This is a genomic window from Gordonia sp. McavH-238-E (assembly GCF_022348225.1).
Lineage (GTDB): Bacteria > Actinomycetota > Actinomycetes > Mycobacteriales > Mycobacteriaceae > Gordonia > Gordonia terrae.
In genome coordinates, this window is sequence record NZ_JAKRFE010000025.1 from 1 (window position 1) to 50264 (window position 50264).

The window sequence follows — 50264 nt, forward strand, 5'->3', positions numbered from 1 at the left end:
GGGCGGGTTTGCGGGCGACCGCCCGGAGGCGGGGTGAATCCGCCGCCCGGCGCCGGACGGCCGGCGCCGGGAGTGTCCGTCCCGTGCGGGGGCGCGCTGACGGGCCGTGCCGGAGCCCGTTCCCACGGCGCGGGATTGCTCGTCGGCGCGGAGCTCTCGGGCGTCGACCACGACTCGCGGGTCCGGTCGTCAGCGCCGCCGGACCCCGGCGGCGGGTTCGGGGAGCGCTCGTCGTCTGAGGTCACGAGTCCAAATTACCCGTGCATGACATGCGGCCGGTGCCGAGGCGGCCGCGGCGGGTCACGACGCCTGCGTCTCGGTGCTCTCGGCGAGCGCCTCGCGCACCTCCTCGATCCGCGGGACGGTCGGGGACACCGGGGCCACCACGCGTCGTGCGCGACGCAGCGAGCCGACGGCGACGACGGCGGTGACGGATGCGACGACCACACCCAGCGCGGCGAAGAGGTAGTTCTTGGACATGGGCTCAAGACTGCCAGCCGGTGCCCACAGCTGCCACCCCGGCCCGGCGCATTTGCGCACCTCGCGGCCGTCTCCCGACCATCGGACCGGGTGTAAGTGGTTGGATGGAGGTGTGACTACACAGAAAACCTCCGCAGTCATCCACACCAACCGCGGCGACATCAAGGTCGACCTGTTCCCGAACCACGCGCCGAAGACCGTCGAGAACTTCGTCGGCCTGGCCGACGGCAGCAAGGAATACAGCAAGCCCAACGCGTCCGGCGGCAACTCCGGCCCGTTCTTCGACGGCTCCGTGTTCCACCGCGTCATCTCCGGGTTCATGATCCAGGGCGGCGACCCGACCGGGACCGGCATGGGTGGCCCCGGCTACCAGTTCGGTGACGAGTTCCACCCGGAACTGCAGTTCGACCGTCCGTACCTGCTCGCGATGGCCAACGCCGGGCCGGGCACCAACGGTTCGCAGTTCTTCATCACCGTCGGCCCGACCCCGCACCTCAACCGTCGCCACACCATCTTCGGTGAGATCACCGATCCGGCGTCGCAGCAGGTCGTCGACGCGATCGCCACCACCTCGACCGACCGCAGCGACCGGCCGCTCGACGAGGTCGTCATCGAAAAGATCGAGGTCAACTGACCTCTCCGGAGCACGCCGCCCCGCAGCGGGCGGTGTGCTACCGGCATCCCGACCGTCCCACCGGCTTGTCATGCAGCCGGTGCGGGCGTCCGGCATGTCCCGAGTGTCTGCGCCCGGCTGCGGTCGGCCAGCACTGTCTGGACTGTCTCCGCAACGACGGAGTGCAGCGGTCGCCGTCACTCGGCGGCCCCAGGGGTGGCGTCCGCAGGATGGCGCCGACGCGCACCGCGCCCACGCAGCCCTACGCGACCTATGCGCTCATCGCGGTGAACCTGCTGATCTTCGCGCTGTGCGTTCTCCAGGCCGGGGTCGGTGACCCGGGCGGTGCGTCGATCTTCAGTGCCGGCGACCTCCTCAAGAGCGACGTCGCGGCCGGTGAGTACTGGCGTCTGCTGACCGCGGGCTTTCTGCACTTCAGCGTCATGCACGTGGCCGTCAACATGCTCTCGCTCTACATCCTGGGCCGCGACCTCGAACTCGCGCTCGGGATCGGCCGCTACCTGGCCGTGTACGTGATCGCCCTGCTCGGCGGCAGCGCCGCGGTCATGCTCTTCGAGAACGACCGCGCCCTGACCGCCGGTGCGTCCGGGGCCATCTACGGCCTCATGGGCGCGATGCTCGTGATCATCCTCAAAGCCCGTGTGTCCCCGGTCCCGGTGCTGCTCATCATCGGGTTCAACGTCGTGCTGTCGTTCTCGCTCCCCGGGATCTCGGTTCTGGGGCATCTCGGCGGGCTCGTCTTCGGCGCGGCCGCCACCGCGGCCATCGTCTATCTACCCGACGCGGTGCTCCCCGCGGGTCGTCGAGATCCGCAGACCGCGAGCCGGGTGGGCTGGATCGCGCTCGCCGCCCTGTTCGTGCTCGCTCTCGGCCTCGGCATCGGCGCAGGTGTTGCCTACGACGGGCTGATCTACATCCGCTGAGCCGGCCTGAAAACCGCCCCTCACCGGCCCTTCGCTGGCGCATTGCTTGCAGCCGCCTTCCCGAGGGTGGGTTTCAGAGCGTCTGCCCACACGGTGACCCGACCCTGGGTCCTGGGACCTCTACCCCTCGTCGACGACGAATCCCGCCTCACGCAGCGCGTCGACCACGGTCGGCAGGTCGGTGCCGAGGTCCCAGCGGCTGAGCACGACCAGGCGGGTGTCGTCGCGCGGACCCAAGCCGTCACGGTGCGACGGCGATGCGGCTGCCTCGTCGTCGAGCACGTCGATCTCGAGTTGTCCGACGCGGCGTCCGACCCGGCGGATGGACAGCACGCGAATCCGCTCGACGCGTTCGCGGGGATACGCCCGCGGCCCGCGCAGCGTTCGGATGATCAGGACGGGCGACGGGCCGGACGAGACGGCCAGCCGGGGACGCACCAGCAGCGTGTAGGCACCGAGTGCGAGAAGAAGGATCCCGGCGACGCCCATCAGGACCGACCCGGCGGGATCCCCGGCGACGACCACGGCCGCCCCGACCAGCACGACACCGCCGAGGCACCCGGCGAGGCCGGCGCCGACGGGGGTCGCCCAGGCATGTGTGTAGGAGTTGTCAGAGTTATCCACAGGAGTTACTCACAGTGGGGATGACTTACACACATGTGATTTCCACAGTGTGGATAACTTACACGCGTGTGTTTCGGCAGCTCAGCGGCTTCGACACGCGAACGACCGACGACGCCTACCGCCAACGCATCGTCATCAACAGGCCCGCCACCATCAGCGAGAAGCCGATCAGGAAGTTCCACGAGTTGAGCTCGGCCATCCAGTGCAGGACCTGGCCCTCGCCGCCGTACGCGGTGGGGGTTGCGGCCAGGTAGTAGACGACGAGCCAGGCGAGACCCAGCACCATCAGGCCGAGCATGACGCTTACGTAGATGGTGCTCGAAGGGCCGGCCTTGACCTTGACCGGCGTCCGGCTGGCCGGGTTGATCGTGTAATCGGTCTTCTTCCGGACTTTTGACTTCGGCATGACTTCCTCTGTTGTGCGGCACCGCCGGAGCGGTCGTACGCGAGCGGGGCGACAACACACGTCCCCGCCACTGGCAAACACTCGAGATCTACGGTATCTCACCAGGTCGCCGACGCCGAGCACCCGCTTCGGCGGTAGCCTTTCTCGCGTGAGTCGCATTCTGGTGGTCGACAACTACGACAGCTTCGTCTACAACCTGGTCCAGTACCTCGGCCAGCTCGGCGTCGAGGCCGTCGTGTGGCGCAATGACGACCCGCAACTCTCCCCGGCCGACCCCGACCGTCTGCGCGAGGCGGTCGCCGGATTCGACGGCGTGCTCCTGAGCCCCGGCCCCGGTACCCCGCAGCGCGCCGGCGCGACGATGCCGATGGTCCGCGTCGCCGCCGAGGAAGAACTACCGCTGCTGGGAGTGTGCCTGGGCCACCAGGCGATCGGGGCGGCGTTCGGCGGCACCGTCGACCGCGCACCCGAACTCCTGCACGGCAAGACCTCACTCGTCTTCCACGACGACGCAGGCGTTCTCGAAGGGCTTCCGGATCCGTTCACCGCCACCCGCTACCACTCGCTGACGGTGCTGCCCGAGACGATCCCCGACGAACTCGTCGTCACCGGCCGCACCGAGTCGGGCATCGTGATGGCGATGGCACACCGCGAACTGCCCATCCACGGCGTCCAGTTCCACCCGGAGAGCGTCCTGACCCAGGGCGGTCACCGGATGCTCGCCAACTGGCTCAAGACGTGTGGGATCGAGATCGACGAGACCCGGGTGTCCGCCCTCGAAGCGGAGATGGCGACCGCGATCGGCTGACCCGGGCAGTGGGGTCGACGAGGTGGTTTCGACTCGGCTCCTCGACCTCGACGCGCTCCTTCGTCGCTAGCTCGGCCCGGCGGCTGCGCTCGGTGCCGGCTCAACCAGCAGAACATTCGGCTCTTCGACCTCGACGCGCTCCTTCGTCGCTTGCTCGGCCCGGCGGCTGCGCTCGGTGCCGGCTCAACCAGCAGAGAATGCGGCTCCTCAGTTGGGGAGCAGACTCGCCTGGCCGACGATGATCGTGATCGAACCGCTCTTGCGGGTCTGTGACCCGGGATTCGGTTCCTGTCCGACGACGCGACCGTCGTCGGGACTGCCGAGCGGGACGTTGCGGGTCTGGCGCGTCAGGGTGGACCGCTCCCACCCGGCCCGCTCGAGCTCGGTCTGTGCCTCGGCGGGCGTCTTGCCACGCAGGTTCGGGACGGTGAAGAGATTCCCGCGCGACACGCTGATCTGCACGGTGCTGCCCTGTTCGGCGGTCGAGCCCGGACCCGGTGACGTGGAGATGACCTCTCCGGCCGGACGGTCGGAGTCGGCGGCGACGACCACGACCATCATGCCGAGCTCTTCCAGCACCGACCGTGCCCGATCCTCGGACATGCCGACGACGTCGCGAACCGTGACCTCGCGCGGTCCGTTGCCCACGTTGACGACGACCGCGCCGTTGACCGGCACCTCGGTGCCGACTGCCGGGGCGGTCGAGACGACCTTGTCCTTCATCTCGGCCGACGAGTCCACCCGGTCGGTGCGCACATTGGTGAACCCCAGGACCTTGAGCGAGTCCAGGGCCTCCGTGGGTGTCTTGCCGACCAGATCCGACGGCAACCGCACGCGCTGGGGACCCGTCGAGATGTAGAGCGCGATCTCGGAGCCCTCGGCCGCCATCACGCCCTCGCCCGGGGTCGTCCGGGTGGCGAGACCCGCGCCGACGTCGAGGCTGGGTTCTTCGAGAACGCGGACCTCGAAGCCGGCTCGTTCGAGCGAGGCCTGCGCGTCGTCGGAACTGAGGCCCGAGACCGCCGGGACCGATTCCTGCGGTGCCGACCCCGAACTCCACGGCGACCACAGGAACAGGGTGCCGACGAGCAAGGCCACGACGGCCAGGGCGCCGGCCATGAGCAGCCGAGACCGGCGTCGAGGTGTCTTCCCGTCCTCGTCCTCGTCGTCGCGGCGGTGAGTACCGCCGTTGCCGTTCGCGGTGCGGGCGGGGATCGCGCGGCGCGGACCTGTCGTCTCCGCGCGGGTCGGGCGGCGCGGCCCGGTGTCGATGAACTCGGTGCGCTCCTCGTCTGACAGCAGCATCGGCGCCGATGGCTTACCGCCGGCGAGAACCCGGATCAGGTCGGCGCGCAGGTCGGCGGCCGACTGATAGCGGTTGTCCTTGTTCTTGCTCATCGCCTTGAGGACGACGGAGTCGAGTTCGCGCGGGATCTCGGGGCGGACGTGCGACGGCCACGGCGGATCCTCGTGCACGTGCTGATGTGCGACGGCCACCGGCGAATCACCCGTGAACGGCGGCTCACCGGTGAGGAGCTCGAAGAGCACGCACCCCATCGAGTAGATGTCGCTGCGCGGGTCGACCTTGATGCCGCGGGCCTGCTCCGGAGACAGGTACTGCGCTGTTCCCATCACCGCAGACGTCTGGGTCATCGTCGACGTCGCGTCGCTCATCGCCCGAGCGATGCCGAAGTCCATGACCTTCACGGCTCCGGACTTGTCGATCATCACGTTCGCCGGCTTCATGTCGCGGTGGACGATGCCGTTCCGGTGCGAGAAGTCCATGGCGGCCGCGACGTCGGCCATCCAGGTCATCGCCTGTCGCGGAGAGATCGGACCGTTGGCGCGCAACACATCTCGCAGGGTGTCGCCGTCGACGTACTCCATCACGATGAACGGCAGCGGACCGTCGTCGGTCTCGGCCTCGCCCGTGTCGAAGACCTGCACGATCGTGGGGTGGTTCAGCTTCGCCGCGTTCTGCGCCTCGCGACGGAAGCGGAGGTAGAACGACGGATCACGGGCGAGGTCGGCACGCAGCACCTTGACCGCGACGTCGCGATGCAGCAACAGGTCGCGCGCGTAGTGCACCTCGGACATGCCACCGAAACCCAGCGTTTCGCCGAGTTCGTAGCGGTCGGAGAGGTGGTGTGGTGTCGACATCGGCCTCGGTGGTTCGCCCCTCAGGATCTCAGATCAGAACATATCGGTCGGAAACTTCTCGGTCGGAGACATTCGGCACACAGGCACTGCGGGTGCCCCGGCACGGTTGTCTCCAGTACAGCTGTCCATCAGCACAACGGTGAGAACGGCACGCCGGGGAAGCACGGGGTTCCGGTGGCGGCACCGGGATCCGGCGGCGAGTCGGGGGGTCCCGACGGCGCGAGTGTGGTCGTCTCCTCGCTCGTCTCGCTGGTGGTCGTGGTCTCTTCGCTCGTCGTCGTGCGAGTCGTGCGCCGGGTGGTGGTCGGCTCGTCGGTCTCTTCGGTCGGTGCATCGGTCGTCGTGGTCTCGGTGACCGTCGGCGACGACGATGGGGGTGGCGTCGCCGCCCCACCGTTCCCACTGTTCACCAGATAGAACCCGATGAGTCCGATGGCGCCGACAAGCAGGGCGGCCGCGATGCCGGCGAGGACCTTCTGCCCGGTCGTCCAGCTGTTGTCCGGCGGTGGTGGCGCGACCGCGGTGCGGGACGTCGGCCGGGGTGTCATCGGTCGCGACGCGGCTCCGGTCGGTGGCGTGGCGCCACGTGCGACCGCGGCACCGAGCGCCGCGGCACCCGCTGCTCCCGCAGCGGCACCGGCGATCGCCCCCGGACGAGGCGGACGGCGCCCGGCGCGTACGGCGGCCACCGCGTCGGCGAACTCGCCGCCGTTGGCGTAACGCTGCCGCGGATCCTTGGCCATCGTGATCTCGATGAGTTCGCGGACACCCGACGGCAGGTTCGACGGCAGTGGGGGCGGCGACTCCCGGATGTGTTTCATCGCGACGGTGATCGCGCCGTCGCCGAGGAACGGCCGCCGGCCGGTGAGCGCCTCGTAACCGACGACTCCGAGCGAGTAGACATCCGACGCCGCGGTCGCCTCGTCACCGGTCGCCTGCTCCGGGGAGATGTACTGCGCCGTCCCCATGACCATCCCGGTCTTGGTGACCGGGGCGGAGTCGACGGCCTTGGCGATACCGAAGTCGGTGATCTTCACCTGGCCGACCGGCGTGATCAGGATGTTGCCGGGTTTGACGTCGCGGTGCACGAGACCCTGGTTGTGCGCGGCCTGCAGGGCGCGCCCGGTCTGCTCGAGCATGTCGAGCGTGTTGGTCAGCGACAGCCGGCCCAGCCGGGAGATCACCGAGTTCAGCGGTTCGCCGTCGACGAGTTCCATCACCAGATACGCCAGCGGATCGCCGCCGTTGTAGTCCGGGGTCTCGCCGTAGTCGAAGACGTTCGCGATCCCCGGGTTGTTCAGCTTGGCGGTGGTCTGTGCCTCCGCGCGGAACCGGGCGATGAACTCCGGGTCGCTGGTGTACTCGGCCTTGAGGACTTTCACCGCGACACGTCGATTGAGACGCGTGTCGAGCGCCTCCCACACCTGTCCCATACCGCCCGTGGCGATCAGGCGGATGAGCCGATACCGATCGCCGATGGTGGTGCCGTTCTGCAGGGTCATCGACTGCCACCTCCCACCAGTGAGTTGATCACTTCTCGTCCGATCGGCGCCGCGACGGTTCCGCCGACCGAGTCCGCACCGAATTGTCCATTCTCCACCACGACGGCGACCGCGATCTGCGCGTTCGACGACGGCCCGAAGGCGATGTACCAGGAGAACGGGGTGTCCGTACTCGACCCGCTTTCCGCCGTTCCGGTCTTCGACGCGATCGACACCGGACCGCCCGCGCCGGCCGTCGACCGTTCCGACTCGATCATCATCGACGTCAGCTCGGCGGCCTGCTCGGGCGTGATCGGCTTGTTGGCCGTGGTCGGCGGGGTGGTCTGCAGCGTCCGCAGATCCGCGGCCTGCAACTTGTCCACCAGGTACGGCTGCATGCGCACACCTCCGTTCGCCACGGTCGCGGCGATCATCGCGTTCTGGAGCGGGGTGAGCCGGACGTCACGCTGCCCGATCGAGGCCTGCGCGAGGACGTCGAAGGACGGGATCTGTCCGACAGTCGAGTCGGCGACGGGCATCGGGATGTCGGGGCCCGGCTGATCGAGGCCGAAGAGGCTCGCGGTCTCGGTGAACTTCGGGATCGCGTCGGACATCTTCTCGGTCACCAGTTCGGCAAAGGCGGTGTTGCACGAGTACTTGAACGCCGTCTCCAGTGACACGGTTCCGCCCGACGACCCGGGGCATGTCTCGCCGCCGTAGTTCGGCAGCGAGACATCGGTGCCGGGCAGCGGGAAGGTCGGCGCGGCGGTGAGACGGATGCCGGGAGTGATGTTGTCGCGCAGGGCGGCGGCCGACGTCACGACCTTGAAGGTCGATCCCGGTGGGTACAGCTGGCTGATCGCGCGGTTCAGCATCGGCTGCGCGGTGTCACCGGGGCGGTTCCACGCCTCCCAGCTGCCCTCGCGGACCTCCTGGTCGTGGCTGGCGAGCTTGTTGGGGTCGTAGCTCGGGGTCGAGACCATCGCGAGGATCTTCCCGGTGTTCGGCTGCAGGGCCACGACGGCGCCCCGGCACGGTCCGTCGCACGGGCCGTTGAGCATCGCCTGGTAGGCGGCCTGCTGGACCTTCGGGTTGATGGTCGTGACGACGTTGCCGCCGCGTGGGTCGCGGCCGGAGAACATGTCCATGAACCGCTGGCCGAACAACCGGTCGTCGGATCCGTTCAGGATGCTGTTCTCGTAGTGCTCGATCTGACTGGCGAGGTACTGGAACGAGTAGTAACCGGTGACCGGGGCGAAGGCCTCGGCGCCCTCCCGCGGGTACTGACGGAGGAACTTCAGGCGGCTGTCGATCGGCACCGACAGCGCGATGACCGTGCCGTCGGCGGTGGTGATCAGACCGCGCTGGCGGGAGTACTCGTCGAGCAGCACCCGGTTGTTGCGGGTGTCGGTCTTCAGCGCGTCGGCCTTGAAGACCTGCACATAGGTGGCGTTCGCGAGGAGCGCGATGATCATCACGATCACCGCCATCGACACATTGCGGATCGGCTTGTTCACCGGCGCTTCACCACCTGCGTGGGCAGTGCCTCGACGGGCTTGGCCGCGGGCCGCTTCTTGCCGGGATCGGGTTCGCGCGCGGCGTTCGAGATCCGGATGAGCAGCGCGACCAGGATGTAATTGGCCAGCAGCGACGACCCGCCGTAGGACAGGAAGGGGGTCGTGAGACCGGTCAGCGGGATCAGCTTGGTGACGCCGCCGACGACGACGAAGATCTGCATCGCGATGGTGAACGCGAGTCCGGTCGCCAGGAGTTTGCCGAAGCTGTCGCGTACGGCGATGCCGGTCCGTAGTCCGCGGTGGATGAAGATCATGTACAGCAGGAGGATCGCGGTGAGGCCGGCCAGGCCGAGCTCCTCACCGATGGTCGAGATGATGAAGTCGGTGTTGGCGAACGGCACGATGTTGGGCCGCCCCGAACCGAGGCCGGTGCCGAACAGTCCGCCCGTGGCCAGGCCGAACAGGCTCTGCCCGATCTGGTAACCCGAGCCGTCGAAGTCCGCGAAGGGATCCAGCCACACCGAGACACGTGTCTGCAGGTGCGAGAAGATCGACCACGCGAACACCGCGCCGATGGCGAACAACCCGATGCCCAGCACCAGCCATTCGACACGTGAGGTGGCCACGTAGAGCATCGTCAGGATCGTCGCGAAGATCAGCAGCGACGTACCCAGGTCTTTCTGGACCACCATCACGGCGATGGCGATCGCCCAGGCGGCCAGGAGCGGACCGAGGTCGCGGGCGCGCGGCAGGTCGACGCCGAGCACGTGCGGACCGGCCGTGATGAACAGGTCGCGCTTCGACACCAGCACCGCCGCGGCGAAGATGATGATCAGGATCTTGGAGAACTCGCTGGGCTGGATCGAGAAGAACGGTGTGATGATCCAGTTCTTCGAACCGTTGATCTCCGAGAACGCGCTGGGCAGGATCGCCGGGGTGATCAGGAAGACCAGTCCGCCGAGGCCGAGCGTGTAGGCATAGCGCGACAGCGTGCGGTGATCGCGGATCAGGATGAGGACCGCGGAGAACGCCACGATGCCGAGCACCGCCCACAGCAACTGCTGGTCGGCGTTGCGGGTCGCCTCGGTGGCGTTCACCGACTCCCCGGTGTTGCCCGTACCGAGGTCGAGCCGGTGGATCAGCACCAGCCCCAGGCCGTTCAGGACGGCGACGACGGGCAGCATGATCGGATCGGCGTGGGGTGCATAGCGTCGGACCACGAGGTGGGCGACACCGAACAGCCCGGTGTAGGCGGCCACGTACTTGAGGATGTCCCAGGTGAGGTTCTGACCCTGGGCGGCCTGGACGATGAGCAACGCCACCGTCACCAGACCGATGGCGAACACCAGGAGCAGCAGTTCGGCGTTGCGACCGGTGCTCGTGGCGGGTTGGCGTGGCGGGGCGTGCGGTGCGGGCGCGGCTTGAGTCATCTCACCTGCTGCCGGCAACTCGTGCCGGCGTCCTGATCAGGTGCGGGCGTGGCGGAAGGTCCGGCGTTGCCGGTGGGCGGAGCCACCGACTCGGTCGCACCCTGCTGCGGGATTCCCGGTGCGGGCGCCGCGGTGGCGCGTGGTGCGGGCGCGGACGGGTCGGTGCTCGGTGTGGACTCCGACGGTGCCGGTGGCGGGGGAGTCGGTGCGGGCGTTGCCGACGAGGGCGCGTTGTCGCATCGGAAGGTCAGCTCGTCGGTGACGACGCCCTGGATCTGCTGCTCGCTCTTGTTCCGGATCATCACGTTCTTGACCGACTGCGCCGGCCCCGACACCAGGTCGTCGACGTTGAGGGGGAACTCGCAGGTGCCGTCGTCGTAGGAGATGAACGTGTAGCTCGGTTCGGTCTGATCGAGGTCCTCGACGCAGACGCGCTGCACCGGGTTGCTCATCGAGAGGAAGAACACCTTTTCCGGTGATCCCTGGTAGACGAGCACGTCGCCGCTGTCGTCGGCGGCCACGTAGTAGTTGCTGCGGACGACGGAGCGGACAACGAAGACGCCGACGACCAGCGCAGCCACCACGGTCAGCACGACACCGGCGACGATCCAGCGACGGTACTTGCTCTTGTGCTTGGCGGCGGGCTCGTCCTCGGTCAGCACCGTCGGGCGCTGCGGTTCGGCGGGGGGCGGGCGAAGTGCTGCCGCCCGTCCCGCGGCGGTCGCCGGGTCGGGCGTGTAGATCTCCTCGTTGCCGCCGGCAGCGCCACCGACGATCGGGCGCGAGTCGCCGTACTCGGTGTCGACGACGTCGGCGAGGACGACGGTGACGTTGTCCGGGCCGCCGCCGCGCAGCGCGAGTTCGATGAGACGGTCGGCGCACTCCTTGGGGTCGGCGATGGACCCCAGGGTCTCGGCGAGGGTCTCCTCGGTCACGACGTCGGACAGGCCGTCGCTGCACAGCATGTACCGATCGCCGGCGCGGGCCTCGCGCATCGTCAGGGTCGGCTCGACCTCGGTGCCGGTGAGCGCGCGCATGATCAGCGAGCGTTGCGGATGGGTGTGTGCCTGTTCGGCGGTGATGCGACCTTCGTCGACGAGGGTCTGGACGAAGGTGTCGTCGCGGGTGATCTGGGTCAGCGCCCCGTCGCGGAACATGTATCCGCGCGAGTCGCCGATGTGACACAGGCCGATTCGGCTGCCGGCGAAGAGGATCGCGGTGAGCGTGGTGCCCATGCCGTCGAGTTCGGGTGATTCGTGCACCTGTGCCGCGATCGCCTCGTTGCCGGCACGGGTGGCGCCGTCGAGCTGGGTGAGGAGGTCGCCGCCGGGCTCGTCGTCGTCGAGGGTGCTGAGTGCGCGGATCACCAGCTGGCTGGCGACTTCGCCGGCCGCGTGGCCGCCCATTCCGTCGGCGAGGGCCAGCAGGCGAGGACCCGCGTAGAACGAGTCCTCGTTGTTGGACCGCACGAGACCACGGTCGCTGCGCGCGATGTAGCGCAACACAAGTGTCACGGGCGCAACTCGATCACGGTCTTGCCGATGCGGATCGGCGTGTTCAGCGGGACCTTGACCGCGGTCGTCACCTTGGAACGATCGAGGTAGGTGCCGTTGGTGGAGCCGAGGTCTTCGACATACCAGTCGTCGCCGCGCCTGGAGAGCCGCGCATGTCGCTCGGAGGCGTAGTCGTCGGTCAGCACCAGGGTCGAGTCGTCGGCGCGTCCGAGCAGGACCGGTTGCTGACCGAGGCTGATCCGGGTGTTCGCCAGCGCGCCGTGGGTGACGACGAGATAGCGGGCCGCGCCGCGGACGCCGCCGCTGCGACGTCGCTTCTCCGAGCCGCCGGAGTAGCGGGGGATGCGGAGTCCGCCGGCCGACGCGATGTCGGCGCGCAGCGTGCGGATCACGGCGAAGACGAACAACCAGAGCAACAACAGAAAACCGATGCGGGTCAGTTGCAGCACCAAGCCCTGCATGTCGTGTTCACCTCCAGCGCGTTCCGTCTCGGTCGGGTCGTACCCACGGCAGCGATCATGGGACCGCCGAGCGAAACGAGCGGACCCGACTGCATCTTATGGGCAGATTCGCCGAACCCGGTCATTCGGATATGACAGTTCAGTATCAACCGGCCGGAGCGGTCTCGGGCCAGTCTCGAGCGCCGCCCACGGCAGGTGGGCGTGCGCTCGGCGTTTGCGGGTCTACTGGAACCGGACGGTGATGTCGGAGTGTCCGACGCGGATACGGTCGCCGTCGGCGAGTTCCCAGGTGTTCACCTGGAGATCGTTGACGGTGGTGCCGTTGGTCGAGTTGAGATCGGTGAGCATGGCGGTGGCGCCGTCCCAGCGGATCTCCACGTGGCGGCGCGAGACGCCGGTGTCGGGCAGACGGAACTGCGCGTCCTGTCCGCGGCCGATCACGTTCGATCCCTCGTGCAGCTGGAAGGTGCGGTTGCTGCCGTCCTCGAGGAGGAGCGTGATCGACGACGGGGCGTAGCCTGCGGCCGGGCGACCCGCGCCGTATCCCTGGTCGTAGCCACCCTGGTAGTCGTATCCCGCGGGCTGCTGGGCGTACGCCTGCTGGCCGTAGCCCTGCTGCTCGTAGCCCTGCTGGCCGTAACCCTGGTCGTAGCCGGGTTGCTGGCCGTAGCCCTGCTGGTCGTATCCCTGTTGGCCGTAGCCGGGCTGCTGGCTATAGCCCTGCTGCTCGTAGCCGGGTTGCTGGCCGTAGCCCTGCTGGTCGTATCCCTGTTGGCCGTAGCCGGGCTGCTGGCTATAGCCCTGCTGCTCGTAGCCGGGCTGCTGGCTGTAGCCCTGCTGTCCGTAGCCGGGCTGTTGGCCGTAGCCCTGCTGGTCATACCCCTGTTGTTCGTAGCCCTGCTGGCTGTAGCCCTGCTGGTCGTACCCCTGGTCATAGCCGGGCTGCTGACCGTACTGGTCGTACCCCTGCTGGCCGTAGCCCTGGTCTCCCGGCTGTCCCGATCCCTGGCCGTACTGGTCGTAGGCGGGATCGGCGCCCCTGCGCTGGTCGTATCCGGGATTCTGAGTCATCTTGGGGGCTCCTTGGTCGGGGGCGTTGGTAAGTGGGGGAACAGGGGCCGGGCGTCCGGCCGGCGGGCCGGGGACCGGCGCAGCGTGCGGATGCTCCGAACGCGCGCCCGCCGGGCGGGGCCGCGCGTCCGGGTTGACCGTGCCGCGTGCGCGGAAGATCCCCGTGTGCAAGGACGGCGATTGCTCGAACTCTACGACGACCTTGCCGTAGGTCTGCCATCCGTTGTCCTTGATGAAGTTTTCCAAATGCTTCGAGAAAGTCTTGCGGTTCAGCTCGTATTCCGCAGCGATGTGCTGATGATCGGTGGGACTGAACAGCAAGGTGTAGCTGTTGGCCGCAAGGACCGTACCGTCACCGAGGTTCTCGAGCGACTCCTCGGCTTCTCGCTGAAGCCCGTTCTCGATCTCCTGCGGGGCCACCTGACCACCGAAGACACGGGCAAAACCGTCGTCAACTGCACCTTCGAGCTTGCGTTCCAGTCGTTGCAGGATCCCCACCGAGACCTCCTTTCGCGGCAATAGAGCGTGTCGCCGTGCATCTGGCCTTGTTTGATGATAGCGACATCAACGGCCAACTGTGCCACCAAGGCAACTGGTGCACCGTGTGCAACTCCCGTCCCATTGGTGTGTATTCGGCATCTGACGTAACCCGACGTACTGCACAAATGCAACGTCGGAGATCGAGTTTTGTTTCGGCGGCGGCGTGCTGCTATCGTCGTCCAGTCGCCGGACACACCCAGTTCGACGACATGCCCACCGGTTTCTCGGTGGCCACGGGCGAGTGGCGGAATGGCAGACGCGCTGGCTTCAGGTGCCAGTGTCCTTCGGGACGTGGGGGTTCAAGTCCCCCTTCGCCCACCACAGCGGATTTCGCTCCGTACACAAAAAGGTCAGGTCGCACGCGACCTGACCTTTTTCGTGTGGGCGGATGCTCGTCAGGCCCGTTGCACAGCCGGGGGATTCCAGGCCCCGGTGAGAGCGGCCTGCTGGGGGGCGTACAACCGCAGCGTCACACCCAGGCGCCCGCGCGGAGTGGGCAACCAGTTGTCGACGAGGTCAGGGCCGGGGTTCGTGTGCTGGAGGTACAGATCCAGCGAACCGTCGTCGTTGAACCGCAGGCTGTCGCGGTCGCCGATCGCGAAACGATTGATCTCGTTGCCGACCTGATAGCCCTCGGCGTCGTACATGGTGACCGACCAGAACGCGTCGACCGGAGGTAGCTCACCGGCCGCGAAATGCAGGCGGTAGTCGTTCTCGCCGGACAGCGGTTCGCCGTCGGAATCGGTGAGCAACAGCGGATAGATGGCGTCCTCTGGCGGATTCGCCCCCAGTCCCACGAGGGTGACCTGTGATCGTGCGAGATAGTCGATGCCGTACACCCCGATCGATTTCGTCACGATCTCCCAGCCGTTGGCGACCCGGCCGAGTCGCAGGACATCGGTGATGGCCGCGAGAGCCGACTTCGCGCCCCGCTCGATCTCGGCGATCTCGTCGGTCCCGAAGCGGCTCGCATCGAAGCTGCGTCCGGGGACGAGGCCCAGTCCGGAGATCCGCATCAGCACGGAGTTGTCCGTGACGTGCGGCGGGACGACCTTCAGCACCTCGGCGGCGCGGCCGAAGAACTCGACGGCCGACATCGCGTTCACGATGCGCAGCGGTTCCGCGGTGGGGTCGACGGGTTCCTCGGCCGTGGTGGCCGGCGTTCCGAGAGCGGTCACCGACAAGCCCTGTTGGAAGGCGTTGACCGACGGATAGTCCGCGGGACCGTTTGTCTGGGTACGGCCGATCACCCAGACGAACGGAGTCGGGGCCGTGATCACCTCGGCATCGGCGATGCCCGACGTGTCATGTTCGCGCAGGGCCACGACATACCGCTGCGCGTCCGTTCCGCTGGTCCGCTTACCCGGCGAGGCGAACACGTCGGTCCACATGTCCAGCATCGGCAGCATGTAATAGCGGCCGTCGCTGTCGGGTACCTCGATGAGGACCGGACCGCCGGTCAGGTCCAGCCAGGCCGACGAGTACAACGTGTCGAAGTTGGGTCGGACCACGGCGCGGAAGTCGGCCGGTGGGAACTCGAGCAGGTGGTGGAACTGGTTGGCGGGCCCGAACCCCGGACGTTCGGATGCCCCGGGTGAGGTCTGTTGGCGACGGCTGACGTCCATCGTCACCAAGGAGTAGAGGTACGTGTACGCGTCCGCGCTGAGGGATGCGAGGTCGTCGGACAACTTGGTCATGCTGAGACTCTTTCTGTGCGTTGACTTCTCGGACAAGGCGAGAATGCGCGCCGGATCAGGCGAGCGCCTTCGCCTTGAGAGCCGAGAACTCGTTGTCGTCGATGGCACCCGAATCCAGGAGGGCCTTCGCGTCGGCGATCTGCTCGGCGGAGGACTTGGGGCCGACGGACCGGATGTAATCGTCGGTCTGCTGTCGCAGTTCCTTTTGCGCCTCGAGGGCGCGGGTGTGCATACCGCTGCCGCGGGCGATGAGATACACCAGCGCCGACACGAACGGCACGACGATGAGCACCACGATCCAGAGCGCCTTCCACCAACCCGACAACCCGCGGTCGCGGAACAGGTCGGCGATGATGTTGAACAGGATCATCAAGTAGGCGACGAACGCGAAGATCACGAGCGTGTACCAGATGAAATCCCAGAACGAGTCCCACATTTGTCTCTCCTTCGGGTGAAGTTTTTCCCTGCGAATGAATGTCCTCGACCGGCCGGTGGCAGGTCGTCCGAGGATCAGGATGTCGGTGTCGGCGGTCGATCGGATCACCCGGCTCGTATGAGTTCCGGTGGCTGGTCAGGTGGACCTCGCGGGCCGTCGAGCCGCTGCCCGTCCCCGTCAGTCGGTCGGCGATCGGGCTCGGGAACCGTTGTGCGGCAAAGCTTTTGTCGACCGACGGCGACGGGCGTCGACGATCAGTTCGCGCGAACCGGGCATGGGGAGCCTCCGCACGACGGGGTGACCGATGACGGCGGGGCGGTCGAGCCGGCCGGCGCGAAGTGGCACGAGAAGCTCCGATGTCCGACGGAGTGGGAACTCGAATGGTCGCCCCTCGGCGTCATTTCGTCGTCATCCGAACAGGACTATTTCCCGGCGCACAAGCGGGTCGCCCTGACTACTATTCCCACAGACCCGCGCGATGTCGGTCGCCGGGACAGCACTGGAGGCTGCGAGGTGGACGATCCGAGCCGGCACCTGCCGCCGTCCCTCCGCCTGCGCACCTCCCGGCCGACCCTCCCGCCGGGTTTCGTCCCACGGCCACGGATCGACGAACAACTGCAACCGCGAGGCCGTCGCCACGTCACGGTGGTCACGGCAGGCCCCGGATACGGCAAGACCCTGGCGGTGGCAGCTCATCTCGCGGGCCGCGGTGACCGTCACACCGCCGCCTGGCTGGCCGTCAGCGACGTGGCCGGACTGTCGACGTTCTGGGGGGACTTTCTCGGGGCCTTGACGGCGGCGCGGATACCGGGAGTGGAATCCCTCTCGGAGATGGCGCCCGGTAACGACTTCTCGCTGTCCGATGTCGACCTCATCGCCGACGCCCTCGCACGGCACTCGAGGCCGTTGACCATCGTTCTCGACGAAGTGCAACGCATCACCGATCCGACCGTGCTGGAATCGATCACGCGTTTCATCGGGTCGCAACCCGACCAGGTCCAGCTCGTGGTCATCTCGCGCACGACCCCTCGTCTGCACCTGCGGCGACTCCAGCTCGACGGACGACTCACGGAGATCGGCGCCGATGCGCTCACCATGACGAGGGGAGAGGTCGGTGAGTTCGCCGACCGTGCCGGCGCGGGACCCATGTCCGACGACGACGTGGTGGCGTTCTGGCTGCGCACGGAAGGCTGGCCGGCGGGCATCCGGCTCGCGCTGCTGAGTGCGGGGGCTGCGGGCCTGCGTGCCTGGTTGCAGCGGGGCCACGACGAGCTGATCGCGTCCTATCTGCTCGAGGAGGTGCTCGAACAGATCCCGCCGACCGACCGCAAGTTCCTGCTCGCGACGAGCGTCGCCGAGGCGCTCGATCCGGCGCTCGCAGAGGCGATCACGCGACGTCCCGACTGTCGCCGGATCCTCGCGTCGCTGGCCGACGCCAACCTGTTCACGGTTCGGCTCGAGGGCCGACCGGACTGGTACGCCTACCACCCGCTGTTCCGGGAGTTGCTGGCCGAGCGTCTGACGGCCGAGAACCCGGACGCGCCCGCCGAACTACACCGCCGGGCGGCGACGTGGTTCGCGCGCGCCGGAGACCCGATCTCCGCGATCCGGCATCTCGCTGCGGCACGGGATTGGGAGGCGTTGCTCGAGGTGCTGGGCGGTAGTGCGGTTCCGCTCGTGCTGTCACCGCAGTCAGCCGAGCTCGCGGCCGCATTGGCCCCTGCGGTCGACGAGGCTGCGCGCCGGCCGACGGCGGAGACCCTGCTCGCGGGCGTGATCGTCGCATTCCACGACCGTGACTTCGGCGTCATGTTCCATCGTGCGGACGCAGCCGAGGCCGCACTCTCACGTCGGGCGGGCGGGCGGTCCGCGACCGCCGAGATCATCCTCGCCCTTGCCGCGATGGTGCGTGCACGGGTCGAGGCGGTCGACCACGTGGTGAGTCGCTGCGATGCCGTGTTCGCGTTGGCGACCGCGCCGTCGAATGTCGGGTTGCCCGCGGCTCCGGCCTACGCACTGATGGCGCGGGCCAATCGCGCCATGGGCCTCGTCCACCGGGGCGATGTCGACGACGCGGTGGCCGAGCTCGAGAGCGTGCACGCGGCCGCGGAGGCGCGCGGAATGGGCTTGATGGCCGTTGCCGCGCAGGCGCACCTGGCGTTGACCGATCTCATCGTCGGCGATCTCGCACGGACGGCCGAGCGGGTCGCGACGGTCGAATCGATCGCCCGACGACGAGGTTGGCTGAAAAAGCCGCAGATGATGGCGATGTATGCGGCGCAGGCCCTGCTGCTGCTCGAGCGTCACGACCTCACCGCGGCCGAGTCGGCGATCGACACGGCTCGCCTGACCGTCGGTGAGGCCTCCGACACTGCGGCTCTGCTACTGGTCGAGATCGCGGCGGTGGGCGTCGCGGTGACCCGCCGGGACACCTTCGGGGCCCGGGCGGCGGAAGGCCGCATGAGGGTGGTCGCCGCACGATGTGGTCCGCTGCCGGCACTTCTGCGCAGCTGGTGTGCGGTGGTGTCGGCGGAGGTGTCCATCCTCGCGGGTGATGCGGCGTCGATTGTTGGGATATCTAGCGGGGCAACGGGATTCCCGCCCGCAGACGCGGTGGGTGCCTACCCCGAAGCGCTTGGCCGGATCGTCCGGGCCAGGGCGTTCGTCGAACTCGGCCGGCCGGCCGACGCGATATCCCAGTTGGGGCAACTGACCGAGTACGCCCCGTTTCGGTTGCAGGCGGTGGACGCGGGGGTGCTGTGGGCAGTGGCCGCGCACCAATTGCGCCGAGACTCGGTGGCGCTCGATCACATCGCCGCCGCGGTTACCCTGGCTGCCGAGGTCGGACAGGTCCGCCCGTTCGCGGCGGCAGGTGAACCGGCACGTGCGTTGCTGGCGTGGCATGTGCGGATCGCGGGGCCGCGGGTCGATCTCGGGTTCGTCCTCGATCTGCTGGGGATCCTCGGCGACGATGCACCGCAGACCGGTGATCTCGACGTCCTGGAGTCGGTCGAGGATCCGCTGACCGAGCGCGAGCTGGTCGTTCTCCGCTACCTTCCGACGATGTACAAGGCGGCAGAGATCGCGGCGGACCTGTTCGTGTCGGTCAACACCGTCAAAACCCACCAGCAGGCGATCTATCGCAAACTGGGAGTGTCGTCGCGACGTGACGCGGTCGATCGAGCTCGCGAACGAAATCTGCTGTGAGACAGCGCGAAAGAATCCCGGTCACGGCTGCTCCGAGTGCCCGCGCAGCGAGGCGACGACAGCCCGGGCGGGTATCCGACCCACCGCGGTGAGTTGCGCACCGGCCGAGTCCACTGCCGAGAAGAACGGCTCCGTGCAGGTGTACTCCCAGACGATCGCGAGGCCGGAGAGGCCCGGTGCGATCGTGGTGGCGAGGTTCTCGATGTCCTCGAGGGACAGCAACTCGACCAGCGAGCCGGCGAGCGAACCGAGTCCGTCCCGAGTCATGTCCTCGAACTCTGCGACGCTCACGGTGCCGTCCGCCCCGCGAGTGATGAGCAGCAGATCGAGTACGCGAACGAGGTGGTTGTCCACCAAGCCGGTGAGCTCGGCGCACACGTCGCCGTGGACCGACGATGCACCGGTGGGGAGTTCCACCACGACGTAGTCGACCGGACCGAGTTCTGTGGTCACCGGTGCCCCTTTCGCGCGTTGTGGGGGAGAGTGTGCCCGGCCGGTCGGCAGGTGTCGTCATGCTGAATGGATGAGTGACGCCACTTGGCGGACGTGACGAACCGGAGGTGCCCATGGACAAGCCCCGCGATCGCGACCCCGATGGTCGCGTGCGTCAGGCCCGGCCACGTGACGAGCTGGGAAGGCCGCTGCCCTATGGCGAGCGCGGCGTCGAGCCCGTGTCCGAGGAGCCGTTGCCGCCCGACGAGACGATTGCGCTGGCATGGCGGTTGCTCGAGGAGGGTCGTCCGTTCTCCGCGCACGAGGTGTTCGAGACCCGCTGGAAGTCGTGTCCGCCGGCGGAGCGTCCGCTGTGGCAGGGACTGGCCCAGCTCTGCGTCGGACTGACCCACCATCGTCGTGGCAACGCCGTCGGCGCCCGACGCCTCTACGACCGCGCGGCTGCGCGATTGACGGAGTACGAGCAGTCGCACGGACCGACGTACGGGATGGACCTCGCCGCGATCCGCGCCCGTGCTCTCGAGGAGATCGACTCCGATCCCACCTGAACCGCGTCACACCGTCCGATAGCGCAGCAGCGAGACGCCCAGCTCGAAGGCCTTGGTGTCGACGAGCCGCAGGGTCGGGATCTCCAGACCGGCCGGGAACAGGCGCCGCCCCGATCCCTGGACGGTCGGGTAGACGAACAGCCGGTACTCGTCGACGAGACCGGCGCCGATCAGGGTGTGGCACAAGCTGATGCTGCCGGTCACGACGATGTCCTTGCCGTCGGCGTTCTTCAGCGCGGTGACCTCGTCCACGACATCGCCGGACAGCACCGTCGAGTTCTGCCAGTCCGGGTCGGTCATCGTGCTCGACACCACGTATTTGTCGACGGTGTTCAGGTAGTCGGTGATCCCGGTGGCGTCCTCGGTCTGGTGCGGCCAGAAGCTGCGGAAGTCCTCGAAGGTCTGCCTTCCGACCAGCAGACCGTCGGCCTCGGCATCCTGCCGGTGCGACTCCGCCATGAGGTCCGGCGCCTCGACGGTCGGGTCGAACCAGTCGGTCAACATCTCGATCGAGCCGTCGAGCGTCATGTTCTGGGTGATCGCCAGCGTTCGCATGCTTCTCCTCTGAGTAGTCGCGGGGTTCTCCCAGATATCGACCGGCGGGGCGGGCGATAGTCATCGGGGGATCAGCGCGACGGCCGCAGACAGTTCTCGACGATCCGGTCGACGAGTTCGTCGTCGTCGATCCCGGGCGCGGCCAGTCCCAACGATCCCGTCGAGGACAGCATCGCGATCCCGTGTACGCCGACCCACAGCTCGGCTGCGCGCAGCTCGGGAGCGTCGACGGTGCCGCTGTGCTCGATCAGCGAGACCAGCCAGGCAAACAGTGGCCGTGATGTGGTGCGGAGGTCGGCCCCTCCGCCCTCGAGCAGGTCGTGCCGAAAGATCAGGGCGAACATCGCAGGTCGACGACGGGCAAACGCGACGTACGCGAATGCGACGTGCCGGATGTTCTGGGGTACCTCGCCCGCCGCACGCATCAGTTCCGACGACAGGTCCTCCAGGCCTTCGCGGGCGATGGCCGCCAGAAGCGCGCGGTGCGTCGGGAACCATCTGCGGGGAGCGCCGTGGGAGACGCCCGCGCGGCGCGCGATCTCGCGCAATCCCACATCTGGTGAACCGGTCTCCTCCAGCAACTCGACGCCGGCACGAACCAACGCGATCCTGGTCTTCGCTGACTCCACGTAGACAGTGTCACCCATGCTCGGGTAGACACTGTCTATGCGCGTGAGAACCAGGCTGTCATACGCCCTGTGTCGGTACGTCCTCATCGGTCCGGCACTCGTCCTGTGGGGGAGACCCCGGACAGCGGGCCGCGAGCATCTGCCCACCACCGGGCCGGTCATCGTGGCTGCGAATCATCTGTCCGTGCTCGATTCCTTCTACCTGGCTCTGGCCGCGCGTCGACCGGTGACGTTCCTCGCCAAGCGCGAGTACTTCGAGCGGCCCGGTCCCGTCGGTCGCCTGCAACGCTGGTTCTTTCTCACCCTGGGGCAGATCCCGGTCGATCGTCGTGGCGGCACGGAAGCGTCGTCGGCGCTCCGACGAGCGGTGGAGATCCTGGAAGACGGGGGAGCCTGGGGAATCCACCCCGAGGGCACCCGATCCCCGGACGGGCGGATGTATCGCGGACGGACCGGGGCCGTGCGGGTGGCGCTGATCACGGGTGCGCCGCTCGTACCCGTTGCGATCTCCGGGACCGGGCGAGCGGATGGCCGGTTGCCAGGCAGACGCAGGGTCACGATCGACATCCTCCCGCCGATCGACATCGGATGCGGAGACGTCGCCGAGGGCCGAATCCGCGTCCTCACAGACGAACTGATGGCGACCATCTGCGAGCGGTCCGGACAGAACTACATCGACGAGTACGCGCGGCGGTGGACCAGCGGCGAAGGGCGGCCCGGCGCTGCGTGAATCATCGAACGGGCGGGACCCTTTACCGCGGTGTCAGCTCGACGATGGCCAACGGACGCGTCGTCTTCTCCTGGTAGCCCGCGTAGCGACCGCGGTTCACCTCGTCGACGAGGACGAAGCGCCGGGCGTAGTCCGGGTCGTCGGGGTAGGTCGCCCGCGCGGTGACCTGGATCCGGCGCCGACCCACCTGGACCTCGACATTCGGATGGGCCTTGAGGTTGGCGAGCCACCCCGGCGGTCGCGGCGACCCGCCGTTCGACGCGACCACCAGGTAGGCCTCGCCCTCGCGGGCATAGGTGAGTGCGTTGCACCTCGCCTCACCCGTGCGGCGCCCGATCGTCCGCAGCAGCAGCGTGGGATTGCCCATGAGCAGGCGGTGGCCGACGAGACCGCCCGAATGCTCGTACAGCCACTGGTGGGTCTGAAGTGCTCGGATGAACAGCGAGGTCATTGGTCCACTATCGCCGAACCGCGATCGGCGAACCGGCTGAAACACCGGTTCGCCGATCGACGCTCCGCTCAGCTGTCCCCGCTCGCCACGCGCTGTGCGAATCCCGCGAGGTGGGTGCGCAGCGCGGCAATGCGTTGCTGCCGCACGGTTTCGGGGTCGTCGGTGGCGAAGATGGCCGACGGCTTGGCGCGGACGTTCGTCGAACATTCGAAGTTCGAGCAGATCAGCGTGCCGACGGTGTTGCCCTTGCGTCCCGCGGCGCCGGCGAACTTCGCGCTGAAGAAGGCGACCTCGTTGGGCAGCTGGACATCTTCGCAGAACGAGCACAGCGGACGGTTGCGCGGCTGGCGGCCGCCGAGTCGCAGCATGATCCCGACGACGTCATCGTCGGTCGGGATGACCACGTATCCGACCATCGGGAGCTTCGGATCCCGCCAACCGGCGAAATCCAGCTTCTCCCAGTAGAACTCGTCGAAGTCGGGTGGGAGGGTCATGCTCTTGCGTTCGCGCAACGAGGCGTTGACGAACGACGAGCGAATCTGGGCTTCGGTCAAGGAATGCATGGTTGTGTACACCTCAGGTGTCGGAGGATGGAGGAGAGCACGATTCAACCGGCGCGGTCCACAACAAGGGACGCGCGCCGGTCGGGGCGGGGTGCTCAACCGTCGGCGCGCACGACGCCGACGACCTCCTCACGCCCGGAGGGCGACACTCTGACAGACACGAGGACCGATGGTGGACCTCCTGGTGATCGCTGTCAACCCGTTTCGCGGTGACTCAGCCGGCGAGGAGTTTCGCGATGCGCACCACGCGTTGCGCCATGTGTGCCAGGGCCGCCTTCGTCGCGTCGTCGAGGTCGTTCTTGTTCTCCGGACCCGTGACGTGGGAGACGCCGTACGGGTTGCCGTCGGCGAACTTCAGCCCGTCGGTGTAACCGGGCGGGACGAGGATGCCGCCGAAATGCATCAGCGACGTGTAGAGCCCGGTGAGCGTGGTCTCCTGGCCGCCGTGCGCGGTCTGGCTCGAGGTGAAGGCGGCGTAGGCCTTGTCGGCCAACTTGCCCTCGGCCCAGAGTCCGCCGAGCGAGTCGATGAACGACTGGAACGGCGAGGCCGTGCTACCGAACCGCGTCGGGCTGCCGAAGATCACCCCGTCGGCCCAGACGATGTCGTCACCGCTTGCCGCGGGCAGGTCCTTGGTGGCCTCGTAGTTGGCCGACCACGCCGGATTCTCGGCGAACGTCTCCGGATCCCGCGTCTCGGCGATGTGTCGGACCCGAACCTCGGCTCCGGCGGACTCGCCGGCGTCTGACAACGTCTGCGCCATCGCGGTGCCGTGCCCGGTGGCCGAGTAATAGATGATCGCCAGCTTGGTCAATGTGTCGCTCCCGTCTCGGTGATTGGCATATGCCGCCGACGGGTACCCGGAGCACGTGAATCGACACCCACGCGCATGCCGACTACTCGTCGTGGACGGGATTCGTAGCCCCGTCCCCAACGGATAGGCACGACGGTGCTGTTCATCGGCACCTCCGGGTGGCAGTACCGCGACTGGCGGGGTGCGTTCTACCCCCAGAAGCTCCCGCAGCGTCTGTGGTTGGACTACTACGCCCAGCGGTTTCCGACCGCAGAGGTCAACAACACCTTCTATCGGCTGCCGGAGAGGAAGGCGTTCGAGAACTGGGCCGAGACCGTTCCCGCCGACTTCCGGATGGCGGCGAAGATGAGTCGCTACCTGACCCACATCAAGCGCCTCCAGGAGCCGACCGAACCGGTCCAGCGCTTTCTCGAGCGGTCGGCGGGACTCGACGGTCGGCTGGGGCCGGTGCTCCTCCAGTTGCCTCCCAACCTCCGCGCCGCGCCCGACGCCCTCGACGAGACGCTCGCGCTGTTCCCGAAGACGATTCAGGTCGCGGTCGAGCCCCGGCACGACTCGTGGTGGACCGACGAGACCCGGTCGGTCCTCGAACGGCACAACGCGGCGTTGTGCTGGGCCGACCGGAAGAACCGCATCCTCAATCCACTCTGGCGCACAGCCGATTTCGGATACTTGCGACTTCACGACGGCACGTCGCGACGACCGATGAGCTACGGGACCCGTGCGATCGACAGCTGGCTGCGCCGCCTCTCGGAGTTCTACGACGACTCGTGCGATGTGTACATCTACTTCAACAATGACCCGGGTTGTGCCGCAATCGACAACGCGTTCACCATGATTCGCCGTGCACAGCGGCTGGGGCTCGCCGTCAAGACCGTCGAGGGTTGATCCGGTGAGAATCGTTCGGTCGGCCGTGCGGCACGGGCGGGTCCATCGTTCGACGTAATCGGAGCACAGTTGCCGCCGACGACGTGGCAGGCCGCCCGGCGCTCGGTACGGTGCGAGCATGTCGATCCTGCTGATGCTCGTCGTCCTGCTCGCGCTGCTGGCCGTCCTCGGTGCCGGGATCGCAGGCATCGTCGTACTGGTGTCCCGGAGGTCGGCGGGTTCGGTGGGGGACGGCTCACGGAATGTCGTGGCCGGCTGGTACCCGGACCCGCAGGACCCGGTCGCGGATCGGTACCACGACGGTCAGACCTGGACCACTCACACCCGGCCCCGCATCGCCGACGGCGGATAGGCAGCCCGTACGCGTCGGGTGACCGGCATCACCGATCTTAATTGGTATTTTCCGTACCAATTTATGGTCTACTTGCACCATGCAATTGACCCGCTTCACCGACATCGGCCTCCGAGTCGTGATGCGGTTGGCGGTCGCAGATCAAGGTGGCTCGGTTGCAACAGCTCTCACCACCAAGGACCTCGCCCGGGAACTCGCGGTCCCGTACACGCATGTCGCCAAGGTCGTCGGGAGGCTGTCGGAGATGGGCGTCGTCCACGCTCGACGCGGTCGAACAGGTGGGCTGACGATCACCGAACTCGGCCGCGATGCCCGCGTCGGGTGGCTCGCACGTTCGCTCGAAGGCGATGGCGAGGTCGTGGAATGCGAGGGCGCCCAACCCTGTCCGCTGCGGAATGCGTGTCGGCTCCGGGGCTCGCTGGCCCGCGCGGTGACGGCCTTCTACGAGAGCCTGGACACCGAGACGGTCGCCGACCTCGCCCGCGAGCCGACGAGCGCGGTGTTGTTGTCGCTGACGCCGCGTCCGGCCGGCCGTGAATCGTCCGCAAAGACAGCTCGACGCCCAGGCTCCTAGACCACTCCGGGTCGGCCGGTACGCCGAAACCCCAGATTTACTGCACCACAACCGATGAGCAGATGAACAAAGGAGTTCTCATGCTGTCTGACACCCAGCGCGCGACGATCGCCGCCACGCTTCCCGCTGTCGAGGGGTCGCTCGCGGAGATCACCCCGCTCTTCTACCGCGGACTCTTCGCCGCGCACCCGGACCTGCTCGACAACCTCTTCAACCGCACGCACCAGAAGTCGGGTGAGCAACCGCAGGCGCTCGCCGGGTCGATCGCCGCGTTCGCGCGGCTGCAGCTCGAACCCGACGTTCGGCGCCAGCGTTTCATCCTGGACCGCATCGCTCACAAACACGCATCTCTCGGTGTCACCGCCGAGCAGTATGTAGTTGTGCACGAACATCTTTTCGCGGCGATCGTCGAAGTGCTCGGTGACGCGGTCACGCCCGAGGTCGCCGACGCCTGGGACCAGCTCTACTGGGACATGGCAGACCTGCTCATCGCTTCCGAGGCGCAGCTCTATGCCGACGCAGCCGTCGATCCCGGGTCCGTCTGGCGCGAAGTCCGGGTCACCGAGCGCGCGCAGGTCTCGCCCGACACGATCGCGCTGACGGTGGCAGCGGTCGACGGACAGCTGCCCGGATTCCGTCCCGGACAGTACATCTCGGTGCAGGTACCGCTTCTCGACGGTGCTCGACAGATCCGTCAGTACAGTCTCACCGGTTCTCCCGCCGAGTCGCGGTGGCGGTTCAGCGTCAAACTCGCCGGCGAGGTGTCGGCGCACCTGCACGAGCAGGTCTTCGAGGGGGATCTCCTCGACGTCAGCACGCCCTTCGGTGACCTGGTCCTACCCGACGACGAGGCGCCGCTTCTGCTCGCCTCGGCGGGTATCGGCTGCACACCCGTCATCGGCTTGCTCACCGCATTGTCGGAGCAGCGCGACACCCGGCCGGTGACCGTGCTCCATGCCGACCGTTCGCGAGACCGGCAACCGCACCGCGGAATGCTGGCCGCCCTTGTCGATTCACTGCCGTCTGGCCGATTGATCCAGTGGTATGAGAGCACGTCACCCCACGTGGTGTCGGACGCGATTAGGGTCGGGCAGATGGCACTCGACGACGTCGACGTCGATCGGGACTCGCACGTCATGCTGTGCGGGCCCACCGGGTTTCTCTCGTCGATGCGCGAGGCATTCATCGGTCGCGAGGTCGACGAGAGCCGGATCCACTACGAGACGTTCGGACCGGAGCTGTTGCGGACCGGCGCGCGATGAGCGCTGCCGGCGCGGTCGTCACCGCGCTGACGTTCCTGTGGCTCGGCATGGTGTTCGCCATCTCGTTCATCGAGGCACCGCTCAAGTTCCGCGCACCCGGGGTGACCCTGCCCATCGGGCTCGGCATCGGTCGGTTGGTGTTCCGCGCGCTCAATACCGCCGAGATCGCTTGGGCAGTGGGCATTCTCGTGGCCATGGTCCTCGGTGAGTGGGGTGGTCTCGCGGAACCGATCGCGGCCGGCGTGGCAATTGCCGCCCTCATCGTTCAGCTGGTGGCGGTGCGGCCCGCACTGACCAAGCGGTCCGACGCGGTGCTCGCCGGGCATGAGGGACCCCGCAGTCACGCCCACTTCGTATACGTCGGATTCGAGGTGGTCAAGGTCGTCGCACTCGTCTGGCTCGGCGCTGCGGTGCTGATCGGTGCGACCTGATCGGTGGCCGCGTGCTGGTTGATCGGCAGGTCCTTGTACCGGCCGGTCTCTGTGACTGGTGGGGTTTCTGTTCGCCACGGTTCACTTCGGTTCACCGATGTTGCGTAAGTGGCAGACAGTGTGGGGCAACTAGATTCGCTCGCGAGCGGGGTTGTGGAGAAATCTCGTCGTCGAACACTTTGGCGAGTACCTTGGTGTCATGACCTCGATCACCGAGCTTCGTGACACCCTCATTGCCTCGCCGTCACCACCCGACGACGGGAGTGGTCGCGCTCTGGTCGAGCGTCTCGACGAGCTGCGGATGATGCGCAACGTGCTGGATCATCAGATCGCCGTGCATATCGCGCTTCTCGACGAGTCGGGCGCGGCGACGCGTGCCGGTTCGACAACACGGTCGTGGCTGATCGAGATGGGCATGGCGCCGACGGCCGCGCACCGTGGCGTGCGAATCGCCGGCGGCCTGTCTTCGTTGCCGAAGGTCGCTGACTGTGCCGCCGAAGGCTATCTGTCGGCGGAGTGTGTCGACGCGGTGGTCCGCGGCATCGCGTACATCGACAAACGCACTGCGGCAGGGTTGTCCGACGACGACCGATCGGCGTTCGAGAGCGATCTGCTCGCGCAGGCGTTCTCCGGTGCCACACCCGCCGAGATCGGCACCCACGCCCGCGGTATCGCCCTCCGGGTCGCCGACTCTGATCCGAACGCGGTCGCCGCCGCTGATGATGCGTCGCTGAACACTGTGCACACGCGGGTGACCGACGAAGGCAGAGTCGCCATCACCGGGGATGTGACGGCAGTGATCGGGGAGAAGTTCCTGTCGATGATCGACGAACGATCCTGCCCGCGCCCCGAACCCGACGGCGCCGAGGATCGTCGCAGTCTCGGAGAACGCCGCGCCGACGGCCTGGAACTCCTTCTGGATCAGGCGGCTATCGGTGCCGCGGTGACCACCGCCGGAGCACCCCGCACCCAAGTGTTGGTCACCATCCCCGCTGACGACGCAGATCCGGCACGATTGCCGTGGGTCGGGGCAGTCACGGCATCGACAGCACGCCGGTTGTCGTGTGACGGCGGAGTCGCCGAGATCGTCCTCGACAGCGAAGGGGTGCCGTTACGGATGGGCACCACCAAACGTCTGTTCCCGCATCACCTGCGCCAAGCGATCATCGTCCGCGATATGTGTTGTGTGAAATGCGGTGCGCCAGCGGCACATAGCCAAGTTCACCACCTGGTCCACTGGGCTGACGGTGGCCCCACGGACCTGGACAATGGATGCCTACTCTGCCAGAGGTGCCATACCCAGGTTCATCACCATGGCTGGCAGGTGGTGATGGGCCCGGACCGGCATCCCTGGCTGATTCCACCGGTCGACGTCGACCCGCGGCGTCTACCCCTGCCCGCTTACAACCGGCGCACCATGCGACTCGACGACGTTCTCGTCTAACCAGGATCCGCCTCCAACTAGACCCTCCGGCGTCGACAAGGATGCCAAACGACCTTTGACAACTCCACAGTGTGAGGCCGACCCCGCCCGCCGGGTTTCGCAGCGAAATATGTTTTATAGCAGCTCTTTTCGCCACCGCGTCCCGGCGGATCGGGTGGGTCGCCTCGCCGCGCCCTCCGCAAGCTCCGGGCGCTACGCAGGGAGCAGTGGGTCAGCAGGTCTCTCGGGCTCAGGCGCGCGGTGTCGCGGTTCTTTCGGATCAGGGAGCGGGAAGTGGTTGGCGTCGCTCGAACCGCAGGATTGTCGTACCCCCGGCATAGCGTGTGCACGACTGATACCGGATGAGGGGACTTCGATGCCGAGCAGGATCGCCGCACTGGGAAACCACGACGCCGCCACACTCACCGGCTATCTCGAGGTGTGTGACGACCAGTGGGAGCACTGGCAGAGCATGGTCAACACTGCTCGACTGGCGGGCGCCGATCCGCGGACCATCCGGCTCTACGACGCCGAGGCCGCGTACTGGAGCCGCTTCGCGGAGATGCTCCGCGTCGCGATCGCTGAGGTCGAGGCGTCGAATCGGCGAGCCGGGCGCCGACGAACCGCGTGACACCCCCTGCGCGCACATGTCTGGAGGTCCGTGCGGGGCGTCGACCGGCCACTTGTCTGACGCATCCCAAAACCGTTGCCGCAGTGTCGTGTCCGGGTCGTCGATCTGGTAAGTTGAGTCACACCCCTCCACGATCGGAAGATGTTGTGACGGAAGCGAATAAGTCCGGCCGGCGCCCGGCGTACCAGGTCGTGGCCGACGCGCTTCGGGTTCGCATCCTGGCCGGCGAGCTGACCCCGGGCACCAGACTGCCACCCGACACCGAGTTGCGCGCCGAGTTCGGCGTTGGACAGAGCACCGTACGTGAGGCCATCCGGTCGCTCGCCAGCGAGAACCTGGTGCACACCACGCGTGGCGTGACGGGTGGGACGTTTGTCGCGACCCCCGACATCAGTCAGCTCAGCGCCCACCTCGAAGCCGGGGTCACCCTGCTGGCGGCGGCCGAGGGTGTGACCGTCGATCAGCTCATGGAGGTCAGGCAGCTCACCGAGGTCCCCGCGGCGGGTGTGGCCGCGTACCGCCACACCGACGTGCATCTGGAAGAGTTGCGCGCCACCATCTTCGATCCTCTGGGCGAGATCGGTCCCGAGGTGTACGCGAACAACCAGGAATTCCATCGCGTGCTGCTCCGCGCCGCCGACAACCCGCTCCTCGACCTCATCACCGTGCCGGTCTTCCGGGTGATCGGCAGCCGGTTCAGCCGGGACACCGCACCCGAGGACTTCTGGAAGTGCGTCGACGAAGACCACCGGGCCATCCTCGAGGCGGTCGAGGCGCGGGACTCGATGACCGCGATGACGCTCATGCGCCGCCACCTCGACCACCTCGGGGACGTCTACAAGCAGATGGACCTGCTCCGACGCCAGAGCTGACGCGGGCGCCTCACCCATCCACGCGGACCGGCGGGCGTCGACGGTGCCAGTCGGTGTGCTCCTGGTATTGCTCGGCCAGCGCGAACAGCGTGGCCTCGGCGTCGTGGGCCGCGGTCAGCTGAGCCCCGATCGGCATCCCGGACGGGTGGACTCCCACCGGCAGCGCGAGCGTCGGGCCGTCGTGCAACGACCACGGGTAGGTCAGCTGGCCCATCCGACGTGCCTGTGCGACAACGGCATCGCCACCACCGAGCAGGGGGACGTCCGCCGGCATCGCCGGGGTGAGGACCACGTCCACGTCGTCGAAGAGCTCGGCCGTGGCAGCGCGGAACACATCACGTTGTCGCCGCGCCGCGGTCACCTGACCGTCGGAGATGCTGAGTCCGAGCAGGATCCGCTCGCGCGTCGCCGACTGGAATCGGCTCGGCTCGTCCCGCAGTCGTTCGGCATGGGTCTTCGCCAGGTCCGAGTAGATGAGGGTGTACACGACGTCCTGCGCCGATTCGCTGTGCGGAACCGGCACGTCGACGACACTGTGGCCCAGGTCGCGAAGCAGGTCCGCGGCACCGACCACCGCGTCGCGCACTGCCGGATCCACTTCCTCGGTGACGAACGGCCAGGGCAGCGCGATCCGCAACGACCTGCTCCGCAACGGTGTCGAGTCGGCGCCCGCGAGCACCGCGAATGTCTCCCGCACCAGTGTCGCCGATCGGGCCAGCGGGCCGACGGTGTCGAAGTCGGCACTCACCGGGAAGATCCCGGTCATGTCGAGCACGCCGACGGACGGGCGCAGGCCGGTCACACCGCAGCACGCGGCAGGCAGCCGGATGGATCCGCCGGTGTCCGTGCCGAGGGACACGTCGACGATCCCCGCCGCCACCGCGACACCGGACCCACCACTCGAACCGCCGGGCACCCGGTCGGCGGCCCAGGGATTCACCGTCCCACCCGATGCCGAGTTCTGACTCGTCACACCGACGGCGAACTCGGCGAGATTCAGCGTCGAGGTGATGACGCCACCGGCCTTTTTCAAGGCGGTCACGCACGCCGCGTCGGCAGATGCCACCCGGTCGGCGAAGTACTCGGACCCACAGGTGGAGCGCACGCCGCCGACCTCGATGTTGTCCTTCACCCCGATCCGCAGGCCGGACAGCGGACCGGATGCGACATCGGGGTCGACACCGAACTGCTCGGGCACCCACGAGATGACCGTGTTGAGCCGCGCGGCAACGTCTCTCACAGATTCATCCGCGGTGCTTTCCGGGGAATGGCCGGAGGGGCCGACGACAGAATCGCCGGCCCCTCCGATGTCACTGGTCAGGACGCCACCCGCGACGCGCGGAGCTGCTCGGTGGCCGCTGCGTCGACGGTCCAGTCGTCGGTGTTCACGACGACACCGTAGTCCTGACGCGCCTCGTCCGCGGACAGGTACTCGTCCCACACGTCGGAGAGCACCGCGAACGGATCGCGCAGGAACGGATCGCCGAAGCCACCGCCCGACGGCATCCGGATCTCGAGACGCTCGCCCTCGCGGATGACCTCCTGGGTCACCTTCGAGAACAGCACCTCCTCTTCGGGCGTGCCGGGGTTGCGGACGAACGAACCCGACGCGCCGTCGCCGCCACCGAGCGCGCCCGCGGGCGGGTCGGTGCGGTTGTCGGCCTCGGAGCCGAGGAACGTGTCGGTCTGCATGTACCAGGTCCGCACGCTGCCGATGCCGCCGCGCCACTGGCCGGGTGCCGGTGACTCGTCGCGGAGCTCGTAGCGCTCGGCACGCATCGCGTGGTTCAGCTCGAGTTCCTCGATCGGGTTGTTACGGGTGTTGGCCATCAGGGCGTCGACGGCGTCCATGCCGTCCTTGCCGTTACGGGCGCCGTAGGAACCCTCGTTGATCTCGATGTAGACCCAGTACGACTCACCGTCCTCGGCCAGACCCGAGTACGCGATGGCGCACAGCGCCGCCGACGAGCCGGCGATCGCCCGCTCGGGCAGCACCGGCGCCAGCGCCAGGTTGATCGAGTCGAAGATGCGGTTGACCTGCGAGAAGCGTGCGAAACACGATGCCGGGAAGTCCGGGTTGAAGATCGTGCCCTCCGGCGCGTAGGCGCGCACCGGTCGGAAACACCCGTCGTTCTGCGGGACGAACTCCTCGGTGAGGTACTCGTCGAGCAGGATCGTGCGGATCGCGCTCACCGCCACCGGCAGCACCGAACCCTCGAACGGCACGTTGAACGCCGTCAGCACCTGGTCGTTGGAGCCGGTGAGGTCGATGAGGACGTCCTCGTCCTCGACCTGCACGCGCACGGCGACCTTCAACGGCACACCGCGGTTCTTGCCGTCGTCGTCGAGGTAGCCGATCGGTGCCTCGTAGCTGCCGTTGGGGATCTGGCGGATCCGGCTGCGCAGCATCTCTTCCGAGTAGTCCATCCACCGGTCGGCGGCACTCATGACGGTGTCGAGCCCATGCTTCTCGAGCAGTTCGACGAACCGCTTCTCACCGATGCGCGAGCAGGCGATGAGAGCCTCGAGGTCACCGCGGTTCTGTTCCGGGGTACGCACGTTGTCCAGGATGTGCTGGATCAGCATGTCGTTGCGGACGCCGCCGTCGTAGATCTTCATCGAGTCCATCAGCTTGCCCTCGGCCCAGACGTCGACGACGTCCATGCACAGGCCGGGGAAGTTGCCGCCGATGTCGGAGACGTGACCGGTGCACCCGGCGAACCCGATGTGTTCACCCTCCCAGAAGATCGGGATGATCACGCCGTAGTCGGGGGAGTGCGCGGCACCGTGATACGGGTGATTGTGCAGGATCACGTCGCCCGGCTTGTAGGTCCCGGCGAGCTTGCGGTTGACGCCGCGGATGTAGGCGGGGATCGAACCACAGTGCATCGGAGTCGAATCCGACTCGCACAGCTCGCGACCGTTGACGTCGAAGATGCCGGCGCCGAGGTCCTCGGACTCGCGGATCAGGCTCGAGTAGGCCATCCGGTAGAGAACCTGGGCCATCTCCTTGGCCATCGAGTTCAGCGCACCACCGATGACGCGCAGGGTGATCGGGTCGACCTCGACGGTGTTCCAGGTCCGGTTGGCCTCGGCGGCGAGCGAAACGCCGTCCGTGGGCATCAGAGCTTTCGCCATGTCAGGCGCTCCTCTCGATGATGATGTGGCCCACGGCGTCGACCGTGGCCTTCTGTCCGATGCCGACGATGGTCGTCGAGTCGAACTGCTGGACAATCGCGGGACCGTCGAAGGTGTTGCCCGCCTTGAACAGAGCGCGGTCGTAGATGGGGGTGTCGACCCATTCCGGATCGGCCGAGTCGTTCTTCCAGAACAGCGCGCGGGTGGTGGCCTTGATCGCCGACGACGCGTCCGCGTCGCCCTTCTCGATCTCGGCGATGCGGATGTGCTCGACCGCGCCCACCCCGGTCACGCGGATGTTGACCAGCTGGACCGGCTTGTCGTCGAAGCGCTGCGAATACGTACGACCGTGGACCTCGTGGAAGGTGGCCGCGGTCTGCTCGACCCACTCGTCGGTGATGTCGCCGGCGGGTGCGGGCACCCGGAGCTCGTAACCCTGTCCGACATAACGACAGTCGACGCTGCGCTCGAGAGTGATCGCGTCCTCGGCGATACCGTCGGCGCGAAGCTGGGCGACGGCCTGCTCGGACAACCGGTCCATCTCGCGACGCAGCAGCTCCAGATCGGGTTCGGCCGACGAGGTCCACACGGTGGTCGGCACCTCGTAGCGAACATCGGTGGTCAGCAGGCCGACCGCAGAGGTGATCCCGGGATGACCGGGCACGATGACACGCGGAATGCCGAGGTGCTCGGCGATCTGCCAGGCGTACAGGGGTCCGGCGCCACCCTCGGCGACCAACGAGAACTCGCGCGGGTCATAGCCTTTGCGCACCGAGTGCAGCGAGATGGCCTCGGTCATCGAGTGCGCGAGGATCTGGAAGATGCCCATCGCCGCGTGCTCGATGTCGGCACCGAGCTTGTCGGCGATGTGGGTCTGGACCGCCTCGGTGGCGAGTTCGGTCTTGACCTCCATGGTTCCCGACAGGAAGCTGTCCTCGCGGAGCCAGCCCATGACGACCATCGCATCGGTGGATGTGGGTTCGGTGCCGCCGCGGTTGTAGCAGGCCGGGCCGGGCATGGCACCGGCGCTGCGCGGTCCGACGCGGAACATGCCGCCCTCGTCGATGCTGGCGATGGATCCGCCGCCGGCACCGATGGTGTCGACCTCGGCCATCGGCACCATCGCGTGGTAGTCGCCGATGCGGGTGTCGAGCAGGTGCTTCATGCGGAGCTTGCCGTCGGGGGCGACGCCGATGTCGGCGGAGGTGCCGCCCACGTCGAGGGTGATGACGCTCGGGTAGCCCGACGCCTTGCCGATGAAGCAGCCGCCGAGGAGTCCGGCGACGACACCGCTGGTCAGGAGCGAGACCGGGACCTCGCTGGCGCTGCGCGACGTGACGAGACCGCCGGCGGAGGTCATCAGGTGGACGTCCTCGCCGACCTGTGCGGCCTTGGCCTTGCCGGCCAGGTTCTCGATGTAGCGGGAGGTCTTGGGGCCGACGAAGGCGTTCAGTGCCGTGGTGGAGAAGCGCTCGTACTCGCGGTACTGCGAGGCGACGTCACTCGACAGCGAGACGAACACGCCGGGGTACTCCTCGGCGATGATGTCCCGGACGCGGTGCTCGTGGGCCGGATTGCGGTAGGCATGCAGGAAGGCCACCGCGATCGCCTCGACACCGCGCTCGCGGAGCAGGCCCACCTCGCGGCGAACGGCGTCCTCGTCGAGCGGGGTCAGCACGTTTCCGGCCGCATCCATCCGCTCGGCGACGGTGCGCCGGTTGCGACGGGGCACCAGCTGCCACTTCTGCCACGGCAGATCCTGGTAGTTGGAGTAGTTCAGGGGGCGCTTCTTGCGCGCGATGTGCAGGATGTCCCGGAAGCCGTCGGTGGTGATCATGCCGACGTCACTGCCGTTGTGCTCCAGCACGATGTTGGTGGCCACGGTCGTGCCGTGGAAGAACATCTCGATGTCCGCGACGTCGATGCCCGCGCGTTCGGCGAGCACCCCGATCCCGTCCATCGTGCCGATCGAGGGATCGTGGTTGGTCGACGGCGTCTTGTGCACCGTGACCGTCCCGTCGTCGTCCCACAGGACCAGGTCGGTGAACGTGCCGCCCACATCCACGCCGATTCGCTTCATCGAAACTCGCTTCCTCTGTACATGCCGTCACCCCGACGTCTTCAGCTGTGTCCCCGATGACGGGAGTGATCTGAGCCATAGCTGCGCTCCGGAGCATCATGCAATACATCGGAGGGTTTCGGCAACACCTGCGGCGAAACTCAGGGTATTGCCAGGATGAAGAGATCCTTGACGTTCTAAAGATCAGATGTTTATGGTGGTCCGCGTCACGGCTCGTTGTGTGCACTCCACGACGCCGCACCCTGAGGAGGACCATTGACCACCCATCCCGCCACTCTCGGACGCTTCTTCGAGGACTACGTCGTGGGCGACGTCTACCAACACCCGATGGGCCGCACCATCACCGACACCGACAACGCGTGGATCACATGCCTGTCGATGAACACCAACCAGAACCACTTCAACTCCCACCTCGCCGCGACGAATCCCATCACCGACGGCAAGGTCATCGTGAACTCGGGTCTGACCATCGCCCTGGTCCTCGGACTCTCGGTCATCGACATGAGCCAGAACGCGGTCGCGAACCTGCAGTTCACCGACGTCAAACTGGCCCACCCGGTCTACGTCGGCGACACCATCTACGCCGAGAGCATCTGCACCGACCTGCGCCTGTCCCAGTCCCGTCCCTACGCGGGGATCGTGTCGATGGTGACCCGCGGGATCAACCAGGACGGCGAGGTCGTCATCTCCTGGAAGCGTTCGGTGATGGTCGCGACTCGCGAGAGCGGCATCGGACAGAACTACTTCCCCGAGGTCAAGGCCCCGTCCCTGACCGAGCTGACCGGAACCACCGAGGGGAGCGTCGGATGAAGCCGCTCGAGGACGTCCGCATCATCGCCATCGAGCAGTACGGCGCCGGCCCGTTCGGCAGCGTCCACCTCGCCGACCTCGGCGCGGACGTGCTGAAGATCGAGGAGCCGCAGTCCGGCGGCGACGTCGGAAGGTATGTCCCCCCGTACAACTCGGGCGAGGATTCGCTGTTCTTCGAGGCCTTCAATCGCAACAAGCGCAGTCTCTCACTGGATCTCGCGACCCCCGGCGGTCGCAAGGTGTTCGAGGACCTCGTCCGGACCAGTGACGCGGTCTACTCCAATCTGCGCGGCGACGTCCCGGCGAAGATCAAGATCACCTACGACGACCTCAAACACCTCAACCCGGCGATCGTCTGCTGCAGCCTGACCGGCTTCGGCATGACCGGTCCGCGCGCCAAACAGCCCGGCTACGACTACATCCTGCAGGGCCTGGCCGGCTGGATGGACCTCACCGGTGATCCGGACGGACCACCCACGAAATCCGGTCTGTCCCTTGTGGATTTCTCCGGCGGATTCGTCGCCGCCCTGAGCCTGATGGCCGGTCTGCACGCCGCGCGCCGCGACGGTGTCGGCGGCGACTGCGACGTCTCGCTGTACGACACCGCGGTCTCCATGCTCACCTACCCGGCCGCATGGCATCTCAATGCCGGTTACCGTCCGGGTCGCACCAAGAACTCGGCGCATCCGTCGCTGGTGCCGTTCCAGGCCTTCGAGGCCACCGACGGTTGGTTCGTCGTCGGCTGCGCCAAGGAGAAGTTCTGGGTGCGCCTCGCCGAGGCCATCGGTCTGGCCGAGCTGCTCGACGATCCGCGGTTCACCGACTTCGCCGCCCGCGGACAGCACAAGGACGAGCTGCTGCCGATCCTGGAGAAGCGATTCGCCGAGTCGACCGTCGACCACTGGGTGTCGCTGCTGACCGACGCCGGGGTTCCCACCGGGCCGATCAACGACGTCGAGCAGGCGCTCACCGAGGAGCACACGCTCGCACGCGGTCTCATCGCCACCACCGAACACGAGGTGTGGGGTGAGGTCCGGCAGGTGACCTCGCCGGTGCGTTTCGGCACGGACAAGACGGAGTATCGTCGGGCACCGCATCGCAACGAGAACTTCGACGAGGTGATGGGTCTGCTGGGCTACAGCGCGGACGACGTCCGTGGTCTCGTCGACGGCGGCGCCTTCGGCGCGGTCGACCAGGCTCCCTCTGGTCAGGTCCCGTCGTGACCGCCCGCCGACTCGCGAGCTGGGCCGCCGGCCTGAGCATCGACGCCATCCCCGAGACCACCCGCCGCGCCGCACTCCGACACCTGCTCGACGGCATCGGCAACGGGATCGGGGCTCGGCGCCTCGACCAGGGCGGACCGGGGTTGACGGTGGCTCGCGCGCTCGGCGGTCCCGCCCAGGCCCACCCGCTCGGAGATGCCGAGGCGATCTCGGCCCCCGCGGCGGCGTTCGCCAACAGTGTGCTGATGCATGCGCTCGACTTCGACGACACGCACGCCGGCGCGCTGGTGCACCCGACGACGGTCGTGGCCCCGGCGGTGCTGGCGGTCGCCGAGGAGGTCGACGCGACCGGCGCCGACACCGTCGTCGCGCTGGTGGCCGGGCTCGAGGTCGCGTGCCGTCTCGGCGCGGCCGCGCCCCACGGGTTCCATGCGCGCGGACTGCACGCCACCGCCGTCGTCGGTCCGCTCGCCGGTGCCGTCGCCGCCGGATTGCTTTACGGCGCCGGGACCGATGTGCTCACCAACGCGATCGGCATCGCCGCGTCGTCGTCGGGTGGGCTCCTCGAGTTCCTCGACACCGGCGCGAACACCAAGACCCTGCACCCCGGGAACGCCGGCTTCAGCGGTGTCCTGGCCGCGCGGCTCGCGGTGGCCGGGGCGAGCGGACCCGAGTCGGTGCTCGAAGGCCGCCGCGGTCTGTACCGTGCGCTGGCCGATCGTGACATCGATCCCGACATCATCGTGGCCGACCTCGGAACCCGCTGGGAGAGTGCCAGTATCGGCATCAAGCCGTATCCGAGCTGCCAGCTGATGCATGCCGCGCTCGACGCGGTCGGCGCGGCAGTGGTCACGGCCGGTGAGCAGGGTCGCGAGATCACGCCGGGGAAAATCACGAGCATCGCCGTCGACGTCCACCCCGACAGCGTCGAGATCGTCTGCGGCCCGGGCACCGGTACCCGCAGCCCGCGCAGCGTCTACGACGCCAAGTTCGATTTGCCCTGGAGCGTCGCCGCCCTCGTGCACGACGGTGCCGTCACCGTGGACACCTACGCCGTGGACTCGATCGGGCGCCCCGAGGTCGCGACCACCGCGGGACTCGTCGAGGTCACCACCGTGCCCGATGACCGCCCGGCCGCCGACGCCGCCGGCCGGGCGGTCATCACCTTCGCCGACGGCTCCCGGGTCGTCGGCGAGGTGCCCTGCAGCCGTGGCACTTCGGGCCGGCCGATGGACGACGCCGCCGTGGCCGCGAAGTTCCGTGGGAACAGCGGTGGCGGAGATGCCTCCGATGACCTCGTCGACGCGGTGTTCGGTCTCTCGAACGCGTCGTCGGTCGTACCGATCACCACCCTCGCGACGACCATCGTCGCCGCCGGCTGACACACACCACGCCCATCTCGCCGTGGGTTTGCCGCCGCGAACCCGTCCGGTCACGCCTGAGAGCAAGGATCACAATGGATTTCAGTTTCAACTCCGAACAGCGCGACTTCCGCGCCGCTCTGCGTCAGCTCGTCGACAAGGAGATCATCCCGGTCGCCAACGAGTGGGAGCGCACCGGCCGGTATCCCACCGAGATCGTCGACCGGTTGCGGGAGATGGGTCTGTTCGGGATCACCACGCCGGAGGAATTCGGCGGACTCGAACTCGACATGGTGTCCTTCACCCTCGTCTACGAGGAGCTCGCACGCGGTTGGATGGGCATCGCCGGAATCCTTGGGAGTCACAATCTGTCCTGCTGGATGATCGCGCGCCACGGCACCGACGAACAGAAGGCACAGTGGCTCCCGCGCCTGGCAAGTGGTGAGTGCCGCACCGGAATCGGCCTCACCGAGCCGGGGGCCGGAACCGATCTACAGGGCATCAAGACGACCGCCACCAAGGACGGCGACGACTACGTCATCCGCGGCACCAAGACCTGGATCACCAACGCGCGCCACGCGAATGTGCTCCCGGTACTGGTGAAGACCGACCCGTCGGCCACTCCGGCGCACAAGGGCATGAGCATCCTGCTGGTGGACACCACCACGCCCGGCTTCGAGGTCCAGCGGGACATGGGCAAGCTCGGCTACAAGGGCACGGAGTCGTGCGAGATCTTCCTCGACGAGGTGCGCGTCCCGCAGTCGACGCTGCTCGGCGGCGTCGAGGGCCGGGGCATGCAGCAGGCGCTGTCGGGCCTCGAGATCGGTCGGTTGAACATCGCCGGCCGTAGCGTCGGCATCGCGCAGGCGTCGTACGACGCGGCGCTGAACTACTCACGTGAGCGGACGGCATTCGGCAAGCCGATCTCGGACTTCCAGGCCATCCAGCTCAAGCTCGCCGACATCGCCACCCAGCTGCAGGCGGCGCGTCTGATGACGTACTGGGCAGCGGCCAAGGCGGATTCGGGTGCCCGCGTCGACGGCGAGGCCGGGATGGCCAAGTACTTCGCGTCGGAGACCGCGATCACCGCGAGCCTCGAGGCGATGCGCATCCACGGCGGATACGGCTACTCGACCGAGTTCAACGTGGAGCGGTACTACCGTGACGCCCCACTGATGTCGATCGGTGAGGGCACCAACGACATCATGCGGACGGTCATCGCCAAGGCGCTCGTCAACGGCACCGTCACGGTCGGATGACGCAGACGCTGGTCTTCCTGTACGTCCCGGGCGACCGGCCCGAGCGCTTCGACAAGGCGGTCGGGTCGGGGACCGATGCCGTGGTCCTCGACCTGGAGGACGCGGTGCCGTTGTCGGGCAAGGACACCGCACGCATCGCCGTCGGCGCGTGGCTGGAGAACCGCGACCAGGACGGCGTCCCCGTCTGGGTGCGGGTCAACCCCGGAGCCGAACTCCTCGACGACCTCACCATGGCGGTGCGGGCCGGCGCCGACGGCGTCTGGCTGCCCAAGGTCGACGACGCGGCGACGCTCGAGCGGGTGGACACCATGCTGGCCGAGCTCGAGGCCGAGTGGGGACGACCCCGCACACCGGTGTCGCCGCTGATCGAGACCGGGGCCGGACTCTGCAACGCGGCGTCGATCGCGGCCGGACCGCGGGTCGAGTTCGTCCAGATCGGCGAAGTCGATCTCGCCGCCGACCTCGGGGTCACCTCGGTGGTCGGCAACGAACTGCTGTGGGCACGCTCGCAGGTGGTCGCCGCGTCGGCGGCGGCGCGGATCGGTCCACCGCTCGGCGCGGCGTCGCCGGTCATCGACGACCCGGACGGCTTCGCCGACGAGACCCGACGGCTGACCGCCCTCGGGTTCCTCGGGCGCGCCTGCATCCACCCGCGACAGATCGCCCCTGCCCGAGCAGGGATGGCGCCGACCGACGCCGAGGTCGCCTCCGCCCGCGACGTCCTGACCGCCTTCGACGCCGCGGGAGGCGCCGCGGCCACGGACAGTGCGGGCCGTCTGATCGACGAGGCGGTCGCGCGGATCGCCCGGCGAACTCTCGCCCGGCAGTCGACGTAGGATCGACAGCGCCGGGGCGGGGCGACCCACGGTTTCCTGCTCGGTGCCGGACCCGACCCCTCACGCGAACATCGAAACGGAGACGAACATGGTGGACAACATCCTGTGGCAGGCGATCCAGGACAACGAACTGGCACTGGCCGTACTGCAGTACGTGTTCTCGGGCGTCAAGTAGGGGAATCCCGAAACAACCGCAATCACGTTGCGGCAGCTCGGTCCGAATTGCGGGCCGAACTGCCGCAACAAACATTTTGGGACGTATTTCAGAAATCGATCCGGTGAATTCACCGGCTACTCGGGCTATGTCTGAATTGTCCGCTAGTGTTTAGCGATGCTCACAGGCACGCGCGGTAATCGATGGCTGGTGCGTCTCTCGGTGACGGCACTTGTGCTGGCGGTGGCCGCCGGTTTGTCGATCGTCGCCTCCGGTCCGTCGCAGGCGGCGCCCGTGGTGAACCCCAACGCCGGAAAGCTCGTCGCGCAGGCCGACTTCCAGGTCAAACGGGACGGTTTCTCCTTCGAGAACTGGGGGCCGAACGACGCTCTGCACACCCGCGGCCTGAGCGTCGAAGGTATGCGGGCGGTCTTCGGCGACGAGGTCTGCGCACGCATCGTGGTCGGTGTGTGTTCGCCGACCACCGTCGCCGAACTGCTGCAGCAGGAATTCAACGAGTCGATGGCGGGCGGGCACTGCTTCGGAATGGCCGCGCTCGCCGCACTGTATGCCACCAAACGTCTGAACCCGTTCCCACTGGCGCTGCCGTGGCAACCGGTCTACAGCATCGGCCCGTCGGCGCCGCTCGACGAACTCATCGCGCGGATGTTCATCACCCAGGGCTTCCCGCCCACCGACCTCCTCGAGTCAGAGGTCACCGTCACAGAGGCGCTGTCCCGACTGCGCTCGGCGTGGGCGCGCAACGACAACTACGTCCTGGCGATCTACACCGATGAGGAGCAGAGCGCCGGGCACGCCATCAACCCGATCGCCATCCGCGACCTCGGGCAGGGCAAGCGCGGCATCGTCGTCTACGACAACAACTTCCCCGGCGTGGAGAAGATGATCGTCGTCGACCCGGCTGCCAACAGCTGGTACTACTCGACGGCCACCAACCCGTCCGAGCCGACACTGTTGTTCCAGGGGTCGCCGGCCAACAAGATGATGCTTGTTCCGCTGGCACCGATCCTGGCACGTCATCAGGATCCGGAGCTGCGTAACGACGAGACGGTCGTGATGGTGTCGGACAACAACGGCGGTGCACGCGGTGTCGGCGACGTCGACTGGGACGTGCGGGTCACCGATCCCGCCGGTCGTGCGATCCCGGGTGTCGACAAGAAGATCTTGTTCAACAACGACAACTCCGTCACGTTCACGGTGCCCGCGAACCGGAAGTTCCGGATCGTCGTGGACGGGGTGGAAGCGGGTCGGACCGCGGACATCGACGCCACAGTGCTCAGCGCGGGCGGCGTGGTCGCGATGGGTGATCTCGAGGTGCCCGCGGGTGCGGTCGCGGTCATCGACGCCGATCCGGCCCGGCACGGGATGCGGGTGACCTCGTCGGCACCGTCGACCGCGGAGTTCGAAGTCGCGACCGAGAATTCGCTGCGATCACTGTCGACCGAGACCACGCAGTTGGCGATCGGCCCGGGCTCGGCGGTCTCGGTGGGGGCCACCTCTCCGTCGGGAGTGACCGTTCGATCCGAAGGACGGGCACAGCGGCTCCGACTGGAGGTCGAACGCAGCGACACCTTCACCGATCGCGTCGCGGTCAGCCCGACGTCGATCTCGCTGCCCGCGGGCGCGACGGTCACGGTGCCGGTGAATCTGTGGCCCGGGTTCGGACCGCTGCCGGCGACCCTGCGTAGCGGCGCGTCGATCACGCCTGTACCGCTGAGCGTGCGGTGACGGCCACGTCGCGTCGCGTCCGCATCGCACTGGGGGTCGTCGTCGCCGGCGTGTTGGGACTGTCCGCGTGCTCCACGGGAACCACGCCGACCCCGACCCCCAGCAGCAGTGCCACAGCCGCCCCGGTCGAGTACCTCGACGAGGTGACCGTCCACCGGTTCGACTACCCGACGCCGGACGATGGTGACTCCGAACAGAATTGGGCCGAGCTGTACCTGCCCGCGGGTGAGCAACGGGTCGACACGATCCCGCTGGTGGTCCTCATCCACGGCGGTGCCTGGCAGAGCGCCCTCGGGGCCGACGTCTTCGAGCCGCTGGCACGAGACCTGGCCGATCGGGGCATGGCCGTGTACAACATCGAATACCGCCGCGTCGGATCGGGCGGTGGTTGGCCGACGACGTTCCGGGACGTCGCGAGCGCCCTGGACCACGTCGTCGTGGTGGACCGGCAGTTCCCGCAGATCGACACCGACGACGAGCTGGTTGTCGGGCACAGTGCCGGAGCGCAACTCGCGGTCTGGGGCGGCACCCGGCACAAACTGGACGACGACGAGGTCGGTGCGCGGCCGCTGTTTCGCCCGACGCGGGTCGTCTCGCTCGCCGGTCCACTCGACATGACCTATGCGGCCACGCATGGCGACGACCGGATCGTGACCGCCCTCGGCGGCACCCCGGCGCAGGTCCCGCAGCGGTACACGATGGTCGATCCCATCCAGAACATCGATCCCGACACCCCCGTGGTCGCCGTTCACGGAACCGCCGATCGGATGGTCGCGCCGGCCAATTCGCAACGCTACGTCGCCGCCGTCGTGCGTGACGGCGGAGACGCCGAGGCCGTTCTCATCCGTGGCGGCAACCACGGGTCGGTGGTCACCTCGACTGCGCCCGAGTACCCGCGGGTCCTCGACATCATCTCCGGAGCGTCGGCGGCGGATGTGCAGGACGTGGCCTGAGCTGGTCGTCGGCACCGGGACCGACGTGCCTCCGGGTCGACTCAGAGGGTCACGAGACTCGCTGCGGGCGTGTACTTCTCCCGCTTGATCCGCCGGGGCGGCATGCGTCGTCGCTTGAGGGCCCGGACCCCCGCCTCGACCATCGCGGGCGGGCCGCAGAGGTATGCCGAGTGGTTGCGGCAGGAGTCGAAGTCGGCCATCATCGCGTCACCGACGTAACCGGTACGGCCGCTCCACTCTTCGCGGCTGAGGCAGGGCGTGTACCGGACATTCGGGTGCTCGGTCTCGAGTGCGCGCCAGAAGTCGACGTCGTACAGCTCGGCCTCGGTGCGGACGCCGTGGTAGACGTGGATCTCACGATCGGGGTCGGCGTCGAGTGCTGCTCTCGCGATCGACTTCAGCGGCGCGAGACCGGTTCCCCCGGCGAGCAGGATGAGCCCGACGTCGGGTTCGCCCGGCTGATGGCAGAAGTCGCCCCACGGTCCCGTCATGGACACCGCCGCCCCGACCGTCAGGGAATCGAAGATCCACCGGTCGGTGGCGAGACCGTCTGGCTGCCTTCGGACGTGGAACTCGAGAGTGTCGGATTCGCTGGGCGGGTTGGCCATCGAGTACGGCCGGGTCTGGCCGGTGCCCGGGATCGACAACTCGACGTATTGGCCGGCCGTGAACTCGAACGGTTCGTCGAGTGACACCGTGATGGACACGGTGTCATCGGCCACCGCGGTGATCGAACCGACCGTTCCGGCGACATCGCGCAACAGGTGATGGCGCTCGCCGCACTCGGCGGCGGGCGGTTCGACGGCGATGTCGGTGATGGGTGTCGACTGACACGACAGCACGTATCCCTGCTGCTGCTCGGCGTCGGACAGGACACTGTCGGGGGCAGGCGGGGCGGTCACCATGCCGTCGATCACCCGGACCTTGCAGGTGCCGCAGGTGCCCTGGTTGCAGGAGTTGGGAATCCACACCCCCTGGCGCAACAGGGCATCGAGAACTCGCTGTCCGTCACCGCAGGTCACCGAGGTGTTGCCGGCGTCGATTCGGAAGGCCGTCGGGCCGGGCCGGGTCGTCGGGTCGGACACGTCACACCTCCCACACCGTGTGCAGTGACGTCGGCCCGCGGAAACCCCAACCCCAGAACTCGACGTCGCTGCTGTTGTCGCGCTCGAGGTTCGGGATGGACTCGAACAGCTCTTCGAGTCCGATCCGGCACACGTGATTGGCGAAGTAGATTCCTGCGCAGGCGTGGTTGCCGGCACCGAATGCGAGATGCGGCAACGGCGGTCGGGTGATGTCGTAGTCCGACGGTGCCTCGTAGACGGAGTGGTCATGATTGGCCGAACCGTACGACATCAGGACCACTGAGCCCTCCGGTAGGTCGACGCCCGCGACCTCGACGTCCTTCGTACTGATCCGGGCCGTGGCCGACCAGATCGGTGACGTCCACCGCATGCCCTCCGAGATCGCGCGCGGGATCAGGTTCGGCTCGTCGACGACCTGCTCGAATTGGTCCGGCCGGCTGAAGAGGCCGACCAGTGTGGAGGCCATGGCGTGGCCAGGCTCCTGCATCGCTCCGAGGAGGTACACGTACAGCGTCGGGTAGATGTAGTCGCGGTCGCGCGTCTGTCCCTCGGGCATACCGTCGTGCAACCAGTGGGAGATCGCGCTGTCGTCGGGATTCTCGATCCAGTTGTCGATCAGCGGATTGACGATCGACTGGATCTCCAGCTTCGCGGCGTCGGCCTCGGCGAAGCCGTCCGGGTTGGTGAACTCGCCGTTCTCGTCGACTCCCGCGTTGGTGAACGACGCCGACAGTTTGTGGAACCATTCGCGCAACTTGTCCGAACTCACCGACTGAAGGCCGAGAAGGTCGCCGAGCGCGCGCACGCTGACGGGTTCGCAGTACTGGCCGACGAGTTCGGCGCGCCCCACGTCCTCGAAGTCGCTCAGGTACCGGCGGGCGATCGGCCGGACGAGGTCGTCGATCCACCGGTCGACCTCCTGGGGTTGCAGGGCTGGATCGACCATCGACCGTAGGTCGTCGTGGATCGCACCGTTCACCCCGATCACTGCCGGGTGTCCGAAGGTACGGCCGCCGGCCTTGGTGATCACCGCCTCGAAGTCGGGGCTGGTGGCGATCGACCGGCAGATGTCCGCGGTCGTCGCGACGTACGACCCGAGAACCGGGACATAGGCGAGCGGCGCCTCGGCGCGAAGCCGTTCGTAGACGGGGTAGGGGTTGCGTTCGAGTTCGGTCATCGTGATGTCGTCGATCCACGACATGGTGCTGGTCATGGGTTCCTCCGCTGTGTTCGTCTCGAGAGCCGGGGGCGGCGGCCGGCAGGTTGTCGGCGACCCGGTGCGAGGTGACATTAGGGACCGCCGACCGGGCGGTCGATACGCTTCGCGCGTCGGCGGCACCGATCGCGCGGCAATGTGATCGCAGTCTCCGAACCGGGTGGCGAGTGTCGTGTGTCACCGGGTTGAATCGAGATGCACGACCCTGCGCGACCGGAGTACGAGGAAGAAGTCCATGCGGAGCACGACATCGACCAGCGACTGGGAGACGGCGCATCGTGCCGTCGAAGAGGTGTACTTCCCGCATGAGCTGACCGCGCTGTCGTCGCCGGATCAGCTGAATCTGAACCTGCAGACCGTCGAGCTGGGACCGGTCACGATCGGCAAGCTCAACTGGGGAACCGACGTCTCCATCTCCTGCGACTACCCGGGTGCCTACGAGATCAACATCCCGATCCGCGGTGTCCTGGACTCGCGCGCCGGGTCGGTGGAGACGACGTCGGAGGAAGGCAAGGCCACGGTCTTCACCGCGGATCGCCCGTCGACGATCACCCGGTGGTCCGCGGACTGTGTCGTGGTCGGGGTGAAGTTCGACGCCGACTACCTCGAATGCGAGGCCGACCGGGTCCGGGCGTCGGCGCTGCGTTCACAGTTGCGGCTGCCCGATCAGCTGGATCTCGCCGGACCCGACCAGCAGGCGTGGTTCGGGCTCGTGCGCGCGTTGTCGGCCCAGGTGCGCGAACCCGCCGACCTCCTGTCGAACCCACTGGTCGGACCGCAGCTGGCGAGCGCGATCAGCAGCGCGTTCCTCCTCGCTGTCTCTCCGGAAGAGGCGGGGACCGGTCTGCGCCCGCGGATGGTCAAGCGTGTGCTCGACGCATTGCATGACGATCCGGGACGCGACTGGCGTCTGGCGGACATGGCCGAACTGGGCGGCTCGAGCCTCCGGCGGCTGCAGGAGGGCTTCGCCGAACACGTCGGTGCGAGTCCGACCCAGACGCTACGGGACATCCGACTCGACCGGGCTCACCACGACCTCACCGAAGCGGACAACACCGACACGGTGGCCGAAGTTGCTGCGCGATGGGGCTTTTCGAGCCCCAGTCGGCTGGCGGCCGCGTACAAGAAGCGCTACGGCATCCCGCCGTCGGAACACCGTCGGCGGTAGGCATTCCGGGGGTACCGCTCGAATCTGTGCCGGAACTTCGCAGTTCAGACCACGCGGCGACGCCGATCGGTTAGTTTCCGCACTGCGTGATTCCGACGGACCCATCGAAAGGCGCGGCCATGAAACGTCGCCATGCTCTGCTTGCCACCCTCATCAGTGTCACGCTGGCACTCTCCGGGGGAGGGGTGGCGGCCGCCGCGCCGAACCCTTTGGGCGCATTGGATTTCGGATCGCTGGGCGGGCCGGAGGCGGGTGGATGTTCCGCACAGCTGTTGTACAACGACGAACTGTTCGGTCCGAAGATTCTGGCGACCGATGCCCCGGTGGGTCCGCAGTTGAGGGGTTACGACCGGCTCGCGGGTCTGAGTCCGAGCGAGTTCCTGCAGACGTATCGGAAAGGGGACAAGTGGGACTATCCGGACCACGACGGATACACGCTGAACCCCGACGGGTCCGCCAAGAAGTCGCTGACCACCCTCAACCCGAACAAGCGGATAGATCGCTATGGTCCCGCCAATGGTCGCTTCCTGGCCCCCGCGGGCACGCACTACAAGAGGCGGGCGCTTCCGCCGGAGAACCTCGTCGACAAAGACAACCCTCAGTTCTGCAACTACCACGTGTACGTGGTCATGCGCTCGGTGAAGGTGTGGACCGGACGTATCGCCAAGGGCTTCGGTCAGCCGGGCGGCGGCATTCAATATCAGATCGACCAGCAGCTCCTCGATCCCGGGTTGATCGAGGACCATCGCGGATGTTTCAACGAGACAGGCGGTTTCGTCAACACCCAGTGGTTGCTGTGTTCGGGTGTGCTCGAGAGCGTCTTCCCCGGATGACGTCGGGCGCCGACGACCAGCTCGACCCCGAGATGCGCAGCCGGATAGCCGATCTCGCGGCGACGATGTCGGCGGAGCCGTCCGATGTGCCTCGCCTGGGTCACATCCTCGACGACGCGACGCCCTCGTGCGTGCGCGACTCGGACGGTGTGTGGCACTTGATCATTCGCGAACGCGGCACGGTGATGTTCGACCGGCAGTCCAGCGATCCAGAGGAGTTCCTGAGCTGGGTTGCGGTGGCGATCGCCGAAGCGGCGTCGTATCGGCTGCACTCGCCCGGCGCGCCCGACTATCTGCGCCGGATCTGGGCGGAGCAGTATCGGATGCTGACCGCGGCCGACCCGGGGTGGGCCCGTACGTGGCTGGAGCGGACCCGGAAGAGGTTGGTCGACCAGGGAGCCGACGATCGTGAACTGGCGCAACTGCCGGGCGGGCACCACGGCTGAGACGAGGCCGGGAATCGGCGTCCACCGGTGTGGGCGGCGTAGCGGTGCAGGTTCGCTATCCCGGTCTCGAAGAGACGATCGTAGTCACCACGGCTGGTCGAGCCAGACTCATACTCGTTCGACATTGCGGCACGGCCTTTTCAGTCCGGTCTACGCGGGGGTCCACTCGAGTCCGAGGAGCGTCAGGGCGCGGGCCAATTGTGGATCCGCGGCGTCGATGGGGCAGTGATCGACAACGTCGATGTGGGGGCTGATGTCGGGGTCGGCGGCGCGTTCATAGAGCGCCCACATGCGCAGCTGGTCGCCGTGTCGGGAGTCGAACTCGATCCCGTCGACCGCTGCATGGCCGTGGTCGGTGAGGGCGTAAATCCAGCGGGAGATGGCCTGGGTGAGCCCGCGGGGCCGGCCGTCCCGCAACGCGGCGGTGTCGAGGTCATCGAGCCCGTAGCGGATCGCGAGCGGCCGAAACACCGTCCGGAGGGTGGCGAGGCTGTCCGGGTCGGCGGGCACCGCGAACCGTCCGGTCAGGGTGCCGTGACCGATCATCCGTAGATCGCACCACGATCGCGGAACGTGGCCGGGCGGCAGCGCGGGGTAGTCCTGCTCGTCTTCCTCGTCGACGACGATGTCGTCGAGCTCGGCGATCAGTTGTGGGCTGGGTCGGGCGAAGGCGAGGACTTCGAGGTAGCAGGCCAGGGGAGTGTCGGCGCAGTACAAGGTGCGCCACACCCCCGTCGGGGTCGTCCCAGCGGCCGGCGAAGCGGTCGTCGGTGGCGTACTCCCATGGTGTCCACTCCCACGGGCTGGGCGCGTATCCGACTCGATATATGGGCGTGGCAGTCCGGATGCTGGTGGTGATCGGGCCGTGCGGGGTGCTGATCGTCGAAGGCTGTGGTTGGTTCATCCCACCGCGGCGAATTGGCGGGCGGCGGCGAGTACTTGCGGTCCGACGTCGGCGAGCTCGCCGTCGCGCAACAGCAATGCCGGCGCCCGGTCGTCGAGGACCGGGTTGAGGCCCTGGAACCAGGCTTGTGCGACGGCGGGGGTGTCGCGTTCGGTGATCAGGCGGGCGGCGCGGTAGGCGATCCGGAGCCGTTCGACGTCCTCGGGGTTGGCGATGGTGCGGGTGCCGTCAGCCCATTGCCGCACCGCCCGGGTCTCGCTCACCCGACCCAGGTAGGCGACCAGCCGCGCGCCGAGCAGATCTCGCAACGCAGCCACCAGTTCGGGCTGCGACATACGAGCCGCCTCGGCGTAGGCAGCTAGTGTTCTGAGTCATTAATTCGTGTGCAGTAGTGGGCGATGGAGTCGAGGATCTGGTCAGCGGTCTTGACCCACACGTAGGGGCGGGGGTTGTCGTTCCAGGTCTCGATCCATGCTCTGATGTC

At 67.5% G+C, this 50264-nt stretch carries 50 protein-coding genes, 1 tRNA gene and 2 pseudogenes; 26 read left to right on the top strand and 27 right to left on the bottom strand.

Going from position 1 to position 50264, the window contains the following annotated elements; genetic code table 11:
- Positions 1-245 (bottom strand): annotated as a pseudogene (locus tag MHN80_RS24255) (hypothetical protein); the annotation flags it as partial.
- Between the two features lie 55 nt (positions 246-300).
- The gene (locus tag MHN80_RS24260) at positions 301-480 is read right to left on the bottom strand and encodes a hypothetical protein (protein WP_033204236.1); all 180 of its coding nucleotides are present in this window, start codon (positions 478-480) and stop codon (positions 301-303) included.
- Positions 481-592: 112 nt separating this feature from the next.
- Here MHN80_RS24260 and MHN80_RS24265 point away from each other — a divergent pair, with 112 nt between their 5' ends.
- Positions 593-1114 carry a peptidylprolyl isomerase gene (locus MHN80_RS24265; RefSeq protein ID WP_004023318.1) on the top strand — a complete coding sequence of 174 codons (522 nt, stop codon included), beginning with the start codon at positions 593-595 and terminating at the stop codon, positions 1112-1114.
- A 209-nt stretch (positions 1115-1323) separates the two neighbouring features.
- Positions 1324-2037, top strand: coding sequence for a rhomboid family intramembrane serine protease (locus MHN80_RS24270; protein WP_064572118.1), 714 nt, complete (start codon positions 1324-1326; stop codon positions 2035-2037).
- Positions 2038-2157: 120 nt separating this feature from the next.
- Here the strand turns inward: MHN80_RS24270 and MHN80_RS24275 are convergent, their stop codons facing one another.
- Both MHN80_RS24275 and crgA read right to left on the bottom strand, forming a co-directional pair.
- Complete coding sequence (locus MHN80_RS24275) at positions 2158-2661, bottom strand: PH domain-containing protein (protein ID WP_239403991.1); 504 nt, start codon at positions 2659-2661, stop codon at positions 2158-2160.
- A gap of 115 nt (positions 2662-2776) precedes the next feature.
- Entirely contained in the window at positions 2777-3067 is a 291-nt protein-coding gene (crgA, locus tag MHN80_RS24280; RefSeq protein ID WP_004023313.1) for a cell division protein CrgA, read from the bottom strand.
- 148 nt (positions 3068-3215) lie between these two features.
- Here crgA and MHN80_RS24285 point away from each other — a divergent pair, with 148 nt between their 5' ends.
- Positions 3216-3875, top strand: a complete 660-nt coding sequence (locus MHN80_RS24285) for an aminodeoxychorismate/anthranilate synthase component II (protein ID WP_086537819.1) — start codon at positions 3216-3218, stop codon at positions 3873-3875.
- Between the two features lie 207 nt (positions 3876-4082).
- Here the strand turns inward: MHN80_RS24285 and pknB are convergent, their stop codons facing one another.
- From pknB to MHN80_RS24320, 7 genes are all read right to left on the bottom strand, one after another.
- A complete protein-coding gene (gene pknB / locus MHN80_RS24290) occupies positions 4083-6035 on the bottom strand; it encodes a Stk1 family PASTA domain-containing Ser/Thr kinase (RefSeq protein ID WP_004023311.1) in 1953 nt (650 codons plus the stop codon).
- 128 nt (positions 6036-6163) lie between these two features.
- Positions 6164-7537, bottom strand: coding sequence for a protein kinase (locus MHN80_RS24295; protein ID WP_101820415.1), 1374 nt, complete (start codon positions 7535-7537; stop codon positions 6164-6166).
- Positions 7534-9033 carry a penicillin-binding protein 2 gene (locus tag MHN80_RS24300; protein ID WP_239403992.1) on the bottom strand — a complete coding sequence of 500 codons (1500 nt, stop codon included), beginning with the start codon at positions 9031-9033 and terminating at the stop codon, positions 7534-7536. The genes MHN80_RS24295 and MHN80_RS24300 overlap by 4 nt, the downstream gene beginning before the upstream one ends.
- Positions 9030-10463: an FtsW/RodA/SpoVE family cell cycle protein gene (locus tag MHN80_RS24305; RefSeq protein ID WP_239403993.1), complete on the bottom strand. Its 1434-nt coding sequence runs from the start codon at positions 10461-10463 to the stop codon at positions 9030-9032. Before MHN80_RS24305 ends, MHN80_RS24300 begins: the two co-directional genes overlap by 4 nt.
- Positions 10460-11977, bottom strand: a complete 1518-nt coding sequence (locus MHN80_RS24310; RefSeq protein ID WP_239403994.1) for a PP2C family serine/threonine-protein phosphatase — start codon at positions 11975-11977, stop codon at positions 10460-10462. The genes MHN80_RS24305 and MHN80_RS24310 overlap by 4 nt, the downstream gene beginning before the upstream one ends.
- Positions 11974-12438 carry an FHA domain-containing protein gene (locus tag MHN80_RS24315; RefSeq protein ID WP_004023305.1) on the bottom strand — a complete coding sequence of 155 codons (465 nt, stop codon included), beginning with the start codon at positions 12436-12438 and terminating at the stop codon, positions 11974-11976. The genes MHN80_RS24310 and MHN80_RS24315 overlap by 4 nt, the downstream gene beginning before the upstream one ends.
- A 222-nt stretch (positions 12439-12660) precedes the next feature.
- Positions 12661-14007, bottom strand: coding sequence for an FhaA domain-containing protein (locus MHN80_RS24320; RefSeq protein ID WP_239403995.1), 1347 nt, complete (start codon positions 14005-14007; stop codon positions 12661-12663).
- Between the two features lie 277 nt (positions 14008-14284).
- On the opposite strand from MHN80_RS24320, the gene MHN80_RS24325 reads away from it, so the two are divergent.
- Positions 14285-14370 (top strand) — tRNA-Leu (locus MHN80_RS24325).
- A 74-nt stretch (positions 14371-14444) separates the two neighbouring features.
- On the opposite strand, the gene MHN80_RS24330 is transcribed toward MHN80_RS24325, so the two are convergent.
- A complete protein-coding gene (locus MHN80_RS24330) occupies positions 14445-15746 on the bottom strand; it encodes a DUF1254 domain-containing protein (RefSeq protein ID WP_239403996.1) in 1302 nt (433 codons plus the stop codon).
- Positions 15747-15801: 55 nt separating this feature from the next.
- Positions 15802-16182: a hypothetical protein gene (locus MHN80_RS24335; protein ID WP_064572113.1), complete on the bottom strand. Its 381-nt coding sequence runs from the start codon at positions 16180-16182 to the stop codon at positions 15802-15804.
- Positions 16183-16695: 513 nt separating this feature from the next.
- Between MHN80_RS24335 and MHN80_RS25840 the strand changes: the two genes are divergently transcribed.
- Positions 16696-19389 carry a LuxR C-terminal-related transcriptional regulator gene (locus tag MHN80_RS25840; RefSeq protein ID WP_308219799.1) on the top strand — a complete coding sequence of 898 codons (2694 nt, stop codon included), beginning with the start codon at positions 16696-16698 and terminating at the stop codon, positions 19387-19389.
- A gap of 21 nt (positions 19390-19410) precedes the next feature.
- On the opposite strand, the gene MHN80_RS24350 is transcribed toward MHN80_RS25840, so the two are convergent.
- Positions 19411-19842, bottom strand: a complete 432-nt coding sequence (locus MHN80_RS24350; RefSeq protein WP_239403997.1) for a DUF6325 family protein — start codon at positions 19840-19842, stop codon at positions 19411-19413.
- A 113-nt stretch (positions 19843-19955) separates the two neighbouring features.
- On the opposite strand from MHN80_RS24350, the gene MHN80_RS24355 reads away from it, so the two are divergent.
- Positions 19956-20390 (top strand): DUF309 domain-containing protein, encoded by a 435-nt coding sequence (locus tag MHN80_RS24355; RefSeq protein ID WP_239403998.1) that lies wholly within the window; start codon positions 19956-19958, stop codon positions 20388-20390.
- 6 nt (positions 20391-20396) lie between these two features.
- Here the strand turns inward: MHN80_RS24355 and MHN80_RS24360 are convergent, their stop codons facing one another.
- Positions 20397-20945, bottom strand: coding sequence for a dihydrofolate reductase family protein (locus MHN80_RS24360; RefSeq protein WP_101820412.1), 549 nt, complete (start codon positions 20943-20945; stop codon positions 20397-20399).
- 71 nt (positions 20946-21016) lie between these two features.
- Positions 21017-21574 carry a TetR/AcrR family transcriptional regulator gene (locus MHN80_RS24365; RefSeq protein WP_308219800.1) on the bottom strand — a complete coding sequence of 186 codons (558 nt, stop codon included), beginning with the start codon at positions 21572-21574 and terminating at the stop codon, positions 21017-21019.
- 37 nt (positions 21575-21611) lie between these two features.
- On the opposite strand from MHN80_RS24365, the gene MHN80_RS24370 reads away from it, so the two are divergent.
- A complete protein-coding gene (locus MHN80_RS24370; RefSeq protein WP_239404000.1) occupies positions 21612-22304 on the top strand; it encodes a 1-acyl-sn-glycerol-3-phosphate acyltransferase in 693 nt (230 codons plus the stop codon).
- A 22-nt stretch (positions 22305-22326) separates the two neighbouring features.
- Here the strand turns inward: MHN80_RS24370 and MHN80_RS24375 are convergent, their stop codons facing one another.
- The 3 genes from MHN80_RS24375 to wrbA form a co-directional block, all read right to left on the bottom strand.
- Positions 22327-22755, bottom strand: coding sequence for a nitroreductase family deazaflavin-dependent oxidoreductase (locus MHN80_RS24375; protein WP_239404001.1), 429 nt, complete (start codon positions 22753-22755; stop codon positions 22327-22329).
- Positions 22756-22823: 68 nt separating this feature from the next.
- Positions 22824-23318 (bottom strand): FBP domain-containing protein, encoded by a 495-nt coding sequence (locus MHN80_RS24380; RefSeq protein ID WP_064572120.1) that lies wholly within the window; start codon positions 23316-23318, stop codon positions 22824-22826.
- A gap of 214 nt (positions 23319-23532) precedes the next feature.
- Complete coding sequence (wrbA, locus tag MHN80_RS24385) at positions 23533-24132, bottom strand: NAD(P)H:quinone oxidoreductase (RefSeq protein WP_064572107.1); 600 nt, start codon at positions 24130-24132, stop codon at positions 23533-23535.
- Between the two features lie 135 nt (positions 24133-24267).
- On the opposite strand from wrbA, the gene MHN80_RS24390 reads away from it, so the two are divergent.
- The 8 genes from MHN80_RS24390 to MHN80_RS24425 all read left to right on the top strand — a co-directional run bounded on the left by MHN80_RS24390 (position 24268) and on the right by MHN80_RS24425 (position 30565).
- Positions 24268-25020, top strand: a complete 753-nt coding sequence (locus tag MHN80_RS24390; RefSeq protein WP_239404002.1) for a DUF72 domain-containing protein — start codon at positions 24268-24270, stop codon at positions 25018-25020.
- 118 nt (positions 25021-25138) lie between these two features.
- Complete coding sequence (locus MHN80_RS24395; RefSeq protein WP_239404003.1) at positions 25139-25372, top strand: DUF2510 domain-containing protein; 234 nt, start codon at positions 25139-25141, stop codon at positions 25370-25372.
- A 79-nt stretch (positions 25373-25451) separates the two neighbouring features.
- Complete coding sequence (locus MHN80_RS24400; protein ID WP_239404004.1) at positions 25452-25946, top strand: Rrf2 family transcriptional regulator; 495 nt, start codon at positions 25452-25454, stop codon at positions 25944-25946.
- A gap of 80 nt (positions 25947-26026) precedes the next feature.
- On the top strand, positions 26027-27208 hold the full coding sequence (locus tag MHN80_RS24405; RefSeq protein ID WP_239404005.1) for an FAD-binding oxidoreductase: 1182 nt from the start codon (positions 26027-26029) through the stop codon (positions 27206-27208).
- Positions 27205-27639 (top strand): hypothetical protein, encoded by a 435-nt coding sequence (locus MHN80_RS24410; protein ID WP_239404006.1) that lies wholly within the window; start codon positions 27205-27207, stop codon positions 27637-27639. The genes MHN80_RS24405 and MHN80_RS24410 overlap by 4 nt, the downstream gene beginning before the upstream one ends.
- Positions 27640-27838: 199 nt before the next feature.
- Positions 27839-29083 (top strand): HNH endonuclease signature motif containing protein, encoded by a 1245-nt coding sequence (locus MHN80_RS24415; RefSeq protein WP_239404007.1) that lies wholly within the window; start codon positions 27839-27841, stop codon positions 29081-29083.
- A gap of 109 nt (positions 29084-29192) precedes the next feature.
- Positions 29193-29693, top strand: a complete 501-nt coding sequence (locus tag MHN80_RS25955; protein WP_374206414.1) for a hypothetical protein — start codon at positions 29193-29195, stop codon at positions 29691-29693.
- Positions 29694-29839: 146 nt separating this feature from the next.
- Positions 29840-30565 carry a FadR/GntR family transcriptional regulator gene (locus tag MHN80_RS24425; protein ID WP_239404009.1) on the top strand — a complete coding sequence of 242 codons (726 nt, stop codon included), beginning with the start codon at positions 29840-29842 and terminating at the stop codon, positions 30563-30565.
- Between the two features lie 10 nt (positions 30566-30575).
- Here MHN80_RS24425 and MHN80_RS24430 read toward each other — a convergent pair whose 3' ends face one another.
- The 3 genes from MHN80_RS24430 to MHN80_RS24440 form a co-directional block, all read right to left on the bottom strand.
- Positions 30576-31805 (bottom strand): amidase, encoded by a 1230-nt coding sequence (locus MHN80_RS24430; RefSeq protein WP_239404010.1) that lies wholly within the window; start codon positions 31803-31805, stop codon positions 30576-30578.
- Between the two features lie 77 nt (positions 31806-31882).
- Positions 31883-33703, bottom strand: coding sequence for a hydantoinase B/oxoprolinase family protein (locus tag MHN80_RS24435; protein ID WP_239404011.1), 1821 nt, complete (start codon positions 33701-33703; stop codon positions 31883-31885).
- 1 nt (position 33704) lies between these two features.
- Entirely contained in the window at positions 33705-35783 is a 2079-nt protein-coding gene (locus MHN80_RS24440) for a hydantoinase/oxoprolinase family protein (RefSeq protein ID WP_101820405.1), read from the bottom strand.
- Positions 35784-36038: 255 nt separating this feature from the next.
- On the opposite strand from MHN80_RS24440, the gene MHN80_RS24445 reads away from it, so the two are divergent.
- From MHN80_RS24445 to MHN80_RS24475, 8 genes are all read left to right on the top strand, one after another.
- Entirely contained in the window at positions 36039-36593 is a 555-nt protein-coding gene (locus MHN80_RS24445) for a MaoC family dehydratase (protein WP_065632054.1), read from the top strand.
- Entirely contained in the window at positions 36590-37816 is a 1227-nt protein-coding gene (locus MHN80_RS24450; protein ID WP_239404012.1) for a CaiB/BaiF CoA-transferase family protein, read from the top strand. Before MHN80_RS24445 ends, MHN80_RS24450 begins: the two co-directional genes overlap by 4 nt.
- Positions 37813-39198 carry an MmgE/PrpD family protein gene (locus MHN80_RS24455; RefSeq protein ID WP_239404013.1) on the top strand — a complete coding sequence of 462 codons (1386 nt, stop codon included), beginning with the start codon at positions 37813-37815 and terminating at the stop codon, positions 39196-39198. The genes MHN80_RS24450 and MHN80_RS24455 overlap by 4 nt, the downstream gene beginning before the upstream one ends.
- Positions 39199-39272: 74 nt before the next feature.
- A complete protein-coding gene (locus MHN80_RS24460; protein ID WP_004020855.1) occupies positions 39273-40436 on the top strand; it encodes an acyl-CoA dehydrogenase family protein in 1164 nt (387 codons plus the stop codon).
- The gene (locus tag MHN80_RS24465) at positions 40433-41272 is read left to right on the top strand and encodes a CoA ester lyase (RefSeq protein WP_239404014.1); all 840 of its coding nucleotides are present in this window, start codon (positions 40433-40435) and stop codon (positions 41270-41272) included. The genes MHN80_RS24460 and MHN80_RS24465 overlap by 4 nt, the downstream gene beginning before the upstream one ends.
- Positions 41273-41315: 43 nt before the next feature.
- Positions 41316-41447: a hypothetical protein gene (locus MHN80_RS25765; protein ID WP_255220179.1), complete on the top strand. Its 132-nt coding sequence runs from the start codon at positions 41316-41318 to the stop codon at positions 41445-41447.
- Between the two features lie 156 nt (positions 41448-41603).
- On the top strand, positions 41604-43175 hold the full coding sequence (locus tag MHN80_RS24470; RefSeq protein WP_239404015.1) for a hypothetical protein: 1572 nt from the start codon (positions 41604-41606) through the stop codon (positions 43173-43175).
- Positions 43172-44128 (top strand): S9 family peptidase, encoded by a 957-nt coding sequence (locus tag MHN80_RS24475; RefSeq protein WP_101820400.1) that lies wholly within the window; start codon positions 43172-43174, stop codon positions 44126-44128. Before MHN80_RS24470 ends, MHN80_RS24475 begins: the two co-directional genes overlap by 4 nt.
- Positions 44129-44169: 41 nt before the next feature.
- On the opposite strand, the gene MHN80_RS24480 is transcribed toward MHN80_RS24475, so the two are convergent.
- Both MHN80_RS24480 and MHN80_RS24485 read right to left on the bottom strand, forming a co-directional pair.
- On the bottom strand, positions 44170-45213 hold the full coding sequence (locus MHN80_RS24480) for a 2Fe-2S iron-sulfur cluster-binding protein (RefSeq protein WP_101820399.1): 1044 nt from the start codon (positions 45211-45213) through the stop codon (positions 44170-44172).
- 1 nt (position 45214) lies between these two features.
- A complete protein-coding gene (locus MHN80_RS24485; protein WP_101820398.1) occupies positions 45215-46426 on the bottom strand; it encodes a cytochrome P450 in 1212 nt (403 codons plus the stop codon).
- A 238-nt stretch (positions 46427-46664) separates the two neighbouring features.
- Here MHN80_RS24485 and MHN80_RS24490 point away from each other — a divergent pair, with 238 nt between their 5' ends.
- The 3 genes from MHN80_RS24490 (at position 46665) to MHN80_RS24500 (ending at position 48876) form a co-directional block, all read left to right on the top strand.
- Entirely contained in the window at positions 46665-47597 is a 933-nt protein-coding gene (locus MHN80_RS24490; protein ID WP_101820397.1) for an AraC family transcriptional regulator, read from the top strand.
- Between the two features lie 119 nt (positions 47598-47716).
- Entirely contained in the window at positions 47717-48430 is a 714-nt protein-coding gene (locus tag MHN80_RS24495) for a TNT domain-containing protein (RefSeq protein ID WP_004020848.1), read from the top strand.
- Positions 48427-48876 carry an Imm63 family immunity protein gene (locus MHN80_RS24500; RefSeq protein ID WP_004020847.1) on the top strand — a complete coding sequence of 150 codons (450 nt, stop codon included), beginning with the start codon at positions 48427-48429 and terminating at the stop codon, positions 48874-48876. The genes MHN80_RS24495 and MHN80_RS24500 overlap by 4 nt, the downstream gene beginning before the upstream one ends.
- A 150-nt stretch (positions 48877-49026) precedes the next feature.
- On the opposite strand, the gene MHN80_RS24505 is transcribed toward MHN80_RS24500, so the two are convergent.
- The 3 genes and pseudogenes from MHN80_RS24505 to MHN80_RS24515 all read right to left on the bottom strand — a co-directional run.
- Complete coding sequence (locus MHN80_RS24505) at positions 49027-49605, bottom strand: RES domain-containing protein (protein WP_231896066.1); 579 nt, start codon at positions 49603-49605, stop codon at positions 49027-49029.
- A 171-nt stretch (positions 49606-49776) separates the two neighbouring features.
- Positions 49777-50115: a hypothetical protein gene (locus MHN80_RS24510; protein WP_033204248.1), complete on the bottom strand. Its 339-nt coding sequence runs from the start codon at positions 50113-50115 to the stop codon at positions 49777-49779.
- 23 nt (positions 50116-50138) lie between these two features.
- Positions 50139-50264 (bottom strand): annotated as a pseudogene (locus MHN80_RS24515) (IS630 family transposase); the annotation flags it as partial.

What these genes read in the sequence shown, in the direction of transcription:
- MHN80_RS24260 (WP_033204236.1), bottom strand. Translation starts at nt 480, where the DNA reads ATGTCCAAGAACTACCTCTTCGCCGCGCTGGGTGTGGTCGTCGCATCC.
- MHN80_RS24270 (WP_064572118.1), top strand. Translation starts at nt 1,324, where the DNA reads ATGGCGCCGACGCGCACCGCGCCCACGCAGCCCTACGCGACCTATGCG.
- crgA (WP_004023313.1), bottom strand. Translation starts at nt 3,067, where the DNA reads ATGCCGAAGTCAAAAGTCCGGAAGAAGACCGATTACACGATCAACCCG.
- pknB (WP_004023311.1), bottom strand. Translation starts at nt 6,035, where the DNA reads ATGTCGACACCACACCACCTCTCCGACCGCTACGAACTCGGCGAAACG.
- MHN80_RS24295 (WP_101820415.1), bottom strand. Translation starts at nt 7,537, where the DNA reads ATGACCCTGCAGAACGGCACCACCATCGGCGATCGGTATCGGCTCATC.
- MHN80_RS24305 (WP_239403993.1), bottom strand. Translation starts at nt 10,463, where the DNA reads ATGACTCAAGCCGCGCCCGCACCGCACGCCCCGCCACGCCAACCCGCC.
- MHN80_RS24315 (WP_004023305.1), bottom strand. Translation starts at nt 12,438, where the DNA reads ATGCAGGGCTTGGTGCTGCAACTGACCCGCATCGGTTTTCTGTTGTTG.
- MHN80_RS24330 (WP_239403996.1), bottom strand. Translation starts at nt 15,746, where the DNA reads ATGACCAAGTTGTCCGACGACCTCGCATCCCTCAGCGCGGACGCGTAC.
- MHN80_RS24335 (WP_064572113.1), bottom strand. Translation starts at nt 16,182, where the DNA reads ATGTGGGACTCGTTCTGGGATTTCATCTGGTACACGCTCGTGATCTTC.
- MHN80_RS24355 (WP_239403998.1), top strand. Translation starts at nt 19,956, where the DNA reads ATGGACAAGCCCCGCGATCGCGACCCCGATGGTCGCGTGCGTCAGGCC.
- MHN80_RS24360 (WP_101820412.1), bottom strand. Translation starts at nt 20,945, where the DNA reads ATGCGAACGCTGGCGATCACCCAGAACATGACGCTCGACGGCTCGATC.
- MHN80_RS24370 (WP_239404000.1), top strand. Translation starts at nt 21,612, where the DNA reads ATGCGCGTGAGAACCAGGCTGTCATACGCCCTGTGTCGGTACGTCCTC.
- MHN80_RS24375 (WP_239404001.1), bottom strand. Translation starts at nt 22,755, where the DNA reads ATGACCTCGCTGTTCATCCGAGCACTTCAGACCCACCAGTGGCTGTAC.
- MHN80_RS24380 (WP_064572120.1), bottom strand. Translation starts at nt 23,318, where the DNA reads ATGCATTCCTTGACCGAAGCCCAGATTCGCTCGTCGTTCGTCAACGCC.
- MHN80_RS24395 (WP_239404003.1), top strand. Translation starts at nt 25,139, where the DNA reads ATGTCGATCCTGCTGATGCTCGTCGTCCTGCTCGCGCTGCTGGCCGTC.
- MHN80_RS24400 (WP_239404004.1), top strand. Translation starts at nt 25,452, where the DNA reads ATGCAATTGACCCGCTTCACCGACATCGGCCTCCGAGTCGTGATGCGG.
- MHN80_RS24405 (WP_239404005.1), top strand. Translation starts at nt 26,027, where the DNA reads ATGCTGTCTGACACCCAGCGCGCGACGATCGCCGCCACGCTTCCCGCT.
- MHN80_RS24410 (WP_239404006.1), top strand. Translation starts at nt 27,205, where the DNA reads ATGAGCGCTGCCGGCGCGGTCGTCACCGCGCTGACGTTCCTGTGGCTC.
- MHN80_RS24415 (WP_239404007.1), top strand. Translation starts at nt 27,839, where the DNA reads ATGACCTCGATCACCGAGCTTCGTGACACCCTCATTGCCTCGCCGTCA.
- MHN80_RS25955 (WP_374206414.1), top strand. Translation starts at nt 29,193, where the DNA reads ATGTTTTATAGCAGCTCTTTTCGCCACCGCGTCCCGGCGGATCGGGTG.
- MHN80_RS24435 (WP_239404011.1), bottom strand. Translation starts at nt 33,703, where the DNA reads ATGGCGAAAGCTCTGATGCCCACGGACGGCGTTTCGCTCGCCGCCGAG.
- MHN80_RS24440 (WP_101820405.1), bottom strand. Translation starts at nt 35,783, where the DNA reads ATGAAGCGAATCGGCGTGGATGTGGGCGGCACGTTCACCGACCTGGTC.
- MHN80_RS24450 (WP_239404012.1), top strand. Translation starts at nt 36,590, where the DNA reads ATGAAGCCGCTCGAGGACGTCCGCATCATCGCCATCGAGCAGTACGGC.
- MHN80_RS24460 (WP_004020855.1), top strand. Translation starts at nt 39,273, where the DNA reads ATGGATTTCAGTTTCAACTCCGAACAGCGCGACTTCCGCGCCGCTCTG.
- MHN80_RS24465 (WP_239404014.1), top strand. Translation starts at nt 40,433, where the DNA reads ATGACGCAGACGCTGGTCTTCCTGTACGTCCCGGGCGACCGGCCCGAG.
- MHN80_RS24470 (WP_239404015.1), top strand. Translation starts at nt 41,604, where the DNA reads ATGCTCACAGGCACGCGCGGTAATCGATGGCTGGTGCGTCTCTCGGTG.
- MHN80_RS24485 (WP_101820398.1), bottom strand. Translation starts at nt 46,426, where the DNA reads ATGACCAGCACCATGTCGTGGATCGACGACATCACGATGACCGAACTC.
- MHN80_RS24490 (WP_101820397.1), top strand. Translation starts at nt 46,665, where the DNA reads ATGCGGAGCACGACATCGACCAGCGACTGGGAGACGGCGCATCGTGCC.
- MHN80_RS24495 (WP_004020848.1), top strand. Translation starts at nt 47,717, where the DNA reads ATGAAACGTCGCCATGCTCTGCTTGCCACCCTCATCAGTGTCACGCTG.
- MHN80_RS24500 (WP_004020847.1), top strand. Translation starts at nt 48,427, where the DNA reads ATGACGTCGGGCGCCGACGACCAGCTCGACCCCGAGATGCGCAGCCGG.
- MHN80_RS24510 (WP_033204248.1), bottom strand. Translation starts at nt 50,115, where the DNA reads ATGTCGCAGCCCGAACTGGTGGCTGCGTTGCGAGATCTGCTCGGCGCG.